The organism is Acinetobacter kanungonis (assembly GCF_009939195.1).
Lineage (GTDB): Bacteria > Pseudomonadota > Gammaproteobacteria > Pseudomonadales > Moraxellaceae > Acinetobacter > Acinetobacter kanungonis.
The window spans coordinates 230,687-288,357 of the sequence record NZ_JAACKC010000002.1; the positions used below are offsets into that span (position 1 = coordinate 230,687).

A 57,671-nucleotide genomic window follows, 5' to 3' on the forward strand; every position below is an offset into this window, starting at 1 on the left:
CGCTAGAAGCTGAAAGCCTGAGTTTGGGAATCGGGCCGAGTCAGGTCATGCACAAGGATGCAATTGCACAAATGAATCAAGCGCTGTGGCAAGACACACAGGCATTATCTGTGATTGGTGGGGAGAACTGATATGTTGAATTTAAAAAATAAAATGTTGAATCAACAGGGACGGATTTCCCAAAAATTGTTAATACTCTTGGCGATTGGCATCACTGCGGTGCTCTCGATGGGTGTCTGGTGGTTGAGTCAAAAGCCATCGACGAATGAAGGTGAGCATGGGCATGCTGAAGCAGAAGAACATGCGGGTGAAGACGATCATGGCGAAGCGGAGGAGCATGAAGCAGCAATCGCATTAACTGCGAAGCAATTGGCTGAACAAGGCATTCAACTGGCAGTGGCAGAGCTGGGTGCTGTGGTCAAGTCGACTGCCTATCCTGCCAAGCTGGTGGTGAATACCGATCGTCAGGCACATGTGGCGCCTGCATTTGCAGGTCATGTCGAGGCGGTGTATGTGGAATTGGGGCAGCAAGTCAAAAAAGGTCAAGCCCTTGCCCGTCTGTTGGTGCCCGATTTGGTTGATCAGCAAGCCAATTTACAAGTCGAACAAGCCAACTTGGAATTGGCACGACAAGACTATGAGCGCGAGAAAAAACTGTGGAGTGAAGGGATTTCTGCCAAACAGGATTATCAGCGCGCCTATAACGCCTATCAACAAGCGCAGATTCAGGTTCGCGCTACGCGTGCGCGTATCGCTGCTTTGGGGGCGCAAACGACCAGTCAGGGGCGTTATGTGTTGACTGCGCCAATAGCAGGAGTAATCAGCCAGAAAGATTTGGTGTTGGGGGAAAATGTGCAACTGGCAGATCAATTGGTTGTGATTGATCAACTGGACCAATTGTGGCTGGAATTTATTGCCCCGAGTAGTGAGTTTGCCGACATCGTGCCGAATCAAAGCATTGAATTTAAATCTTTACAATCAGGAAATCTGTTTAAGGCACAAATTCAAAGCCTGAATAGCCAAGCCGATGCGCAAACAGGTCGCTTGCAAGTGCGTGCCAAAGTCTTGTCCAATGCTGCTGAACTGCGTCCAAATTTAATGGTCAATGTACAGTTGCAACAGCAACAAGCGCAGCAAGGCTTGCGCATTCTCGCCAGTGCCGTGCAAAAAATTGAAGGGAGAGATGCGGTGTTTGTGGCAGCGCAGCATGAGCAAAAGATCGAGTTTACTCCGCAGAGCGTGATTTTAGGTACAAGTTCGAGTGATGGTCAATGGATTGAAGTGTTGTCAGGTTTGGAGCAAGGTCAGAAATATGCTGCACAAGGCAGTTTCTTGCTGAAATCTGAGCTGGAAAAAGGAGAGGCGAGCCATGCACACTAATCAGCCTCGACCATCCGATGAGAAGGTGGCACAGCTCGCCCCAGATGGTTTACCGCAGCCAGAAGGCTGGTTTGACCGGATCATCCAATTTTCCATCCGCAATGCGATTTGGGTCATGTTATTTGTACTGACTTGGATTGGGGTGGGAATTTATAGCTATCAGCAATTACCGATTGATGCGGTGCCTGACATTACCAATACACAGGTGCAAATTAATACCCAAGCCACAGGCTTTACCGCTTTGGAGGTCGAGCAACGGATTACCTATCCGATTGAAACGGCCATGGCAGGCTTGCCTGAATTGCAGCAAACCCGTTCCATTTCCCGTTATGGTTTGTCACAGGTCACCATTATTTTTCAGGATGGGACCGATATTTATTGGGCACGGCAGCTAATCAACCAGCGCTTGCAAGCAGCACAGGCGGAGCTTCCCGATGCGATTATTCCGACTATGTCACCGATTTCTACGGGACTAGGCGAGATTTATCAATGGGTGATTAAGGCAGAGCCGAATGCCCGCAAGCCAGATGGCACAGCCTATAGCGCCATGGATTTACGTGAAATTCAGGACTGGATTGTGCGCCCGCAATTGCAACGTGTCGCGGGTGTAGCGGAGGTCAACTCGATTGGCGGCTATAACAAAACCTATGTGGTGACGCCTGATTTGCAACGCCTACAGCAATTACAAATTCCATTGTCAGATTTGCAGACAGCGTTGACTGAAAACAATGAAAACCGTGGCGCGGGGTTTATCGAGCAGAATGGGCAGCAACTGACAGTGCGTGTACCGGGCACTTTAAACAGCATTGAAGCGATTCAGAATGTCAGCATTGCCAATAAAAATGGTTTTCCGATTCGAGTTGCTGATGTGGCTACGGTCTCGATCGGACACGATTTACGCACAGGTGCGGCAACCTACAACGGAGAAGAAACCGTACTGGGTATCGCCATGATGATGATGGGTGAAAATAGCCGTAGTGTGGCGCAAGCTGTGAATGCCAAGCTGCAACAGGTACAGCAATCTTTACCCAAAGGGGTGATGATTGAAACCGTGTATGATCGCACCAGTCTGGTCGATCGCGCGATACGCACCGTACAGAAGAATCTGGTTGAAGGTGCGATATTGGTTATCGTGATTCTATTTTTGTTTCTCGGGAATTTTCGTGCAGCCCTGATCACAGCCTGCGTGATTCCACTCTCGATGCTATTCACGTTGTCGGGGATGGCCAAGCAAAACATTAGCGCCAATTTAATGAGTTTAGGGGCACTGGATTTCGGCATCATTGTGGATGGTGCTGTGGTGATTGTCGAAAACTGTATTCGCCGACTGGCAGAAGCGCAGCATCGACAGGGGCGTTTACTCACCCGCGCTGAACGCTTTCAGGAAGTGTTTTTGGCGGCGAAGCAGGCACGCCGTCCACTCATCTTTGGGCAACTGATTATTTTGGTGGTATATTTCCCGATTTTTGCCTTGTCAGGAATCGAAGCCAAACTATTTCACCCGATGGCAATGACCGTGGTATTGGCATTAATTGGCGCCATCATTTTGTCCATCAGTTTTGTGCCTGCTGCTGTGGCGTTATGGGTCACAGGGGAAGTCAAAGAAACAGAAAGTCGCTGGATGCTGTGGCTCAAGCAGCAATACACTCGGTTGTTGAATTGGGCCTATGACTTCAAGGCATTGGTGCTGACGCTGGCACTGTGTATTTTATTTTTTACTGGCGTGCTTGCCACCCAAGTCGGGAGTGAGTTTGCTCCGCAGTTGAGTGAGGGTGATTTTGCGGTGCAGCAGATGCGTTCGCCAAGTACGGGCTTGGAACAATCGCTACGCATGCAGGAAAATACCGAAAAGTTGCTGTTAAAAGCGTTTCCTGAGATTAAGGCAATTTTTGCCCGTACAGGCACTGCAGAAGTGGCAACCGATGTGATGCCACCGAATATCTCCGATGCTACGGTACTGTTAAAACCCCGCGAGCAATGGCCTGAGCCGAAACAAAGTCTGGATGAACTACGTCAACGCATGATTGCTTTTCTCGCCACCTTGCCGGGGAACAACAGTGAATTTTCGCAACCGATAGAGCTGCGCTTTAATGAACTGATTTCAGGGGTACGTAGCGATGTGGGGGTGAAAATTTTCGGTGATGATATACAGCTGCTGAATCAACAAGCCACACAAATTGCGCAAAAGATTCAAAGCATTTCGGGCGCCACAGCCGTCAATGTGGAGCAAACCAGTGGTCTGCCATTGCTCAATGTCGAGGTCAATCCTGCGCTGGCGGCACAATATGGTTTGTCGGTCAAAGCGATTCAGGATTTGGTGGCGACCAGTGTCGGTGGTCAAAATGTTGGACAAATTTTACAGGGCGATCGCCGTTTTGATTTCGTGATTCGCTTGGATGATCAACAGCGTACCCCTGAACATTTGGCACTCTTACTTCTTCAAACCGCCAATGGTGGCTTAATTCAACTACAAGATGTGGCTAAAGTGGAAACCATTTTAGGCATTAATCAAGTCAGCCGTGAGGATGGCAAGCGCCGTGTGGTGGTGACCGCGAATGTAGAAGGGCGCGACTTGGGCTCCTTTGTACAGGAGCTGCAAAGCACCTTGGCTGAACAAACCTTACCTGAAGGTTATTGGCTGGATTATGGTGGACAGTTTGAAAACCTGATCTCAGCAAAAAACCGGATGTTGTGGGTGGTGCCACTGGCATTGATCGCGATTTTTATTTTGTTGATGGCGGTGTTTCATAATGTCAAAGAAAGCTTGCTGGTGTTTACAGGAGTGCCGTTTGCCCTGTGCGGTGGTCTGATTGCCTTATGGTTACGCGATATCCCACTTTCGATGTCGGCAGGCGTGGGTTTCATTGCCTTATCTGGCGTGGCTGTGCTGAATGGTCTGGTGATGTTGACCTTTATTAAAGAATTGCGGCAGCATTTAGATGTTTATCATGCAACTTGGCAGGGTGCGATTTTGCGCTTAAGACCTGTGTTGATGACCGCTTGTGTGGCGTCACTGGGTTTTATTCCAATGGCGATTGCAACAGGCACTGGTGCGGAAGTACAGCGACCTCTCGCCACGGTGGTGATTGGTGGGATTGTATCATCTACGCTGCTTACCTTGGTGTTATTGCCTGTGCTGTATCGCTGGTTGAATGAGCGTAGTAGCCATTAACAGGATGTTGACCGTACCTTTTCGCTTTGGCTAGAAGGTACGGCTGTGGTCTTAAGAGCTGGCTGGCGCCACATTTAAACTGATGATGGTGTAGTACTGGTTTTTAGGCGTTGCTTTGGGATCGACTTTTTCCGTCACTTCAAGCAAATATTGACCCGCATGCGGGAAAGTGAGGCTGGCTGTACCATTAGATTCAACATGAATACTTTGGGCTTGTTGTTCCGTTGCCCCTTGGGCACGCAGCACAAGCTCAGCTTGAGCAAAAGGTTTTCCTGAATTTAAGATCTGAACGTGTACAGGCTGCTGTGCAACGATGCGATTCGGATGGGTTTGAAAAAGAACTTGGATGGGTGCTGCGGTTGTGGCAACGTCTGAAGTGGACGTTTTGCTGAGATAAGACTGAATGCTCCATTCTCGAATGGTATCTATTGTCTTGGGGAGTTTGCCTTTAAAGTCGCTAGCAATTACGTAGTCGCGTTCTTTGAGCGGTGGTGCTTGCTCGGCGGTGACATTGGCCAAGATTTTCCATTGCTGCTGATGTTTTACATATTGCACAGGATAAGTGGTTTTATTATAGATGGTGTAGGTCCCAGATTCGGGTAATTTAAGATTAAAAGCCGTCATGGCCTGTTGTTGTTGAAGATCCTGTACCGTATATGCGGTTTGGTTGGGTGGGATAATGCTAAACTGAGCATCTTTCAGTGCATATTCAGCTTGTAAAGCCTGCTCAGCATAGCCTGCAATTACTGGGATTTGGGTATTGTCAGTGTTGTAAGCCAAAGGGGCAACATAAGGTTCATGGGCAAAAACAGAAGCACTGAATAGGAATGCGGGGTACAAAATTAGTTTTTTCATCAAAATCATTTCCAAGTAAAAGTTTTAATTTTGTAAATGATAATTATTTTCATATAATTTTAAAAGTCATCCGTCTTATTTTGTTGCTGAAATAAGACGAAAGTGATGCAGATAACAAGCTAAAGAGGGCAAATCATGAGTGGATCACATGGGCATGATCATTCACATGCACAAGTCACTGAACAAAATGCCAAAAAATTAAGTGTCGCTTTGGCGTTGACCAGTCTATTTCTGATTATTGAAGTCATTGCAGGCTTTATGACCCAGAGTTTGGCATTGCTTTCCGATGCTGCACATATGTTTACCGATGCGGCTGCGCTGGCGATTGCGTTGGTTGCCATAAAAATTGGGAAATTGCCTGCTGACGATAAACGCACTTTTGGTTATCAGCGTTTTGAAATTTTGGCGGCACTTTTCAATGCGCTGATGCTGTTCTTGGTTGCGATTTATATTTTATATGAAGCTTATCAGCGCTTTAGTCACCCACCTGAAATTCAGAGTGTGGGCATGCTGGTCGTGGCTGTAATTGGCTTAATCATCAATTTGATTTCCATGCGTATTTTATTTTCCAGCGCGCAGGAGAGCCTCAATGTAAAAGGTGCCTACTTGGAGGTATTGAGTGATGCCTTGGGTTCGGTGGGAGTGATCATCGGGGCGATTGTGATTTATTTTACCCAGTGGTTTTGGGTGGATACGCTGATTGCAGTGCTGATTGGGTTTTGGGTGTTACCACGCACATGGATTTTACTCAAGCAAAGTATCAATATTTTATTGGAAGGGGTGCCTGAAGAAATTGATATTGAGCAATTACGCCAAGATTTACTGCAATTGCCTGAAGTGGAAAGTATTCACCAGCTCAAGGTCTGGGCCATTAGCTCCAAGAATATTCACTTGACCGTGCATCTGTATGCGCCACAAGCCGATCAGAAGCAGTTGTATCAGGCAGCGTCTGCAATGCTGCATCAGCAACATGGCATTGCTGAAATGACCTTACAGATTGAAGATGATGAATGTCTGGCACATGCACATAGCCAGCCGCATCCACATCAGTCACATGAACATGAGCACACGGAACACCAAGCACATGATCATTCACATCAGCATTAAGCTGATGTGAAGTGCTGGGGAAGAAGATTTAGATTTCCCACTCATGCTCGCATTCGCGGCATTTCCATTTTTTCTGTGATTGCATAAAGGCTTGCATCGAAATTTTAAAATCAGGCAAATCACGGTAAAACAAGAAACCTGCAACAGCACAGATCACAAATACCACCACAGTTGCAATTTGCAGCGTTGAACCCGCACCATCACCAAATAACCACATGGCGATGCTAATCAATACCAACAAGAGTAAGACAAAAATCGAAGGGACCAGAAAGACCAAGCTTTTTGGTACAACTGGGCGTGTCGCAGGCGTATTGCCTTGAGCAACAGGCATAATCTTTGGACTTTGGCATTTTGGGCAACGGTATTGCATTTCAGCTCCATTATTTTGATCTGGATGTATTTTAGCGGAATGTTGCGCAGAGCCAAAATAATTCAGGCCATTTATCTTTTGTTGCGGCAATAAAAAAGCCACTGTTGAACAGTGGCTTTTTTGAATCTGGCGTCCCTACGGGGATTCGAACCCCGGTTACCGCCGTGAAAGGGCGATGTCCTAGGCCTCTAGACGATAGGGACTTATGAGGCAACACAGGTAAAACGATTTTTTGGTGGAGTCAAGCGGGATCGAACCGCTGACCTCTACAATGCCATTGTAGCGCTCTACCAACTGAGCTATGACCCCAGTCTGTGTGAGCGCAATATTAGGGATATTCTGCTCACACGTCAACAGCTAATTTAATTAAGCTTGTTCAATTGCATCATTTTTCGGCAATTTCAGGCTTTCATTCAGTTTTTCCCATACTTTTGCTTCTTTTTTACTCGGTGCGCCGACAATTTCCAGTGCATGACGTAAACGAGCGAAGGTCAAGTCTGGTCCTAAAGTCACCATCGATTGCATCACTGGTGTCGAAGAGGTTGAACCTGCAATGGCAATAAAGAAAGCTGGCATGAAATCACGCAGTTTAATGTTCATCTGGTTGGCTAAATCCATCAGGATTTGGCTGACAGTGTCATTGTTCCATGTGAACTGGCTTTCTAAACGCCAGATCGCAAACTGTAAACTTTGACGCACTTGTTCTTCAGTCAATTTCTTGCTTTCAAACTGCTCTTTTGTAATCTGCGGCATATGGTTGAAATAGAAACCCGCCCAATTCACAGCTTCAGAGAGCAAGTGAATACGTGGCTGAATCGCAGCTGCAATATCTTCTAGGGTATTGCGGTCACTTTTCCAGCTCAATAGACGATCGAGCAACTGACCAGGCGTGAGGGATTTAATCCATTGACCATTCAGCCAATTGAGTTTTTCCACATCAAAAATTGGACCACCCAAAGACACGCGCTGTACATCAAAGTGTTCAACCATGTCATTTAAGGTAAATACTTCGCGTTCGTCCGGCATAGACCAGCCCATACGACCCAAGTAGTTCAAGAGCGCTTCAGGCAAAACACCGATGTCACGGTAGTAGTTGATTGAAGTCGGGTTTTTACGTTTAGACAGTTTTGATTTGTCTGGGTTACGCAACAACGGCATGTGGCACAAAGTTGGCATTTCCCAACCAAAGTATTGGTAAAGTAACTGATGTTTTGGCGCAGATGGCAACCATTCTTCACCACGCAGCACATGGGTAATTTCCATTAAGTGGTCGTCGACCACGTTGGCCAAGTGATAAGTTGGCAAACCATCAGTTTTTAATAACACTTGCATGTCGACTTGCGCCCAAGGAATTTCAACCTCACCGCGTAATAAGTCATTAATTTTGCACACGCCTTCTTCAGGCACTTTCATACGAATTACATGGGGTTCGCCTGCTGCCAGACGACGTTGTACTTCTTCTTGCGTCAGTTTTAAGCCGCGACCATCATATTTTTGTGTTTCGCCACGTGTTTGCTGTTCTTCACGCATTTGATCCAACTCTTCAGCCGTTGCGAAGCAGTAGAATGCATGACCTTTTTCAACCAAGTCCAAAGCATATTGTTTATAGATATGCATACGCTCAGATTGGCGGTAAGGTGCGTGAGGCCCCCCAACATCTGGACCTTCAGACCAGTTCAAACCCAACCAGCGTAAAGAATCTAAAATCATTTTTTCAGATTCAGGGGTAGAGCGAAGTTGGTCGGTATCTTCAATACGTAGGATAAATTCGCCACCGTGTTTTTTCGCAAAACACATGTTAAATAACGCGATGTAGGCAGTTCCTACATGAGGAAACCCTGTTGGTGAGGGAGCAATACGGGTACGAATAGTCATAACAATATTTTCAAAAGGTGAACTGGGGCTATTATAACGAAAAAGCCCAATCACTTAATGCTAAATTCAACATTTGTGATTGGGCTTGTCACCAATTTCAAAGGGGGAAATTGGTGTTTTGGATCAAGAATTATTTTGCGGGAAAATCGACTGTAAAAAACGAGAGAAGCGTTCGTTCTGTGTCGCAAAGAAACTTTGTGTTGGCGCGACTTTAATTGCAGTCAGAACTTTCAGGTTATTGTCTGCCTGTAAATAATTGTCACCCTGTTTTTGTTGATTGAGTGCTTTCTCAATCAAAGAGACTTTTTCAGGGGCAACGCTTTTGTTCATGGTGGCTTTAATGGCGGCCGTATGACCTGTTTGTGCCATGAGACCCAAGCCAAGGCTGAGGCAAATCGCTTGCAAATAGTGTAAGTTCATCTCGAATTCCCCTTTAACTCAATATGTTGAGAACTTTTTTATCAAATAATGTTCGACATACTATAGCTACAATTTAAACATCTTTAGAAACAGAAAAGTAGACTTACGTCACACTTTTTACAAAAAGATAAGAAAATCTAAGCGATTCTACGCATCATTGTTACATTAATATTGATGTCTTGCTGTTGTAGCAAATAAATATGAAGACATCATGAAGATTGTAATATTGTGACAAATTTTAGACTATTTCATGACATCTTTTCAGCATATTTCTTTGTGTATATTGCAACATTTTATATATCTGAAAATCAGAAATACTACGCTTAAATGATTATAAGTTGATGATTGTTAAAATAATTTATTAAAAATATAGTGCTAAAAACAGTGATTAGAGTTAGCACATGAATAAAAACATCTTGGCATTTGGAATCGCCATCTTGGCAGGGGTTTCTGGACAGGCATTTGCAGCGAAAAGCTTTTTGAATGTGTCTTATGATCCAACTCGCGAGTTCTATCAGGAATATAACAAAGAATTTGGACAATATTGGAAACAGCGCACAGGGCAGGAGATTGAATTTAAGCAGTCGCATGGCGGTTCAGGTAAACAGGCGCGTGCTGTGGCAACAGGGCTGGAAGCAGATGTGGTGACTTTGGCTCTCGCCAACGATATCGATGAAATTGTGAAAGCAGGTTATATCGATAAAAACTGGCAAAAAGAATTTCCGAACAATTCTGCACCTTATACCTCAACCGTGGTGTTTTTAGTGCGTAAAGGCAATCCGAAACAGATTAAAGACTGGAATGATTTGGTCAAGCCTGGGGTGGAAATTATTACCCCAAACCCGAAAACAGGGGGTGCACCGCGTTGGATTTATCTGGCGGCTTGGGGCTATGCATTGAAACAGCCGGGTGGAAATGATGCCAAAGCCCGTGAGTTGGTCAAAAATCTTTATCACAATGTCAAAGTATTGGACTCGGGTGCACGCGGGTCGTTAACCACATTTGCCGAGCGTGGTATTGGGGACGTGTTGCTGTCTTGGGAAAACGAGGCTTTACTGGCAACCAAGGGCTTGGGCAAAGGCCAGTTTGAAATTGTTTATCCTTCGATTTCAATTTTGGCAGAACCTTCGGTTGCGATTGTTGATAAAACGGTAGATAAAAATGGCAACCGCAATGTAGCCAAGGGCTATCTCAATTATTTATATTCACCTAAAGGGCAAGATTTGGCCGCCCAATATTATTTCCGTCCACGCAATGCGCAAGCAGCAGCCAAATATTCGGCACAATTTCCGAAGCTGAAACTGTTCACCATTGGTGATGTTTTTGGTGGTTGGGCAAAAGCACAGCAAACGCATTTTGTGAATGGGGCGATCTTTGATCAAATCTATAATCAAGCCCATTAATCTGACTGAAAACAGTACAAAAAAGTCTCCAAAGGAGGCTTTTTTTGTGGAAGCTATACAATAGAAACGGTTTTCTCTATGGAAAGTAATATTTCCCTACAAAAAGACGTTTGGAGCTTTGATAAAACAAGGTAATAATGTGCAGTTAAATTTTTGGTACTTTGATTGCTCTGTTATGTCTCATATTTCTGTATTACTTCATGAAACTGTGGATGCCTTGTTGGCAGGTCGGAATACAGGAATTTATGTCGATGGCACCTTTGGTCGTGGCGGACATACGCGCTTGTTGCTTTCAAAACTCGATGCAAATTCTACCGTCTATGCCTTCGATAAAGACCCGCAAGCTTTGGCTGTTGCAGCCGAGTTGGCGGCAGAAGATCCGCGCTTTCATATTATTCACGCCAGTTTCGCAGACCTACAACAAGAATTGGCTGCACTAGGTTTAGAACATGTCGACGGGGTCATGGCGGATTTAGGCGTGTCTTCACCGCAACTGGATCAGGCTGAGCGTGGCTTTAGTTTTATGCAAGATGGTCCATTGGACATGCGGATGGACAACTCGCAAGGTCCAACGGCCGCAGAATGGTTAATGCAGATTGAAGAAGAAGCTTTGGCGAATGTGATTTTCCAATATGGTGAAGAGCGTTATAGCCGTCGTATCGCCAAAGCCATTAAGGCTGCAGGTCAGATCGACACCACGCGTCAGTTGGCAGAGATTGTGAAAGTCGCGCATCCCAAGTGGGAAAAAAATAAACATGCTGCAACACGTACATTTCAGGCAATACGTATTGCGATTAACAAAGAATTAGAAGATATTGAAGCTTTCCTGCCTCAAGCCGTTGAGGTGCTTAAACCTGAAGGTCGTTTGGCGGTGATTAGCTTCCATTCTCTGGAAGATCGCCTGATTAAACAATTTATTCAGAAAGAATCAACATTGCCTGAAGACTCAGGATGGGGTTTACCACAACAACAGCAAGATACCCGTCGTTTGAAGAAAATTTCGCGTGTACGTGCCAGCGAAGAAGAAGTAAAAGCCAATCCACGTTCCCGTAGTGCTTGGCTTCGTGTTGCGGAACGCTTAGTTTAAAAAGGCAAACCATGAAAACTGAAGCAGTCGAAAAGAAAGCAGAAAAATTGCGGACGAAAAAATATATTACGTATGCCTGCATGTTAATTTTGGTGTTTATCAGCGCAATTATGGTGGTATTTCAGGTGTTTGAATACCGTCATGATTATCGTGAACTCAGTTCATTTATGCGCGAACGCGATGACTTGAATGCAGAGTGGGGACGTTTATTGATTGAGCAGCAAACCTTTGGTGCGACGGCACAGATTGGTACGCGTGCCGTCACCCAGCTTCGAATGTATTCACCGCCAACCGCGCAAACGGTTGTGATTTCTTTACCTATGACTTCAGATGATAAAAAATAAGGCTAGCTGTATATGGTAGACAAGCAGACCAAGCAACCACGTAAAAAGCAGCAGTCAATTACGGGAAAAAATGCCATCAGCGTCGAGATGTGGCGGTTTTATCTGATGTGGGCCGTGGTACTCATGTGCTTTATCGCTCTTGTTGGGCGTGCATTCTATGTGCAAGTCATTAATCGTGACTTTTTACAAAATAAAGCCAATGCCAATATTTTGCGCACCGAAAGATTAAAAGCCATGCGTGGCGTCATTTATGATCGTCATGGTGTGCCGTTGGCAATCAGTACCCCTGTGATGAAGGTGGTGATTGACCCGCGTGACTATTTTGATAATAAAAAACTGTTTGATGAAATTACCGCTGAATTGGCAAAAGATCCGCACAACCGCAAATTAAAGCGTCAGTTGCCTGATAAAAATCTTAACTTAGATGAGTTGGCTGATGCGGTAGGTATGGATCGCACCGAACTTAAGAAAAAAATGAATGAGCGCCCGCGTTCGCGCTATTTGGTGTTGCAAAAAGAGATTCCGCCGCAGCAGGCTGAGTTGATCGAGAAACGTGAATTCCAAGGGGTGTACACCGAGAAAAACTACAAACGTTATTACCCGCAACCGCAGCCGAATGCGCAAATTATTGGCTTGACCAATAGTGAAGGGGTGGGGATTGAAGGTTTGGAAATGCAGCTCAACAAGCGCCTTGCAGGTGTAGATGGTGAGCAGCAAGTGGTGCGTGATAAGAAGGGTAACCGAGTCAAAGACCCTGAAGTGGTTAAAGAAGTCGAGTCTGGGGAAAATATTACCCTGAGTATCGACTCGCGTCTGCAATATATTCTCTATCGCGAATTGACTGCGGCAGGGGTTGCAAATAATGCACGTTCTGCATCTGCCATTGCCGTGGATGTAAAAACGGGCGAAATCTTGGCGATGACCAGTTGGCCATCTTATAACCCGAATGACAAGAATGGCTTAGCCAATAAAGATGCCATGCGTAACCGTGGTGCGACGGACATGTTTGAACCAGGTTCAACCATGAAACCATTAACGGTCGCGATGGCTTTGGAAACGGGTAAATATCAACCCAATACCGTGGTGAATACTTCACCAGGTTCGATGCGCGTCGGTAATCACACCATTCGTGATACGCATAACTATGGACAGTTGACGCTGGCAGGGATTATCCAAAAATCGTCGAACGTGGGTGTCGCAAAAATTGCCTTGTCCTTGCCGTATTCAACCTTACCGACTTTCTTGAAGCGCGTGGGTTTTGGCGAGCGTTCAGCCGTGAAATTCCCTGGTGAAAGTTCCGGTATGGTTTTACCGCCAAGCAAATGGAATGTTTCGGAAGTGGCGACCATGGCTTATGGTTATGGTATTAATGCGACAGTGCTACAAATGGTGGATGCTTATGCGATGCTGGCCAATCACGGGGTCAAAGTTCCTTTAAGTTTATATAAACTGGAAGAACCGCCGAAAGGTCAGCAAATGATTGATCCGAAAATTGCCGATCAAGTGCTGTTGATGATGGAAGCGGTAACCTTACCGGGTGGTACAGCGCGTCAAGCCAACATTCCAGGTTACCGTGTCGCAGGTAAAACAGGGACGGCACATAAATTACGTGCTGACCGTAAAGGCTATTCAGAAAAGGATTATCGTGCGCTGTTTTCAGGGGTAGCCCCTGTGAGTGATCCACGTCTGGCGATCTTTGTGGTGGTGGAAAATCCACAAGGTCAATATTATGGTGGTTTGGTTGCAGCCCCTGTATTTGCACGCGTAATGCAAGAGTCTCTCCGTTTAATGAATGTGCCTTTAGATAAACCTTTAGACACGCCGAAAATCCAGTAATAGGTGCTGAATGTCAATTACATTTCAAGAACTGTATCCTTCTGATCAGATCGCTGGATGGATGAAACAACCTTTTCAAGGTTTTTGTTTAGACAGTCGCCATGTTGAGGCTGGACAAATTTTTATTGCTTTAAATAGTTTAAGTCAGCCAGAAAAAACGGTGCAATTTGCGCAGGCTGCCTTGGATCAAGGGGTATTGGCAATTATCAGCGAAACCGAGTTGGGGCTTGCTCCGAGTTTGGTGGTACCTGAAGTCCGTCATTTGATGGGTGCGTGGCAAAAACATTATTTGCAAGCAGTATCTCCAACGGCAGCGCTGCAGCTTTTGGCGGTGACCGGTACTAACGGTAAGACCACTATTTCCAGATTGGTGGCAGAGTTGCTACTACTACAAGGTCAGCCATGTGCTGTGATGGGCACCACGGGTAATGGCATTCTTCCGAATCTAGAAAGTTCCTCGCATACCACCCTAGATGCCTTGCAACTACAAAATGCCTTGCACAATTACGCAAAACAAGGGGCAAAATTTGCCTCGATTGAAGCAAGTTCGCATGGTTTAGAACAAGGGCGTTTAACAGGTTGCTCCATTGAGATTGCAGCGTATAGCAATTTAAGTCGAGATCATCTGGATTATCACGGCACACTGGAAGCTTATGCCGAAGCCAAAGCGCTGCTGTTTAAATTTGAGTCTTTGAAATTTGCGGTGATTAATCTGGATGATGAATACGCAGCATTGATGTTGGCGGCAGCACAAGCCAACCCAGCCAAGCCACAGATTTTGACGTATTCCATGACCCAAGCCGCGGATTATCAAGTTCAGGATATTCAATACAGTTTGTCGGGTGCCAATTTCAGTTTGGTGACCGCGCAAGGGCAATTCATAGTGCAAAGTCCACTGCTTGGACATTTCAATATTGAAAATCTGGTCGCTAGTTTGATTGTGGCGCAACACGCAGGTTTTGACTTGGCACAGTTGATTGCAACAATTCCGCAGCTCAAAGGCGCACCTGGACGCATGCAGGTGATTCGTGATGATGCGCGCTTGTTTGTGGTGGATTATGCACATACCCCAGATGCGTTGGTGCAAGTCTTAACCACTTTGAAACGTCATGTTGAGCAAAATTTATGGGCAGTGTTTGGTTGTGGTGGGGATCGGGATCGCGGTAAACGACCATTGATGACCCAAGCCGCTTTAAATGGTGCCGATGTAGTGCTGCTCACTTCGGACAATCCACGGACTGAACATCCAGAGCAGATCTTTGCTGACATGAAAGCGGGCATCGATTTCTCAGGACATGTGGTGCATGAAATTCATGACCGCCGTGAAGCGATTAAATTTGCAGTTAAAACTGCGCAGGCAGGTGATATTGTGGTAATTGCGGGTAAAGGGCATGAAAACTATCAAGAAATTGAAGGTGTCCGTCACTGGTTTGATGATGTGGTTGAGGTGCAAGCTGCCCTTGATGCTCAACATCTCGCAACCGATTCAGCATATCCCGCGCAATAGGAAATCAAGATGCATACTTCAACTACCAGTACCGTTCCTTTAGAGCCGTGGACTGCGGCAGAATTACTGGCAGCCACACAGGGTTATTGGCTGCATGATCGACCGCCAAGCGCTGACATTAAACGTATTTTGACCGATTCACGTCATGCAGAGCTGGGTGATGCATTTTTAGCGCTTAAAGGTGAGCGTTTTGATGCACATGATTTCGTTGCAAAAGTTGCAGAGCAGGGCTGTGAGGTGGCGATTGTCAGTCAGCCTGTTGATGCGGATATTTGTCAGTTGGTCGTGCCTGATACGCGTTTGGCGTTGGGGCATTTGGGGGCTTATCGACGTGCACAGCATCAAGATTTAAAAGTGATTGCATTGACGGGGAGTAGCGGTAAAACCACCACCAAAGAAATGCTTGGTAGTATTTTGTCACGTCTAGCACCGACTCTTATTACGCGTGGTAACCTGAACAATGATTTGGGTGTTCCGATGATGTTGTTAGAGTTACGCACAGAGCATCGTTATGCGGTCATGGAGTTGGGCGCCAGTCATCAGGGTGAAATTGATTACACTTCACAATTGGTTCAACCCCATGTAGCAGGTATTCTGAATATCGGGACAGCGCACTTGGGTGAGTTTGGCGGTCGTGACGGGATTTGCCGTGCCAAATCTGAAATTTATGCACATATTGCCCCGACGGGGACTGCGATTGTCCCTGCAGCAGATGATTTTACCGATCAAATTCGCCAAGTGGTACACACAGAGCAAGTCTTGAGTTTTGGTCAGGGCGGTGATGTCTATGCTTCAGATGTGCAGTTACAACCGCAATCGGCAAGTTTTAGCTTGCATACCCCGCAAGGCGAGCGTGTTGTGAATTTACCTTTTGCTGGTGAACATAATGTGCAGAATGCCACAGCTGCTGTTGCTTTTACACTGGCGATCGGTATTGATCTTGATGATATTGTCCTTGGTCTAGAGCAGGCAAAAGGTGCCAAAGGTCGTCTGAATTTTATTCATAAAGCACCTTATTTATTTATTGATGATACTTATAATGCCAATCCAACGTCCATGCGTGCTGCGGGTGAAGTGCTTGCACAGCAAGACGGTGTCCGTGTGATGGTGATTGGTGATATTGGTGAGCTGGGTCAAAGTGCGGCACAGCAACACTATATGTTGGGTCGTGATTTGGTCTCGATCAAAGGCATTAACTTTGTGGTGGCGGTCGGTGAATTCTCACCTGCAACGCAAGAAGGTGCGCGCAGTACCCAATATGGTAAAAAATTACAGGCTTTCTTGAATCAAGAACAAGCCTTACCGTTTTTAATTAGTTTAGTCGAAACACATCAACCCCAGTCGATGAGTTTCCTGTTTAAAGGTTCTCGTTATACCCATATGGAAACGTTGATGACTGACTTGATGGAGAAACTCTAAAATGCTGTTATGGTTATTTGAACAGCTTGCGGGCTATCACAGCTCATTCCAAGTAGTACGCTATTTAACATTACGTTCATTGCTCAGCGTTTTGACCGCACTTTCTATTGGATTGGTGCTGGGTCCAGTCATGATCCGTAAGTTACAGGCTTTAAAATATGGTCAGGCGGTGAGTACCTTTGCCCCAGAAAACCATGCCAAGAAGATGGGTACGCCAACCATGGGTGGTGTACTGATTCTGCTTTCAATCGGGATTTCGACCTTGCTCTGGGCAGATCTATCCAACCCTTATGTCTGGATTGTCTTGGGCGTGATGGTGATTTTTGGTGCTGTCGGCTGGGCGGATGACTGGATTAAAATCCGTTATAAAGACAATGCTGGATTACCTGCACGCAAGAAGTTTTTCTGGACTTCGGTTGCGTCGATAGGTGCGGGGATAGCCTTGTATGTGATTGCAAAACAACAAGATAACCCAGTGCACACGGCAAACATGCTGGATTTACTGATTCCATTCTTCAAGAACCTCAGTATTCCATTGTCAGCGATACCATTAGGGATTGGCTTTATTATCTTTACCTATCTGGTGATCAACGGGGCATCCAATGCCGTGAACCTGACGGATGGTCTGGATGGTCTGGCGATCATGCCGATTGTACTGGTGGCTGCGGGCCTAGGTGTATTTGCTTACTTGGCGGGTGATGTACGTTTTGCTAACTACTTGCATATCCCTTATGTCAAATACTCTTCTGAACTGGTGGTGATTTGTGCAGCCATGATTGGCGCAGGTTTGGCTTTCCTCTGGTATAACGCACATCCTGCTCAGGTGTTTATGGGTGATGTTGGTGCTTTATCACTGGGTGCAATGCTGGGTACGATTGCCGTGATGGTTCGTCAAGAAATCGTATTTGCAATTATGGGTGGTGTATTTGTGGTAGAGGCGATTTCGGTCTTCCTGCAAATTGGTTCACTGCGCATGCGCAATAAGCGGGTGTTCTTGATGGCACCACTCCACCATCATTATGAGAAAAAAGGCTGGCGTGAAACGCAAGTGGTGATTCGTTTCTGGATTATCACAATTATGCTGGTGGTTTTGGGTCTAATGACTTTAAAATTGCGCTAAGCAAAATCCGTAAAAATCAGGTCGGCATATGCAGACCTTTTTATTTTATGGGCAGTTTTTGGAGAATATGATGAATCTACTCATGTGCCCTGTATGTCGTGAGAAATTAAGTTTGGTCGAAAAGACGTGGCAATGTGAGAATCGTCATAGTTACGATGTGGCTAAACAAGGTTATGTGAATTTACATGTTGTACAGCATAAGCACAGTAAAACCCCTGGGGATACAGTCGAATCGGTACAAGCACGACGTGCATTCCTAAGTGCGGGATTTTATGCACCTTTGCAGCAGGCTGTGGTAGAGAAATTACGTCAGCTTCGTATTGAAAACCTGTTGGATATTGGCTGTGGTGAAGGCTATTACACCGCTGCCATGCAGTCTGAAGTATTGCAATGTGTGGGTGTGGATATTGCGAAAAATGCAGTACAAGTTGCAGCTAAACTGAATCCAGACGTCACGTGGGTGGTGGGTACAGGCGCAACCTTACCTGTATTAGATCAATCGATTGATTTGTGTAGCAGCCTATTTAGTCCTATTCCGCAGCAAGAAATCTTGCGTGTTTTAAAAGACAAAGGTTACTTGTTGGTGGTGACGCCTGCGCCAGAACATTTGTTTGCTTTGCGAGAAGCGCTGTTTGAAGAAGTCAAACCGCATGAGCCGAATAAATTTGTGCAGCAGCTGGCTTCTGATTTTGACTTGCTTGAATCGCAGGTGGTGAGTGCTGAATTGCAGTTGCCGCAACAACAGTTAAAGAACCTGATTGCAATGACGCCCTACGCTTACAAAGCTAAGGTTGAACGACGGAGTGCATTGGAAGCATTAGCTGAGTTTCGCGTAACCGCACAGTTCCAATTGTATTTATTTCAAAAGAAATAAGCATATAAAAAGCCCTCAAAATAGAGGGCTTTTTTACGCCGTTATGCATCGCTTATTGGAACTGATCAATCAGATGTTCAATGGCATCAGCCTTTTTTGTCGCAGGTGCGTTTTGCATGGCTGGAGGCGTTTGATCACTTGGAACCAAGGCTTCTTCATCAGGTAAGTCATCAAAATCACGTTCAGGTGCCCGTGCGGGTGCAGCAGGTTTTGGACGTGATAAAGGCTGAGCCAAAGGTGGTGAAGAGCGGTAGTCCTTTTTGGTCTCACCTTCAATAAATTGGGTGTCGTTATGCAAAGTTGGTGCTTTGGCATTTTGATCCAAATGTACCCAAGCAGATGGTGTGCCTTTTAGAGCATTGTCCATAAAGTTGGTCCAGATCGGTAGTGCAGCAACGCCACCATATTCACGACGACCTAAAGTGGTGGGTTGGTCAAAGCCGACCCATGCAATACTGACCAATTTGCCATTAAAACCAGCAAACCACGCATCTTTAGCATCATTGGTGGTTCCTGTTTTACCCCCCAAGTCATCACGACCAATTTTGAGTGCAGCACGGCCAGTACCGTGCTGAATCACATCTTTGAGGATGTTGGCCATATCAAAAGCTGAACTGGATTTTAAAATACGCTGTGCTTGGCGATATTCTGGATTGGTCGCACTGGGCTCCGTAATTTTGGCTTCCGCAGCTTGGTTGGTGACCTGAATGACTTCATCGTCAGGTGTTACAGGTGCTGCTGAATCAGAAGCATCTTCTTTTGCATTAATGCATTCGATACAAGCATATTCTGGATTGGATTGATAAATGACTTTGCCATACGCATCTTCAATACGATCAATAAAGTGTGGTTGAATGCGATAACCACCATTGGCAAATGTGGCATAACCTGTTGCCATTTGAATTGGTAGGACTTGTGGTGTCCCTAAGGCGATGGTGTAGTTATTGGGGATTTGATCCTCTTGCAGACCAAAATCCATAAATAACTGGCGAGTACGTTCAATCCCTACAGCTTGAAGTAAACGGACGGAAACAGTATTACGTGATAAATAGAGGGCGCGACGTAATGGAATCATACCCAAATAGCGGCCATCTGAATTTCGAGGTGACCACTTGCCAATGGTAATTGGGCTGTCGTTGACCATGGTAAAAGGCGTCATGCCACGCTCTAAAGCCAAAGCATAAACAAAGGGTTTAATGGTCGAACCAGGTTGACGCCAGCCCTGTAAGGCACGGTTGAATTTAGACTGATAAAAATTATAACCACCGACAACCGCTTCAATCGCCCCGTTGTTTGGATTCAACGCAATCAGTTGACCTTGTACCTTGGGAATTTGAACCAAAGCCCATGAGCTTTTGTCTGCATTGGGTCTTAAGCGCACAATATCTTTGACTTTGACAATTTGAGACGCACGACTGGGTGCAGCACCAACACTGTTGGCATTGCGATAGGGGCGTGCCCAAGACATGCCAGACCAAGGCACTGTCACGCTAGAACCATCCTGCATAAAGGCTTCAAAAGAAGTGTCGTTGACTTTGGTTACTTTGGCAGGATAGGTGTTGGCATAGGCAGTGAACTGTTTTAGATCTTTATCGTGGGCTTCTGCACCACGCCAGCCATGGCGTCGGTCGTAGGCTTCCAAACCATCTTGTACCGATTGTTCTGCGAAGAATTGGCGTTGGCTATTGATGGTCGTATAGACTTTATAGCCCGAATCAATCGCTTGCTCACCAAATTTACTGACCAATTCTGAGCGAACCATTTCCCCGACATAAGGAAACAAGTTGCTCACACCACGGTCAGGCATGTTGAGGTTGATGGGTTCAGCAATTGCAGTTTGATATTGTTCTTGGTTGATATAGCCCAGTTGTAACATACGACCTAAAATCCAGTTGCGACGCTCTAGTGCACGCTCTGGATTAGCGACGGGATTGTATTTTGAAGGTGCTTTTGGAAGACCTGCAATCATGGCCATTTGTGCAATGCTTAAATCTTCAAGGTTTTTGTTGTAGTAAATCTTGGCAGCAGCAGCAATCCCATAGGCATTTTTACCCAAAAAAATCTTGTTCACATAGAGCGTGAGAATTTCTTCTTTACTCAAGTTTTGCTCAATCTTGCGCGCAAGGAAAACCTCGGTCAATTTACGCTTTAAAGTGCGTTCAGGACTGAGGTAATAGTTTTTTGCTACCTGCATGGTAATGGTCGAACCACCTGTTTGTACATTTGATCCTGTAATGCTTTCACTGACCGCGCGTCCTAGTCCCTTAAAACTAATACCACTGTGTTCAAAAAAGGCCGAATCTTCTGCAGCCAAAAAAGCATGAATGAATGTACGTGGGATTTGATCATACTCAACAGGTACAGAAAGTTTGCCACCATATTCTGCAATCAGTTGTTGATCTGCACTATAAACTTGTAATGGTTTTAATAAGGGTGCTTTTTTTAAGATGCTCATTTCAGGCAAAGAGGGGGCAATATAGAGATACATGCCATAAAACCCCATAGGAATTGCGACCAAGACTATAATTATGATCAAAAAAAATGGATGAACACGGCCTGAACAAGATAGCTTTTTCATAACAAGTAAGTTTTAATAGGAGCTAATGGCAAACTAATTGGTGGTCAGTATAGCCGTTTACAGATACGGATTGTTAATGAGTTATTGTATCCGTATAAAATTATAGACCGCAGCCAGTTGGTTAGTTACTTCTATTGGGGATAAAAAAATAATAGGAATAGTATTGTGCTCAGGTTATATCGTAAGCCAAGTAAGGGGTTAATAGGAGTAGATATTAGTTCCACTTCTGTTAAGTTGTTAGAGCTGTCTGTAAAAAACGGTCGCTATTGGGTGGAAAGTTATGCTTTGGTCCCATTACCAGAAGGCAGTGTTGTTGAAAAGAACATTTTAAATCCTGAAGCGATTGGGGATGCTTTGGAACGTGCTTTAAATCTAGCAAATGTTCAATCAAATGCGGCTGCAATTGCCATTCCAACATCTATGGTGATTAGTAAAACTATCGAAATGGATGCGGATATGACGGATGATGAGCGTGAAGTTCAAATCCGTATGGATGCCGAACAATATATTCCGTTCCCTTTAGATGAAGTCAGTCTTGATTTTGAAGTGTTGTCTGACCGTTTGGCGAATCCAAATCGCGTCAATGTGCTCTTGGTCGCAACACGTCTGGAAAATGTTGAAGCACGCTCAGAGGTGCTGGAACTGGCAGGACTCACACCTAAAATTGCAGATGTCGAAAGTTTCGCAATGGAGAATGTCTATAAAGTCTTTGCGGATACCATGCCTATGGGGGTGAATACCGTCGGGATTTTGGATATTGGGCATACCATGACCACCTTGTCTGTGATGCAAAATGACAAGATTATTTATACCCGTGAACAGGTCTTTGGTGGAAAACAGCTGACTCAGGAAATTCAAAACCGTTATGGCCTTTCCTTTGAGGAAGCAGGTCGTGCCAAGAAAAGCCGTACCTTACCCGATGATTATGATGTTGAAGTCTTAGAGCCATTTTTAGAAGCTGTAGTGCAACAAGCAGCGCGTTCACTACAATTCTTCTTTTCATCTTCGCAATTTAACGAAATCGATCATATCTTGTTGGCGGGTGGTAATGCCAACATCCCAGGTCTGGCGAAGCTGCTACAACAAAAATTAGGTTATCGCGTTACGATTGCGAATCCATTTTTGCAAATGGGCTTTTCACCAAAAATTGATATTAAAAAGATTGAAAATGATGCTTCCTCTCTCTTGGTGGCGTGTGGTCTGGCATTGAGGAGTTTTGATTAATGGCAAAAATTAACTTGCTCCCTTGGCGTGATGAGCTAAGAGAGAAACGGAAAAAAGAATTCATTGTTATTTGTATTGGGGCTGCTTTAATTGGGGTGTTACTGGTTGTTATGGCATGGTTCTATTACAACTATAAGCTTGAAGATCAAGAACAAGCAAACCAACTGATTATCAGTACCAATCAAAATCTGGATGTACAGTTAAAGTCTTTAGAAGGCTTACAAGAGCAGCGTAATGCCATTGTAGAACGTATGAAGTTGATTCAAGGGCTGCAAAGTCAACGTCCTATCGCAGTACGTTTGATTGATGAAATGGCGCGAGTGGTTCCTGCGAATTTGTATATCACCAAATTCTCGCGAATTGGCGATAAATTCACCATTGAAGGTAAGGCCGAAAGTCCAAATGCTGTGGCTGAATTCTTGCGTAATCTAGAAGCTTCACCTTGGTATCGTAATGCCTTTATGAACTCCTTCTTGGCTGTCGAAGAAAACAAAAACAAGGCACCGAGTTCAGTTGTTCCTCGTGTTGAGGATGGTTATGGAAGCTTTGTAGTTACTGCAGATCTGGATGAAATCGCAATGCCTACTACGGATGCTGCGAATGATGCAAATGCCGTAGCTAGTTCAACAGCGGGGGCAGCAAAATGAGTCATGATGAATTTGATGAGCTAAATCAGGAAGCTGTCATTAAGCCGAAGAAAAAAATGACAGTGGAGAAGTTTTTCCAACAATTTAATACTTTAGATCCAAATAATTATGGCAGTTGGCCGTTATCAGTAAAAATTACTTGCTGGATTTTTATTGTTTTCTTAATTTGTGCGGTGGGTTACTTTTTAGTGATTAAACCGAAATTAGATGCAATCTCCAGTGCATATGCGCAAGAGCAAAATCTACTGAATGAATTCAGAGAAAAAGATTCAAAGTTACGTAACCTTCAGCAGTATCAAGCACAGTTACAGGAAATGGAGGCAAACTTTAACCAGCAGCTTGAACAGCTGCCTAAAGAAACCGAAATTCCAGGTTTGGTTGAAGATATTAACGTGACCGGTGTGAATTCTGGATTGAAGTTTAAGAATATCCGTTTAGAGCCAGAAGTTAAACAAGAGTTCTTTATTGAGCAGCCGATCAGTATTGAAGCGACGGGTGATTACCATGCTTTCGGCTCATTTGTGAGTGGAATTGCGGCATTACCACGTATTGTGACCTTGCATGACTTTGATATTACATCTTCAATTAGTAATGACAAAAAGTCGGAAATTCCGCAAGTAACATATGTGGCTAAGGCGAGAACATATCGCTATGTGGGTAATCAAGATAGTCAAAATGCGGCAGTTGGTACGAGTACAGCGACTGCTCCGACAGCAGTTACTCCAGAAGGAGCGAAGTAATGAAATTTGAGAAAATAGCATTTGCTTTGATGTGTGGGTTGGTGCTAGTGGGGTGTGATTCGCGTATTGATGCTGTGAATATGGAAATGGTCAATATTCGTAATCAGCAACCAATGCCGATTGAACCTGCCCCAGTATTTCCGCCTGTACCGACTTTTAACTATGCCGCGCATCAATTAAAAAGTCCATTTATGCCGAGTTCACTGGCGGCAGAATTAAAAATTATGGCAGGTAAACGTGTTTATCCGAACTTCTCACGTCAGCCTCAACCACTCGAAAGTTATGCTTTAGAATCCTTGAATATGAAAGGCAGTATGCGAAATCAGTCTGGGCAAATTTTGGGGTTAATTCAGACACCTGATGGTGAGATTGAGCGTGTGCTAATTGGTAACTATATGGGCATGAATCAAGGGCGCATTGTAAAAATTACGCCTACACAGATTGACTTAATAGAAATTATTCCAGATGGAAGAGAAGGTTATGTTGAGCGCCCACGTAGTCTGGTTTTAATTGGGCCTGCACCTTAATTTAAAGGAATAAAAATGAAAAACAGTATTCAAGATTTTATATTTGGGGATGGTAATACAATGAATCATATTTTCCGTCAATTTTCTATGGGTGCAGTAGCGATGGCGGTGATGCAAGCTGCCAGCGCGCAAGTGAGCATGACAAATGTTGTGCCGATGCAAATACCGGGACAAGGTACAGAAATTCGTGTGATGTTTAATGGGATTCCACCACAACCACAAGCCTACCAGCTGGAACAACCATCTCGTCTGATTTTAGACTTTGACAAAGCGCAACAGACCTTAAAACAAAGCAATATTAAAGTCGCGACAAAAGAAGCAAGTTCGGTCGATGTGTCTTCAGATGCCCAGCGCTCACGCTTAACGGTGAATCTGGCTGATGCAGGTGCGTTTACCACACGTGTTGAAGGCAACACCTTTATTCTGAAAATTAATTCAACCAATAATAATTTTGCCACACCAGTAGCGACCAGTGTCAAGGCATCAACTCAAGGTGTTTCAAATATTGGTTTTCAGCGTGGCTCGGAAGGTGAAGGTCAAGTTGTTATTGATTTGTTAGGCAGCAACACGCCTGCAGATGTCCAACAACAAGGCAGTAAAATTGTGGTACGCATGTTGGGAACTAAAATTCCAGCCCATTTAACTCGCCGTTTAAATGTGAATGACTTTGCGACACCAGTGGCGACTGTGGATGCTTATAATGATGGTAATAATGGAGTCATTACCATTCAGTCTTCTGGTAGTTATGAATATATGGCTTATCAGGCGGAAAATAAGCTGACAATTAGCTTGAAACGCCCTGTTGATAAGAACCCAATGAAACCGCATGCGTCAAATAGTTATACAGGCAAGAAAATTTCACTCGATTTCCAGGATATTGAAGTACGTCGTGTATTGCAGTTATTGGCTGACTTTACTGGCATTAATATGGTTGCTGCGGATACAGTGCAAGGCAATATTACACTGCGTTTAAAAGATGTTCCTTGGGATCAAGCACTCGACATTATTCTTAAAACCAAAAACCTAGATAAGCGTCGTAATGGTAATGTGATCTGGATAGCACCTGTTTCAGAGCTCATCAAAGCCGAAGAAGAAGAAGCGAAAGCAATCGCACAAAGCGTAAAGCTTGCTCCTCTGCAAACCGAATATATTCAATTGAACTATGCCAAAGCTAGTGACATTGAAAAAATGATTACGCAGGGTAAAAATGCTTCGAATTCAGGCGGCAATACTGGTGCTTCAACAGATCCACTGGGAGATAGTGTCGGTAGTTTATTGAGTCCACGTGGGACGGTTTCAATTGATCCTCGTACCAATATGCTGATTATTAATGATACCTCACAGAAAATTGATCAAATTCGTAAGATGATTGATCTATTAGATGTGCAAGTACAACAAGTGATGGTTGAAGCACGTATTGTGCGTGCATCGACTTCATTTACCAAAGAGATGGGGGTGAAGTGGGGGATTCTATCGCAAGGGATTAATAGTAATAATGATCTCTTAGTAGGTGGTAGTGACCAGACGCTATGGGATCTAAAAACACCTGATGATGATGGTAAATATACCATCCAACGTCCAGATAACTTGAATGTGGATTTGGGTGTCACTAATCCTGCGGGTCAAATTGCATTTAGCTTAATCAGTTTATCTGATTTTATGTTGGATTTAGAGCTTTCAGCTTTACAGGCGGATGGTTATGGTGAAGTGATTTCAACACCAAAAGTACTGACAGGCGATAAGCAAAAGGCTAAAGTCGCGACAGGTCAAGAAGTGCCGTATCAAACTACGACCAATTCGGCTTCAGGTTCAACTGCAAGTACTTCATTTAAAGAGGCTTTGTTAAGCCTTGAAGTAACACCAAGTATTACCCCAGATGGTAAAGTTCAAATGCAGCTTGATATTGCGAAGGACTCGATTGCAGGTGAGGCACCAAATGGTGAGTTGATCTTGAATAAAAACACCATTACGACCAATGTCTTGGTAAATAATGGTGAAACGGTGATTTTGGGTGGAGTATTTGAGCAAACGACTACGAATTCACAAACCAAGGTACCTTTCTTGGGGGATATTCCTTATTTAGGCTGGTTATTTAGAAAAGATACCAAGTCAGATGACAAGCAAGAGCTCTTGATTTTTGTGACACCGCGAATTGTTAATGACAGTGTTTCAAGAAATCATTAATATATTTTCAATTTAAACAAAATTAATAGGTGACTCCTTGCCAAGCAAAGAGTTTAATTCCCTACCAAATATCTATTTGGTAGGGCCGATGGGGGCGGGAAAAACAACAGTTGGACGGCATTTGGCGGAATTGTTAGGCCGAGAATTTCTAGATAGTGATCATGAAATTGAGCGAAAAACAGGGGCGACCATCCCGTGGATTTTTGAAAAAGAAGGTGAAACGGGGTTTCGTACCCGTGAAACTGTTGTGATTGATGAGTTGACCACACGCCCTCATTTGGTACTTGCTACAGGTGGTGGAGCAGTCACTCAAGCTCCGAATCGTGATTTTTTAAAGCAACGTGGTATTGTTGTTTATCTCTATACTCCCGTCGAAATTCAGTTACAGCGGACTTATCGCGATAAGAATCGCCCGTTGTTGCAAGTGGAAAATCCTGAGCAAAAACTCCGAGATTTACTTGCGATTCGAGACCCTTTGTATCGTGATGTTGCTCATTATGTGATTGAGACCAATCAAGGTGCTGCACGAGATCTGGCACATAAAATCTTAACCATGATTACCTCACAACCGATTGATTGAATAGAAAAGCAGTTGAATTCATGCAAACTTTACATGTAGAACTCGGTGAACGCCGTTACCCTATTTTCATTGGCAGTAATTTAGATCCTCAAACTTTACTTGCGCCTTATATTTTTGGGCAACAAGTGATGATTGTGACCAATACCACGATTCAACATTTGTATTTAGATCACTATGTGCAAGCAATTGAGGCTTTGGGTAAGAAAGTCGCTACTTGTATTTTGCCTGATGGTGAAAAATATAAAGATATTCAACATTTGAATCTGATCTTTGATGCTTTGCTTGAAGCGGGTTTTAACCGAGATTGTACGGTATTGGCTTTAGGTGGTGGAGTCATTGGTGATATGGCAGGGTTTGCATCTGCTTGTTTCCAACGTGGTGTGTATTTTATCCAAGTACCGACGACACTATTATCTCAAGTGGATTCCAGTGTGGGTGGTAAAACTGGCATTAATCATCCACTCGGAAAAAACATGATTGGGGCTTTTCAGCAACCGCAAGTGGTGCTGGCAGATATGTCGCAACTGAAAAGCTTGCCTGATCGTGAATTATCCGCTGGTTTAGCAGAAGTAATTAAGTATGCTTTGCTTGGAGATGAGGACTTTCTGGTCTGGCTTGAAGCAAACATGGAAGGGTTGGTTGCGCGTGATCCTGCATTATTGGCTGAAGCAGTTTATCGTTCTTGTGCGCATAAAGCGCACATTGTTGCAAATGATGAAAAAGAACAAGGTGAACGAGCGCTGTTGAATTTAGGCCATACCTTTGGTCATGCGATTGAATCCTATTTAGGTTATGGGGTGTGGTTGCATGGTGAGGCTGTAGCAACAGGCATGGTGATGGCAGCAGATTTGTCTCACCGTATGGGATGGATTTCTGAAGCCGATCTTGAGCGTACAAAAACAATCATACAGCATGCAGGTTTGCCGATAGTATGTCCTGCGATTCCATTAGATGACTTCTTGGGTTATATGGCGCATGACAAAAAAGTGCTGAATGGTCAATTGCGACTGGTTTTGTTAAAACAGCTTGGTCAAGCCGTGATCACCAAAGAATTCGATGTAGAATTGATGCAGCAGGCAATTGTTGCGAATCAAATATAATAGAAGGTTACATATGACAACGCTCCGCACACATTGGCAAAATACACAGCGCTATATCTGGCTTGTGGGCGGAGTGGTGTGTCTTTTTATTGCATTGATATTTTGGGCGGGTTCGGATAGTAGCGAAGAACTGGTAGAGGTCAATAAAGCAGTTGAATCAGATGCAGAGTTACAGATTCAGCCTGCACGCGTCACAGCAACAACCAATTTAGGCACATTACAAGAAGAGGTGCGCCCGATTGCACTGACTACTAGAGTGGTGGCAACGGGAAATCATGCGAGTGAATTTCGTGGCAGTAAGTTTATTGCAGAGCAAAAAAATAAAACGGCGATTGAGCTTTTTCATGTAACTGAAGAAGACATTATTAAAAGTTATTTAAATAAGCAGGCGAATCGACAAAATTATTTTTATCTCCGTTTAAGCGGAGAACAACAGCAAGAACAATATGTTTTGTTTTATGGTGTGTACTCAGATGAAAATGAGGCGAAGCAGGCACTTGCACAGCTTGACCTGAAATTGCCTGCATCTGTACAGCCTCAAGTACGAGCTTTGGAAGACTACGCAGCTCAAGTGAATGATATGGGTATGGAGGAAATGCAGGGTTCGACTCAATTATACGCTGTGAAACTCAGTCCTGCGGCTCTACCTAAAATTGATGCAACTATGCTCAATGCAAATAAGCCGAAGCCCGCGAGTGCTAATTCAAGTCAAGCCGATGTGGGTAATGCGACCACGAGTACTACGGTTACGCGCAGAGATGCGCAAGGCAATGTGATTGATGTGCAAAAATCTCAATCTCATACCGAGAATAATTCAAAATCAACCAGTCCAACGTCAAACAGCAGCACTCCAGTGCGCCAAGAAATTGCAGATCCGTTTAATTAATCGTTCTAAAATGGCGCATACTGTGCTATACCAATGGTTAAATGCGCAAAAATGGTGCAATTAAAATAATGCTTAAAAGATGCCAACCTAGGTCGAACACTTGATATTTCTACCTTTAAAAGAATTTAATCAGCGATCATAAAATTGGCATATTTTTTGCTTAAATGGTGCATGATTTGAGTTGATGTCACTATTTTGGCGCGAAAAGATTCAAAGAGTGTGCGAAAACATCAAGATTGCCTGCTTTAAAAGAGTGCGCAAAAGTCGCAATAGTTTCTTGCACTTCGGTCATGTACAAAAGACAAATTCAGTCTATCTTTGACATGAGAGTGCAAGATCATTGCATTAAATTGATCTTAGTGTGAGAAAGTTAGACTAAGTCGCAAAGAAGTTCGATAGTCAGCGCCCGTTTCAGGGCCAAGTAGAAAGAAGGGTACGCTATGCACATGCCATCGCCTAATACTGTAGCTCCCGCTCAAGGTTTATACCAACCGGATGAGTTTAAAGATAACTGTGGTTTCGGCCTTATTGCACATATGCAAGGGGACGAAAGTCATGATCTGGTCAAGACCGCTATTCATAGCTTGAGCTGTATGACCCACCGTGGTGGTATTGCCGCCGATGGTAAGACAGGGGATGGATGTGGTTTATTGTTGGCAATGCCAAAACAGTTTTTCCGCGAAGAAGCGAAGAAACTGAGCGATATTACCCTGAGTGAAATTTTTGCGGTAGGCACCATTTTTCTGAATTTGGACCCAGCAATCGCGGCACACTCAAAACAAATTCTGAGCAAAGAAATTGAAGAAGAAGGTCTGCGTGTTTTGGCTTGGCGTGTAGTGCCAACGAATAATGCAGCGCTGGGTGAAATTGCGATGCAATCTTTGCCAGCCTTTGAACAGATTATTGTGAACTGCCCTATGGGAGTTACTGAGGTTGAATTTAACCGTAAGTTATTCTTGGCACGTCGTCGTGCAGAGCAGCAACTTAGCAATGATCCGTCATTCTATGTCACAACACTGTGCTCAACTGTCATCAGCTATAAAGGTTTGATGATGCCTGCTGCGATTGCAGACTTCTATACAGACCTTGCAGATGAACGTTTGGCATCACATATTGTGGTGTTCCATCAACGCTTCTCAACCAATACTTTGCCGCGTTGGCCATTGGCTCAACCATTCCGTTACCTTGCACACAATGGTGAGATCAACACAATTACTGCAAACCGTAACTGGGCAATGGCACGTACGCCAAAATTTGCAAACCCATTATTACCAGGCTTAACTGAGCTTAAGCCAATCGTAAACCGTACTGGCTCTGACTCTTCAAGCTTGGATAACATGCTTGAGATTCTTGTTGGTGGCGGTATGGATCTGTTCCGTGCACTGCGTATGCTTGTACCACCAGCGTGGCAAAACGTTGAAACTTTAGATGCAGACTTACGTGCATTCTATGAGTTTAACTCGAAGCACATGGAAGCGTGGGATGGTCCTGCAGGTCTGGTGATTCAGGATGGTCGTCATGCAATCTGTATGTTAGACCGTAATGGTTTACGTCCAGCGCGTTGGGTGATCACCAAAAATGGTTACATCACTTTAGCGTCTGAAATTGGTGTGTGGGATTATCAACCTGAAGATGTGATTTCTAAAGGTCGTGTTGGTCCTGGTCAGATTTTGGTGGTAGATACTTTCACAGGTAAATTGCTAGACACCAAAGATGTCAGCAACCATTTGAAGAAAATGCGTCCATATCGTGAATGGTTGCGTGAAAATTCAATTCGCCTGCAAGGCAGCCCAGAACTAGAAGAGTATTTGTGCGAGCAAGGCTTAAAAGGTGATGACCTGAAAGCAGCGCAAAAAATGTTTATGGTGACCTTTGAAGAGCGTGACCAATTATTACGCCCAATCGCGGAAAGTGGTCAGGAAGCGGTAGGTTCGATGGGTGATGACACGCCGATGGCCGTGTTGTCGCGTCAAGTTCGTCATGTATCGGATTACTTCCGTCAACAGTTTGCGCAGGTAACGAATCCACCAATCGATCCATTACGTGAATCAATTGTCATGTCATTGGAAACATGCTTTGGTCGTGAGCAAAACGTATTTGAACAAGGTCCAGAACATGCAGATCGTTTAATTGTCTCAAGTCCTGTACTGTCAAACTCGAAAATGCATCAAATCCGTACTCTAGGTCGTAAGGGTTATGAAATTGCAGATATCGATTTGAACTACGCTGAGAGTGAAGGTTTAGCGGCAGCAATCACGCGTATCTGTGAAGAATCTGCACAAGCGATTCGTGATGGCAAAACTTTATTATTGCTTTCGGACAAAAAAATCCGTGAAGGCTATTTACCTGCCAATGCTGTGATGGCAACAGGTGCAGTCCATCACCACTTGATTAATGTTGGTTTACGTACCGATGCCAACATTATTGTGGAAACTGGTTTTGCCCGTGATCCACATCAATTTGCGGTAATTTTAGGTTTTGGTGCAACCGCAATTTATCCATACTTGGCTTATGACGTGATCAATGACTTGATTGCAAAAGGCGAGTTATTGGGTGATCCAATTCACGCACAAGCCAACTTCCGTAAAGGTATTGATAAAGGTTTGTTGAAAGTTCTGTCTAAGATGGGGATTTCAACCGTTGCCTCTTACCGCGGTGGTCAGCTGTTTGAAGCTGTGGGTTTATCTGAAGAAGTGGTGGGCAAGTGCTTTACGGGCGTACCTAGCCGTATTAAAGGTGCAACCTTTGTTGACCTCGAAAATGATCAGAAAAAATTGGCAGATACTGCGTGGAAATCACGTAAGCCAATCGATCAAGGTGGCTTGCTGAAATTCGTATTCGATAAGGAATACCACGCATTTAACCCAGACGTGATCAATGCTTTACATAAAGCAGTGCGTTCAGGTGATTATGCAGACTTTAAAGAATATGCTGAGTTGGTCAACCATCGTCCAATTGCAACCATCCGTGACTTATTTAAGTTAAAAACAGACAACTCAATTGCATTGGATCAAGTGGAATCAGTTGCGGCAATCTTGCCACGCTTTGACTCTGCAGGCATGTCTTTAGGTGCCTTATCGCCAGAAGCACATGAAGCGATTGCGATTGCCATGAACACTATTGGTGGTCGTTCAAACTCAGGTGAGGGCGGTGAAGATCCTGCGCGTTACGGTACGATTCGTAACTCGAAAATCAAACAGATTGCATCAGGTCGTTTTGGTGTAACACCAGCCTATTTAACTTCTGCAGAAGTATTACAGATTAAAGTCGCGCAAGGTGCAAAACCAGGTGAAGGTGGTCAGTTACCAGGTGGTAAAGTGAATGGCTTAATTGCACGTTTACGTTACTCAGTACCTGGGGTAACACTGATTTCTCCACCGCCACACCACGATATTTATTCGATTGAAGACTTGTCACAATTGATCTTTGACTTGAAACAAGTCAATCCAAAAGCGATGGTGTCGGTGAAACTGGTTTCTGAACCAGGTGTGGGTACAATCGCAGCGGGTGTTGCTAAAGCCTATGCCGACTTCATTACCATTTCAGGTTATGACGGTGGTACAGCAGCATCTCCACTTTCATCAATTCACCATGCGGGTTCGCCATGGGAATTGGGTCTTTCTGAAGCACATCAAGCGCTTCGTGTGAATGACTTGCGTGGTAAGGTTCGCGTACAAACCGATGGTGGTTTAAAAACAGGTTTAGACGTAGTTAAAGCCGCAATTTTAGGTGCAGAAAGCTTTGGTTTTGGTTCAACTCCAATGATTGCTTTGGGTTGTAAATACCTTCGTATTTGTCACTTGAACAACTGTGCAACCGGTGTTGCAACGCAGCAAGATCATTTACGTCAGGAACACTACATCGGTGAACCTGAAATGTTGATCAACTTCTTCCACTTCATTGCGGAAGAAACACGTGAATGGTTAGCGACATTGGGTGTAGCTAGCCTGAAAGATTTGATTGGTCGTACCGACTTGCTTGAAGTATTACCAGGTGAAACTGAAAAGCATGCTCACCTAGATTTAAGCGCATTGCTTGAATCGCATCCTGCAGCAGAAGGTAAGGCACAATATTGCCAAGTTGAAGGTAATGCACCATTCGACAAAGGCGTGTTGGCTGAGCAGATGGTTGCTGAAATGTTGCCAGCGATTGAAGCAGGTACGGGGGGCGAATATAGCTTCACAGTCGGTAACTGTGACCGTTCAATCGGTGCACGTATTTCAGGTGAAATTGCACGTCGTTACGGCAATTTGGATATGGAAGCTCATCCTGTAGTGATGAATCTTACCGGCACAGCGGGTCAATCTTTAGGGGTTTGGAATGCAGGTGGTTTGCACATCAAACTTGAAGGTGATGCGAACGACTATGTGGGTAAAGGCATGGCAGGCGGTCGCGTATCGATCTTCCCACCAAAAGGTTCACCGTTCCAAACCCAAGAAACGGCGATTATTGGTAACACCTGTTTATACGGTGCGACAGGCGGTAAGTTATTTGCTGCGGGTACTGCGGGTGAGCGTTTCGCGGTGCGTAACTCAGGTGCCTTTGCTGTGATTGAAGGTGCAGGCGACCATTGCTGTGAATACATGACTGGTGGTGTGGTGACTGTACTCGGTAAAGTGGGTCACAACTTTGGTGCAGGTATGACAGGTGGTTTTGCTTACGTACTCGACTTGGATAATGACTTTGTCGACTACTACAACCACGAGTTAATTGAGTTGAACCGTATCTCAACAGAATCGATGGAAGAGCATAAAGAGTTCTTATTGCGTATTCTCGATGAGCATATTGCTGAGACGGGTAGTGCGTGGGCGTATAAGATCCGCAACGAGTTCGATTTTTACAGCCGTAAATTCTGGCTTGTAAAACCAAAAGCTGCTAACTTGCTTACGCTTTTGAAAACGACCAAAGCTGATCCACAATAATTCCACTACTGCAGATATATAGGCAGGTGCAGCAGAGAAAAATGACTGCACCTACCCACGGAGAGAGACATGGCAGAGCGCCTAAATAATGACTTTCAATTCCTGGATGTCGCACGCCAAGATCCAGAGAAAAAAGATATTACTGTCCGCAAAGCAGAGTTTGTGGAAATTTATAAACCGTTTACTGCGGAAGTGGCTGCGAACCAGACCCACCGTTGTTTAGGTTGTGGTAACCCGTATTGTGAATGGAAATGTCCAGTACACAACTACATTCCAAACTGGTTAAAACTGATTGCAGAAGGTCGTATTTTCCAAGCGGCTGAACTTTGTCACCAAACCAATACCTTGCCTGAAGTGTGTGGTCGTGTTTGTCCACAAGACCGTCTATGTGAAGGGGCATGTACCCTGAATGATGGTTTTGGTGCAGTAACGATTGGTAATGCTGAAAAGTATATTAACGATACGGCTTTTGCACTTGGCTGGCGTCCAGACATGTCACATGTGAAATGGACGGACAAGAAAGTTGCGATTATTGGTGCGGGTCCTGCAGGTCTAGGTTGTGCTGATATTTTGGTCCGTAATGGGGTAAAACCAGTGGTCTTTGATAAGCGTCCTGAAATTGGTGGCTTACTCACCTTTGGTATTCCTGAATTCAAAATGGAAAAAGACGTGATGAAGCGTCGCCGTGAAATTTTCACGGGGATGGGCGTTGAATTCCGTTTAAATACTGAAATTGGGACGGATATCACCATTGAACAATTACTTGCTGATTATGATGCCGTGTTCATGGGGATGGGAACTTACACTTATATGAAGGGTGGTTTCCCAGGTGAAGATTTAGACGGTGTTTATGATGCCCTTGACTTCTTGATTGCCAATGTCAACCGTTGCCAAGGCTGGGAGAACGATCCAAGCGAATACATTAGTGTTGATGGTAAAAAAGTGGTTGTGTTGGGTGGTGGTGATACCGCGATGGACTGTAACCGCACTTCATTACGTCAAGGCGCACATGATGTGACCTGTGCATACCGTCGTGACGAAAGTAACATGCCGGGTTCTGCACGTGAAGTAAAAAACGCTTATGAAGAGGGTGTGAAGTTCCTGTTCAACCGTCAACCAATCGAAATTGTCGGCGAAAATGGTAAAGTTACGGGTGTGAAATTCGTAACGACACAAATGGGCGCGCCAGATAGTCGTGGTCGTCGTAGCCCTGAGCCTGTTCCAGGTTCTGAAGAAATTTTACCAGCAGATGCGGTCTTACTTGCATTTGGTTTCCGCCCAAGTCCAGCGGACTGGTTTGCTGGTGCCAATATTGGTTTAGATGGTTCGGGTCGTGTTGTTGCTGCTGAAAAGCAACAATATAAATTCCAGACGTCTAACCCGAAAATTTTCGCAGGTGGCGACATGGTACGTGGTTCTGACTTGGTTGTGACTGCAATCTGGGAAGGACGCCAAGCTGCAGAAGGGATTCTAGACTATCTCGATGTTTAATTTGACTTGATATCGTTCAAATTAAGCACATTTTAAAACCCACTTCGGTGGGTTTTTTTATGACGATTTGACCAATAATCGGGCTGAGCCATTTGGCAAATGGACTAAGCATTTTTGCCATTTAGTGATGGCGATGACATTTGGATACTGAGACTTTGTATTTTGACTAAAGTTGAGATGTCACCATGCTGAACCCGACGACAGAAAAATCATACTTAAATCGTCCTCAAGCACACGGTATCACTGTGCGCCAGTTGCAGTTTAATCCGAAAGCGATTCATCGCCATTATTTTGCCAATTCTCCTGTAATGTCACATTTGCTGACCGCTTTATCTTCAACATTTCCGATTGGTGAGCATTTTTTTGTGCATAGTGTGCGTAATGTACGGGATCGGGTGACTGATCAAGTTTTACAGGCGCAGATTGCAGCATTTATTGGGCAGGAAGCCATGCATTCCAAAGCACACACGGAATTTAATCAGGCTTGGCGACGTGATGATTATCAGCTGGATCGTTTTCAGGCATGGCTGGCACGTAAAGACCATCATGTCAAAAGTTTACATCCCAAAATTCAGTTGGCCATTACCTGCGCCTTTGAGCATTTCACTGCTTTATTAGGAGGTTATATTTTGCGTCATCCTGAAGTGTTGAGTACTTTAGATGAAGATGCTCAAAAATTGTGGGTCTGGCATGCCATAGAGGAAATTGAACATCGCGCTGTGGCTTTTGATGTGCATCAGCATATATATGGGGATGATGCTGTACGCCGCATGATAATGCGGAGTGTGACCACAGGATTTGCCAGTTTAACTTTTTATTCTGCGACACGTCTGTTTTGGCAAGACCGAAAAAGGAGTGTCCTGAAAGTAAAAGGGAATATCTTTGGCATCTATCTATTGTTAAAAATGTTGGTGCAGTTGGCACCTGAATATTGGAGTTATTATCAACGGGACTTTCATCCAGCTGCCACGCTTACATAAGATTGAACTGGTTTGGGTCGGGAATTCCCCGACTTTTTTGTGCTTAAAATAAAACAAATCAAACACAAGCAAAATAGATTCGGTCTACAATGTAGTCATTCAGTGAAAATGACATGCTAAGAATAAAATGAGGATCGAATCATGCAGTGGATGAAAAAAAGTGCGCTGATCATGTTGTTGAGTAGCAGTTTGATGCTCACGGGTTGTGGTTATAACACCATGCAAGTCAAAGACGAAGCTGTCACCGCAGCTTGGTCGGAAGTGCAAAACCAGTATCAACGTCGTGCCGATTTGGTGCCTAATTTGGTCAATGTAGTGAAGGGTTACGCCAAACACGAAGAGCAAGTCCTGACTGAAGTGACTCAGGCCAGAGCCAATGTCGCGGGTTTAAAAGTTGATAAGGAAGTCTTGGAAGATCCAGCATTGTTCCAGAAATATCAAGAAGCTCAAGGGCAGCTTACAGGTGCGTTGTCACGTTTGATAGCGGTTTCCGAAAACTATCCTGATTTAAAAGCCAATGAACAATTTCGTGATCTACAGGTTCAGCTTGAAGGCACTGAGAATCGGATTGCTGTAGCGCGAAATCGCTATATCACCACAGTACAAGATTACAATGCCTATGTGCGACAGTTCCCGCAGGTGATGACGGCAAAAGTGATTGGCATGCATACTAAACCAAACTTTAGTGCGGAACAAAGTGCGCAGACTGCCCCGAAAGTCTCCTTTTAATTCATCCTAAAGCAGAATAGTCAAATGACTTGTTTGAAAGACGGAATGCAGCGAGCAGTTTTATGGCTGCTGAGTGGTTTCCTGTCTTTGATTTTATGTTCATTCAGTTGGGCAGAGACTAATCAAACAGAAAGTCATACTGAAGATGCCGTTGTGATTGGTAAGATTCTGCAACAAGCTAAAGAAGGGGCTGTGTCTACAGAGATTCAACAACAGGCATCCTCTTCGGTACAAGTTGCGAATGATTTGGCTGATGGGCAAATGCGTAGCTTACCCAGTTTGAATGCACCTGTGATTGATCAAACCAATATTCTTTCAGTACAAGATAAGCAGTCACTCAGCGATCAGATTCTCAAGTTGCATCAGCAAGGCAAAGCTCAAATTGGTGTAATTATTGTACCGACTACAGGACAGGAAGCGATTTTTGATTATGCGATGCGGGTTGCAGAGCAATGGCAGTTGGGCACGGCAAAACGGGATAATGGTTTGCTCATGGTCATCGCGATTAATGATCGTAAAATTCAGATCTTGACGGGCTACGGATTGGAAGGGGTTTTGCCAGATATTGTGGTGGGACAGATCATTCGTAATCAGATCACGCCATATTTTAAACAAGCTGAATATGCACAAGGGATTCAAGCTGGGCTGAGTGAAATCGAGCGAATCTTAAATTTAGACCCTGAAATTGCCCAGCAAGCCGCACAACAATTAAAAGAACAACAAGCACAAGCATTACATGAACAGCAAGCACGTTCTCAACTTTGGACCTATGCCTTAATGATTGTTGTGGTTGGTACTTTTGCTTCCATGATGATTGGCAATCGTCTCAGTGCAGCGACTGCGGGAGTAGCAGGTGTGGTGGCGGGTTTGGTTAGTGGAGTTGGTTTGCTCACCAGCTTATTGGTTGGCTTTGGAATTTTCTTGCTGCTTGTTACATCATTTGCGCAATTGATTTTACAGATCATTGCTTCTGGTGGCGGCGGTTCGGGGCGCGGTTCTGGCGGTGGTTTTGGTGGCGGAGGTGGCTACCGAGGCGGTGGTGGCGGTTTTGGTGGGGGAGGTGCTTCAGGCTCATGGTAACAGTAACAGATTCAACGCAAATAGTCACAACACCGAATGTGCAAGAACATGCCCAACCGAGTTTTAAACGATGGCTTAAGCATAGTTTTTATTTTCAACATACTCGACGTTATTTCAAACCTGCTGATCTACAGAGAATAGCAGCTGCTGTAAAGCAGGCAGAATGTGGTCATGTCGGTGAAATTCAGGTGGTGATTGAAGGGCATTTACCCTGTTTGCAAGCGTATAAACAGAATACACGGAAACGTGCCGAGCAGTTATTTGCTGAACTGGGTGTTTGGGATACGGAATATAATAGTGGTGTGTTGTTGTACTTAAATTTATGCGAACGGCAGGTAGAACTCATATTTGACCGAGGATTGCAGCAAGTCGCTCAGCAAGAAGTTTGGAATTTAATTTGCCAAGATATGGTGCAGCAATTTGGTCAAAAAAATTATTGTGAAGCCGTCATTCAAGCGATCCAAAAAGTAGGGAATATCCTTCAACAATATGATGAAGTTAACGAGAGAGTAAATGTAAATGAGCGTCCTGATGCACCTATCATAATAAATTAAGAGTGCGAACTAAGGCACGGACTCAAAAATTACTTAGTTTTAAACTGACAAAAATTGACACTTATGTATCACTTGTGTCTTTTGTTGAAAGATTTTTGAATAAAATAAATTGAAAAAAAGATGGCTAAGGTGCTGTTTTTTTGTTGAATTTAACTATAATAAATCTTGGCACATTCCGTGCTAATTATAAACAAAGCATACAAAAGCGCTTCTTGCTTTACAAAGCTTAAAAAAAACGAAACAAAAACATTTGTGGAGAATGTTATGAACGCTCAAAAGGGTTTCACTCTTATTGAATTAATGATCGTGGTAGCTATTATCGGTATTTTGGCGGCAATTGCACTGCCTGCATATCAAGATTATACAGCTCGTGCAAAAGTTTCAGAAGTGGTTTTGGCGGCTTCTACATGTCGTACAGCGGTTTCAGAAGCTTCTCAAACAGGTTTCGCAGCAGCTCCAACAGCAGCAGATAGTTTTGGCTGTGGTGAAGGTGGTACTAGTACTTCCCCGATATCTCAATATGTTGAAAGTGTTAGTACTTCGACAGCTGGTGTTATTACAGTTAAGGCGCAGAACATCAGCCAATTAGGAAGTGGTGTGAATGTTACATTTACTCCGTACTCAAATGCCGCAGGTACAACTGCAAGTGTAGCCGCTGATTTCGCTAGTGCAACGATTAAACCAATTAAAGCATGGAAATGTGCTGGTGCAAGTGGTGCTACAGGTATTCAAGCTAAATACTTACCAGCATCTTGCCGTTAATAATTATGGGAAAGCAAAGAGGATTTTAACTCTTTGCTTTTTTATGAAATATATTTACTTAGCTTCGGCATTTTTTTGTTTACTGGCATGGCTGCTACCCAATCATTACCAGCCGTGGTTGTCCTTTTATCAAGATACTAGCATGTTTGTGGCGACATTAATTCTGTCATCAACATTCTTAGTGTATGAAAAAATAAAAATACCTTATATTTCATTTTTTTTATTAATAATAGCATGTATTCCATTTATTCAATATTTATTAAATATTATTTACTATTTAGGAGATGCTATAATAATTTCTGTATATTTATTGGGTTTTTTTTCAGTGTTTGTAGGTGGGTATAATATTGGGGAATTAAAAGATGATAATAAAGAAAAAATAATACAGACATTTATAATTCTAATATTAATTGCTAGTATAATTTCTGTATGGATACAGTTGCATCAGTGGCTGATGTTTTCTGGTAGTATATGGATTGTAGATCTTCCTCCTAATGGACGTCCTTTTGCTAATATGGGACAGCCTAATCAATTAGCTACCCTTATTATTATGGGTGAAATTTCTTTGTTATATCTTTATGAGAAGAGTAAAATAAATTCAGTTGTAGCAATATTTTCAGCATTTTTCCTTTTGTTTGGTGTTGCTTTAACTCAATCTCGTACATCATGGGTGTTTTTGCTTTGTTTTTGTTTATGGTGGATTATAAAAAGTAAATCAATCACTTTACGTTTGCATCCTGCATACTTAGTGTTTTGGATATTTATTTTTTTAAGCTTCTGGATTTACTTACCCTATATATCTAATTTTTTGGGAGTCTCAAATTTACAAACTGTTTCTGATCGAGTTACTACAGGATTAGATCGTCTAGGTCAGTGGAAGCAAATTATCTTAATTATTAAGGAAAGTCCATTTTGGGGATATGGCTGGGGGCAATTAAATGTTGCTCAGTTGACTAATGAAACCAAACTACTTAAATACCCAATTTTTGGATTTAGTCATAATTTACTTTTAGATCTTATAGTTTGGAATGGAATTTTTATAGGCTGTATTTTAATTTCTGTAATTTCGATATTTATTATTAAATTAATTTTTGAGAAAAAAGATAAGGAATCTATTGTTATAATTTCTATGGTCGGGGCTCTTCTTGTTCATAGTTTTTTTGAGTATCCATTTGCTTATGCTTATTTTTTATTTCCGCTTGGTTTTCTTCTTGGTGTTCTCTCTTCAGGAGTTTTTAATTATTTTTATTTAAGTAGAAATTGTTATTTTGTATATCTATCACTTTGTTTAATTTTGTTTGCAATCTTAATAAGTGATTATAAAGAAGTTGAGTCGAAGCATGAATTAATGAGATATGAAAATGCTAAACTTAGAAATGTTGATTTAATAAATGTTGGATCTGATTTTATTTTATTTGACCAATTAAATGACTATATTTGGTTTGTCCGTCAGCCGATTGGATCAACAAAAAATAATATGGAGCTCGAAAGAATGCGAAAAGTGGCCTATCGATTTCCAGATAGGCCTCTAATTTATAAATATTTAAAAATTTTATATGTAAATGGGCGACATTATGAGGCTGCTCATGTATTAAAGTTATATAATGCATTTTATAAGCAGAACTTATCACTAAATGATATAAAAAATAAACTTTAAATTGTAGATAACGGCAATTTTTGTTAAAAATTGACATTTTATTTATATTTTTTAAATTAATTTATTGATTAATATTATTTTTTTATTGGCATATTTTTTGCTTTCCTAAATAGATATAATAAGTTTGGATGTAGATTTAAGATGAAAGGATTTACATTGATTGAGCTTTTAATCGTCGTTGTGATAATTGGTATCCTGAGTGCGATAGCATTTCCATTATATAATGATTATATAATACGCAGTAAAGTGTCTGAAGTAGTAATGGCGACCTCGGTTTGTAGGGGAGCAGTTACGGAAGCTTCGCAATCTGGATTTAAAACTGCGCCCATTACGGGGAATGAATTTAGTTGCGGAGATAATGATGTTTCTAATAAGGTTGCAATTATTACTACTAATCAAAATGGTGTAATTTCGGTACAGGCACGAAATGTTCCTGAGTTGGGTTTACGAGTGAATTTGGAGTTAGTGCCTTATAGTGATGGGACCATGTTGCGACCTTCTATTTCTACAGATTTTGTTTCAGCTACTGCTAAAGAAATAAGGGCATGGAAATGCCAACCTAAACAAGATTCCACAGGTATTGATGAAAAATATTTGCCTTCAAAGTGCAAGAATTGATTTTTAAGAAAAATGAAAGTGTTTATGTCGAAGCGTCTAAGTTTTTTTTTGCGTCACCTGGGAATTTCTGCATTGGTGGGGCTTTTCACAATGTTTATCATTTTTTATATTTGGTATCCTGCGCCATTGGCAAAAGCTGTAGGGGTTACTTATATTTTTTTAATGCTAATCATCGTGGATATATTAGTTGGTCCCATTCTAGGTTTGATTGTGTATAAAAAGGGGAAAAAATCCCTTAAATTTGATTTGATGGTGATTGTTTTAATTCAGTTTTCAGCACTTAGTTATGGGATATATAGTATTGCACAAGGTCGCCCAGTATGGTTAGTTTATGCAGTTGATCGTTTTGAGGTGGTTCGTAATAATGAGATTTTTGATAAAAATATTCAACAAGCGCAAATTCAATTTCAAAATCCATCATGGTTTAAACCCGAATATGTTGCTGTTCAATTTGCTAAAGATTCAAAGCAGCGTAGTGAAGATATGTTTGCAGAAATTTTTTCAGGAATTGCGCTTTCGCAGCATCCAGAATTGTATGTTCCAATAAACCAAGCAAGATCGCAGATACAGCAACGTTCATTGTCTTTGAATTTACTTGATAAATTCAATGCTAAAGGGCGGGTTAAAGAAGTATTGGAAAAATACCCACAAGCAAATGCATATCTCCCGCTTAAAGCAAATGCTGTGGATATGACGGTTTTAATTAATAAGGATACGACTCAGATTATTAAAATTGTCGATCTTCGTCCGTGGAAATAAATTGAAGCGGAAGAAAAAAACGACATTTTGAATTACACTATGCGCAGTTTTGCAACTGTAGCCTCCCATGAAATTTATTCTCTCACTACTTGCCAGTGTGCTGATTGCACTGGCTTGGCTTTTGCCTATTCACTATCGTCCGTGGGTGACCTATACAGGCGAGCTGTTTGCATTTTTATCATTATTTGCGCTCACTGCTATTTTTCTGCAACAAAAGCTTAAGTTGCCTGTGGTGACATTGCCATTTGTGGCTATGGCATTTATACCATTATTGCAATGGATATTTGGGCTAGAGTTTTTCTTTAGTGTTGCTTTGATTTCGAGCCTTTTTGTCTTTGCTTTTTGGTTAAGCATAATGTTGGGGTATAACTTATCATTCACCCAAAAGGATCGAGAGCAAGCCTTTGCATGTTTTAGCTATGTACTGTTGATAGCAGGCTTTATTACAGGCTTAATGGCTATCGCACAGTGGCTCACGATTGAAAATCATATTCCCGGTATTGCAAATTTGCGTAGTAACAGACCTTATGCAAATTTTGCTCAGCCGAATAACATGGCAACCTTCCTCATTCTTTCCTTAATGGCGAGTTTGTATTTATTTGAGAAAAGTAAGCTTAAGGCTTGGATTCTGAGTCTTTGCTCATTAACGATATTAATCGCCTTAGTCTTAAGTCAGTCTAGAACCTCATGGGTGGTCTGTATTCTATTTTTAGCGTATTTCTTCTATCAGCAATATAGAGGATATTTGCATCTAAAATGGTATGCAATGCTGACTTGGGTGGGGTTGTTTATTGCTTTGATTTTAGCAATGCCAGCTTTGGACCACTGGATTGCACAGGCTTCGCACTTGGCAATTGCAGATTCTCCAACGGCAATTGAGCGAGCAAGTACAGGACATTTGCGTCTCGGTATTTGGCAGCAGATGCTCTATGCCATTTCGGATCGTCCATGGTTTGGGTATGGCTGGAACCAGACCAGTGTGGCGCAGGTTTCCGTGAGTGAATATTATCGTATTCCAGAGTGGGTGCGAAGTTCACATAATTTTGTACTGGATTTCTTGGTATGGAATGGTTTGTTGATTGGCGTGCCATTTTTGAGTTATTTAATTTATCTTGGATATCGCCTGATTAGCCGCGTGAACTCTACTGAGTCAGTCATTGGTATTTTGATGATTGTGGCAGTATTGGTGCATGCCTTATTGGAATATCCACAGAACTATGCTTACTTTTTATTGCCTTTAGGTTTTATTGTCGGTCTGGTCTTATCGCAGGATACTCAGCTAAAAGCTTGGACTTTAGCACCTAAATATACGCAGATGATGTTTATTGTTGGTGGCTTACTTCTAGTCCTAATTCATCGTGATTATATGGTGGCTGTGCCGAAACTGGATCAATCCATGCGCTATGAACATTCACCTGAAAAAATCACCAATCATGATCGAATTTATGTTTTGGATGAACTCAGTCGAAGAATTGCATGGATTCGGTTGAATCCAAATACAGTATTGAGCAAAGCGGAGTTACAGCAAATTTATGAGATGGTGCAATGCTATCCAACTAAATATGATCTGTTGAAATATGCACGTGTGCTTGCTTTTAATGGGGATGAGCAAGGAGCACGTCATCAATTATGGTTACTCAAAGAGTTGAAGCATGTTGATGTCAGCTATGAGTCGCTGTTAGCGCCAACGAAGTAAAAGACATAAGCATAAAAAAGCCAGCAACATGCTGGCTTTTTTATTAGATTTGGCTTTGAATATAATTTTCGATACCCACGCTTTCGACTAAATCGAGTTGGGTGGTGAGCCAATCCCAGTACTCTTCTTCTTTCTCTAGAATTTCTTGCACTAAATCACGCGTCACGTAATCTAAGGTTTGCTCAGCCAAGGTGACAGCGGTTTTAATACTTTCAATGTTCTCTTTGACTTTGCGAATATCGCAATTGAGGACTTCTTCTGTGTGTTGACCGATATACAGTTTCCCGAGGTGTTGTAAATTCGGTAAACCTTCTAAAAATAAAATCCGCTCAATAATTTTATCGGCATGCTTCATCTGACGAATAGATTCTTTGTATTCGGCAGAACCCAGTTGTTCAATGCCCCAGTCATTAAACATTCTTGAGTGTAAGAAATATTGGTTAATTGCCGTTAAATGATGATAGAGCACCTGATTTAACTGGTTAATCACATCGCGATTGCCTTTCATAGCATGAACTCCATCCATCAATGCAGATTTAAAATTGTCAGTTAGACCGTGACAGTCTGTTATTTTATAAATCTTAAACAAGAACGTAAGGAAAGGCGAGTGCTTTATTGAACAGCAAATGAAAATCGCAATCAAAAACAATTGGATATTAAACTATAAAAACAAAACCCGCCTAGAGTGTCAGAAGCGGGGAGGAAGAGTGATCGATCAGATCATTACATGAATTATTATGATTATTTGAGGTTAAGCAGCAACAGCGATTCTTGCAGCAATTTCAGCTACTTCGTCGCTAATAATGGCGCGGGCTTCAGGTGCACAACGACCACAGCAAGTGCCAAGATCAAGCATGTCGCGAATTTCACGATAGCTTTCTGCACCGCTGGCAACGGCATCTTTAATATCTTGATCTGTAATACCACGACACAAACATACGTACATTGCTGTAAGCCATACTAGATTAAATACGATAAGTAATATTATTGATAATTGTTATCGTTTGTCAATCAAATTCATTTGAAAAGAGAATTATTATCATTGGGAATTTGAATAAAAAAATACCATCTAAGCGGAAATCTGAGTGTTGCTCAGATTTCGCGAAAGGGGTTAGGTCATTTAGATCTAAATATTTAAAGCGGGGGTGTTGAATGGATGGGATCAATTATTGTGGAATAATCACAATACCATCCATTTCAACCAAAGCACCTTTTGGCAGGCTAGCAACGCCTAATGCGGCACGTGCTGGATAAGGTTGCGCAAAGTATTCGCCCATAATCTGATTCACCAATTGAAAATTAGATAAATCAGTTAAAAAGATATTCAGTTTGGCGATATCGGCCAATGAGCCACCAGCGGCTTCACACACGGCCTTTAAGTTGTCAAATACGCGGCGAATCTGCGCTTCAATGCCTTCAACCAATTCCATACTGTACGGATCTAAACCGATTTGCCCTGAAAGATAAAGTGTTTCACCAACGAGAATGGCTTGTGAATAAGTACCAATAGCAGCAGGGGCATTTTCTGTATGAATGACTTGGCGGGACATCGATTTCTCCTTTTATATCTGAATACATCTTAAAGGATTGTATTCAGATACAGAAGCCCTATCGATTTAATTGATTAACTTGCTATAGAAGCTTCGGTCACACTGAGTGGAATGGCGAGGCGAGTGATGCGCGGGAAACCATAATGCATGCGTAAGTCGCGAATAATCTGGGCAATTTGCTTACGATTGTTGACCACAATATTGACGTAGGTTTTATGGTCATAATTGCGTACCATTTCCACCCCTGTTTTGGCTTTACGACACTGATAGATCAAATCGGAAATTTGTTCATCATCCATTTCCATGTCAATGCACAGATAGGCGGTAAAGCTAACGTCATCAAGGTCTTCAGAAGCCCATTGTAGCGGCATGATATTTTCTGGGTGTAAATGCTGTTCATGCAACAGATTGTGGCAACGTGCTCGATGCACAATCAGGCCACGACGTGAAAGATGTCCTTGAATTGGATCGCCCAGTACAGGGTTACAGCAGTGGGCATATTTAACATCAACGCCCTCAGTGCCTTGAATCAGGCGGTCTGAACTATGCTCTTCAATGGATTGCCCTTGTTGAGCAAATAAATGATTGGCAACCAGTTGCGGTAATAAATCACCCACAGCGATTTGCTGGAACAGGCGATCTTTAGAATCTAAATGACGCCATTGCAATAGATCTAACCAATCATCTTCAGTGAGATCCTGAGTAGAGCGATTAAACAGTCTGAGCGCACGGTTCAGGGCTTGTTCGCCCACCAATTGTTGTTCTTCTACATCTTGATCACGCAAAATGTTTTGAATGGCGCGTCGAGCTTTTTGGGTGTTAATAAAGCTGAGCCAGTCAGGATTTGGCGTGGCAAGTACATCGGTAATAATTTCGATCACTTGTCCGCTGAGAAGAGGGGTTGATAAAGGCTTGGTTTCACCATTAATTTTCGCCCCAACCGCATGGTTGCCTAAGAATAGGCTGGCAGAATAGGCAAAATCCACGGCTGTCGCACCTTGTGGTAATTCGTGTAATTGCCCGTGTGGGGTATAGACCCAAATTTTTTCTTGATGTAGATAATCCAGCAAATCATTAAATGTAGTTTTGGCGCAACTACTATCAATCAGCACATTCAGGTTTTGCATGGAGGCTTGAATGGCAGAGCGGCAAGCTTGCGGTGCACTTTCACCCAGTACCACGCCAAACCGTGCCGCTTTACGCATCAGTTCGGTCTGTAGCGTGAGAGACAGTGTGGTTTTTTCACCTTTAAGGCGCAGCATCAAAGATTGGTTGCCGCCAGGTAGGGGGCGACGAATATGATCTTGATAGGACAAGACTTGGAAATGTTCTTTTAAAATTTCAGCAAGATTATCGCAATCGGCGATACTTTGTAGAATGATTTCAAAGGCATGACTATGGGTTAGTTCTTGTAAATCAATATCATTTTTTACGAAGTGGCGGAGTAGTTCAATGTTGTTGTTTTTCTTTTTAATACGACCGCTAATTTGGTTTTGTTGTAAGAGCGACGTGAGGTTTTTTTCCCAGATGGCCTGATATTCACAGCGTTTCGGCTTGGTTTTGGCTAAGGCTTCTTGAACGTTGTTGAACATGTCTAAATCAAGATTTTGATAACACAAATGTTCAAGATTATCTGCCATCTCGTTCATGCCGACGAGGCGTGCCATTGGGACAAACACATCAAAGGTTTCTTGGGCAATGCGCGCACGTTTGTCTGGGCGTAGTGACTCCAGTGTGGTCATATTATGATAGCGATCGGCTAATTTAATAATAATGACACGTGGGTCTTGTAGGGTGGCTTGTAAAATTTTTCGGAAAGAGGCTGCTTTGTTATATTCTTTGTCGCTGGAATGGCTGAGTTTGGTGACGCCATCGACCAGTTCTGCCACGGTGCGTCCAAATTTTTCGCTAATATCTTCTTTGCTAAAATCGGTGTCTTCAATCACATCATGCAGGAGTGCGGCCATTAAGGTTTCAGCATCTAAGCGCATATGCGCCAAAATACAGCTGACGGCAATCGGATGTAAAATGTAGGGTTCACCACTTTTGCGGGTAATTCCATCATGGGCAATATCGGCATAATCGCAGGCCGCAAGCACTCGTTCGACTTCACTTTCATTGAGATAAGCGTCGATAATCACATTGAGTTGTTGTTTGGCTTGGCTGACTTCTGCGCCTGGCATATAACACCTTTACCTATACCATGAAAAAGCTATTCATCATTTCAGTTTTTAATAAAAAGCAAAGTGCGAAACTTGTCAAATTTTTTGTCGAAAATTCGCAAATCGTCAGTTTATAAAAAATAGAATGGTTTGAGTTAATGTTATAACTGTTCTTGAAGAAATATTAAAGTTCCAAGCATAAAAAAGCCTAGTTAAAAACTAGGCCTTTACATAATTTTTCTAACTTATTGGAAAGAAAAACCATCTAAATTAAGATTGTTTGCAGAAAGTGCAAGATCAAGGCTTGAAGTTTGATAGTCTTGCTCACGTTGCTTCAAAATATCTTTTGAAACGTGACCGACTGCAATTTCACGTAATGCAACCACTGTTGGTTTATCATTGTCCCATTCTACAGTTGGTTCAATACCTTGACGTGCGAGTTGACGCGCACGTTTGCTTGCCACTAGTACAAGCTCAAAGCGGTTGTCTACATGGTCTAAACAATCTTCAACGGTTACGCGTGCCATAAGTGTTCTCGTTTAAATGCTAATGCTGAAACAGACTGTGCAGTATAAAATGCTTTCAGTTGAGACTCAAGTTTTAATCACGATTCAACAGGCGTGATCAGCTTCTGGATGAGATCCTGATGGCGATTGGCTTGCTGGGTAAGCACCAGACGATTTGCAGTAATGACTGATTCCAAATCATGCAGCGCTTTATTAAAGTCATCATTAATAATGACATAGTCAAAATTAACAAACTGCTGCATATCTTCAACAGCACAACTCAAGCGATGTTCAATCACTTCCACGCTGTCTGTGCCACGGTTAGATAAACGTTGGCGTAAATCAAACTGGCTTGGCGGTAAAATAAAAATCTGTTTAGATTCTGGGAAGAGTTTACGCACTTGCTGCGCACCTTGCCAGTCAATCTCAAGTAAAACATCATGTCCTTTGGCCAATTGTTCTTTTACAGTCGCTTGTGCTGTACCGTAATAGTTGCCAAAAACTTCTGCATACTCAATAAACCCGCCTTGTTCAACCAAAGCCAGAAAATCTTCTTTTTGCGTGAAATGGTAATGTACACCATCGAGTTCGCCTGGGCGTTGACCACGAGTAGTATGAGACACAGAAACATGTAGGTTGTTTACACGTTCAAGTAGGGCTTTTACGAGAGATGTTTTGCCAGTTCCTGAGGCAGCAGAAACGACAAACAAGAGACCCGACATGATATTTTTCCTGATATGATAAAATATCTTCTCTATTTTAGAGTAGACGAGCTGTAAACTAAATAGCTAGCTGTATTTTAGTTTGCATAAATTTAGCAACGTATGACGTGCATTTAAGTGAGCAATGAGGGTTTTATGGAAATTGTATTGGCTAATCCGCGTGGTTTTTGTGCAGGGGTAGACCGAGCCATTGCGATTGTAAATCGTGCACTTGAGTGTTTTCAGCCGCCAATTTATGTACGTCATGAAGTAGTACATAATAAATTTGTGGTGGATGACTTACGTCAGCGTGGTGCAATTTTTGTCGATGAACTTGATGAAGTTCCTGATGACAATATTGTGATTTTTAGTGCACATGGCGTATCTAAAGCGGTGCAACAAGAAGCTGAACGCCGTGGTTTAAAAGTTTTCGATGCGACTTGTCCATTGGTGACTAAGGTGCATATTGAAGTGACCAAATATGCGCGTGAAGGTGTAGAAGCGATTCTGATTGGTCATGAAGGGCACCCTGAGGTCGAAGGTACCATGGGGCAGTATGACAAGAAAAATGGCGGTGACATTTATTTGGTTGAGGATGAGGAAGATGTTGCGCAATTAGATGTGCGACACCCTGACAAAGTGGCTTTTGTAACACAAACAACCTTGTCAATTGATGACACGGCCAAAGTGATTGATGCGCTACGAAAAAAATATCCAAATATTCAGGGACCACGTAAAGATGATATCTGCTATGCCACACAAAACCGCCAAGATGCGGTACGTGATTTAGCTGAGCAATGTGATGTGGTGCTGGTTGTTGGTTCTCCAAATTCGTCGAATTCGAATCGTTTGCGTGAGCTGGCAGAGCGTATGGGTAAAGCAGCGTATTTAGTCGATAATGCGGAACAGTTACAACAAGCTTGGTTTAATGAAAACACCAAAATAGGGGTGACAGCAGGCGCTTCTGCACCTGAAATTCTGATTAAGCAAGTGATTCAACGTTTGCAAGATTGGGGGGCGAAAGTACCAGAAGAACTTGCTGGTCGAGAAGAAAATATTACCTTTAGTTTGCCGAAAGAGTTACGTATTCCTGTAACCCAAGCTTAAAGTGATAAATACTTAACATTCTATTTTTATTAATAATTTGACAGGTGATTGGTTTTTGACAATCATCTGTTTTTTTATGCCTTTTATCCAGTTTGTGTTCGTTTTGTAAAAAAAAGAAATATGATTTTAAATAGGGTAAAAGATTAATTGCCTTGGGGGAAGTATGCACAAAAGTCGAGGATTTACCTTAATTGAGTTAATGGTGACGATTACTGTGTTGGCGATTATCGCGATGATGGCAGCGCCTTCTTTGGGATTATTGTTGGAAAAGCAGAGATTTCAGGGAAAAGAAAGAGAATTGCTTTCGGTCTTAGCTCAGACTAAAAGTCAGGCTATTTTGAAACGCACAAATACAACGGTAAATCTTAATTCAACAAGCGCAAATACTGATACAGCAATAAATTGGGACAAAGGCGCTAATATTACTTTAACAATTCAAACGTTATCTTCTAGTCAAACATTGGGTTCCTATTCTGGAACTAGTTTAATTTTTGATAAAAATGGTTTGGTTAGTAGTTTAAGTCAAGATGCTTTAATTAGTTTATGTAACTCAAACTTAAAGAAAAAAAAGCAGTTGGTATTAACTCGATTAGGTGCTGTTTATACCAAACCTGAGGGGGCATGTTGATGAAAATATTAAAAAATCAGGCAGGTGTGGGTATGGTTGAGGTTTTAGTAGCTTTACTAGTGCTTGCAATTGGAGTATTGGGCTACGTGGCTTTACAATTGCGTGCATTGGATGCATCTGCTGAAGCATTAAGTAAATCGCAAGCCATACTCGTAATGCGGGGAATAGCTGAGAATATACGTGCTAATCCTAATGCTTTCTCAAATTACCCTGCTTTAATACAAAGTTATAGTAATTATTCATCTAGTACATCAGAGCCAACATCCTGTCTTAACTCGGCTTGTACAGCACAGCAAATGGCAACCTATGATGCTTATAATGCAGCTAAAAGCGCAGATCAGTATGGAATGAAAATTACCATGGAAAATTGTCCAGGTGTAACCAGTTCTATGAGTTTGCAGCGGAAATGTTTATTTGTTTTTTGGGGTAAGACGCAGCCTAATATTACAACGACTACAACAAATGGGGTAACAACGACTACAGTAGATGCTTCAAACTGTATGTCAAGCTCAGGAACCTATGTAAGCGGCTCATCATGTTTAATGATGGAGGTTTATTAAGATGACTGTGACTTCTAAAAATTTGCAAAAGGGTTTTACCTTGATAGAACTAATGGTTGCTTTAGTTCTAGGATTGATTCTAGTTGCGGCAGCAATTCAGCTTTTTACTGGTGGAATTTTATCTAGTCAATTGCAACAAGCAAATGCTGACATTCAGGAGAGTGGAGTGTTTGGTATGGATTATATGTTGCAAGATATCCGCTTGGCGAATGTGGGTAATACAACGAATTTAGAAATAAATGATCAGACGGCTTATGGAGGTATTGTTCTTACAGGTTCTTCAGCGGTGGACACTACAAATGTAAACTTTGTGCCTAAAATAGGTGCTACAACCTATATCGATTCAGCATTATTAAGCCGAGGTAGTGGTGATAGTGTTTCATCTACTGATAATTATTGGAAAGGATTATCTAACGCCAACAGTACAGCAGGTACAGTTCAGGTCAGTGATCAATTGACGATACAATTTATTGCTCCATATCAGATATTTAATTGTGAGGGAGAGATCGTTTATCCTGGGGATTTGGTCGTACAGCGTTACTTTCTAAGAGTTGATGCAAACGGCACAGGTGCTAGTGATTTAGCGCTGGCTTGTGATGCAAACACTCCCGCAGCCACAGCTACTGCAGTATCAGCCCAACCGGCAGTGATTAATGGGTTGGGAACTGCAGGACAAATTATCATTCCTAGAGTTGATCACTTTCACATACTTTTAAAAGCACGTGATGAGGCTGGAAATTTAAGCTCTTATACTATTCCTCAATATAGGGCTGCAGCAGCTGCTGCTAGAGCGACAACGCCAACGGCGAAAAAGGCGCCAAGAATTTTAGCTGTTCAAGTTTCTGTGCTTATTCGCTCAACGAATAATGCAAAAAATACAGCAGTGGATCCTAGCCAAGCTACTTATGTAATGTTGGATACAACAGTGAAAGCTACAGATACATCAACTCGCTTTTTAAGACGAACGTATAGTTCTACGGTTGCTTTGCGTAATGCAATGGGAGACCGTTTATGAAGCTCTTAACACCGACGTACACTTTGCATCGGCAACAAGGTGCGACATTGATCGTTGTTTTGATTATTTTGCTCATTGTCACTGTTGTTGGAATAATGGCTATTCGTGTTGCCGTTGTTTCCTTGGGAGTGGCGACGAATAGTCAGGTAGGTCAATTAAACTTTCAGTCCTCAGATACACCGCTTTATTTATTGGCAAACACAGATCCAGCGATTTTAACCAATTTTGGCAATGTTGTGGGTGCTAGTCTGCGTGCACATGATAGTAGCCCAGGCGCTGAGTATATTTTTTGTTATAAGCCGACCTCTTCGACCGTGAAATTTTCTCAAACGGTTGATGCTGCCTTAATTCGGGCTGGTTCAGGTAATGATGCAGTTAAAGAGGCTGGTCTAGGTAATGGTTTTTGTACACTTGATACAGATTTTGGTAGTAGCCGTGCTGCAGTGGTTACTCAAGTGGCAGTAAGTATTCCGACAGATGCTAGTAATGAGGCTCCAGGTTCTAATTTACCGCGCGGCATTAATTTAACTGAGGGTGCGCAACTTCCGAAAAGTATGACCTCGACACAACGAATTCGGGTAATTTCCACGGCAATGTTACCAGCGTATTCTTCAACAGCAATATCCACAATTCAGGCAAACTGTTTGAGTGCTGCTCATACTAAAATTAACGATAATCTTTCTGATGCATTGAAAGATAAAGAAACACTTGCGGATTGTTTGAGAACGAATAATGTTCCCTTTAGTGTTCAAGTTCAGGAATTTAATTATCTGAATAAATTGACTGAAGTCACAGCACCGGGCAGTTAAGGAGAAAATCAAATGAATAATAAATTTAAACGGAATAAGCTGTGGCTTGCAGTATGTGCGAGCTCATTAACAATGTCATGGTTAATGGTATCTTCGGTTGTGCGTGCAAGCGATTTACAGATTTATGCAGTACCTGAATCTGGTAAAAAAACGCTGATCATGATGCTAGATACCTCGGGGAGTATGGATGGCTATGATAATTGTCAGACTACTAAAACTTCTCCATATCAGGAAACTGTAACTATTGGAGGTGTGAGTCAAACGATCAGTTACACACGTGATTCTACAAGCTCGGGCTGCTCATCAGGTCGTAGGAAATATACTCGTTTGAGTCGATTGCAAGATGGTATGTTTGCTTTCTTAAATAGTGATAATTCTGAATTGCCACGTACGAGTGTTGGCTTGGGAAATTATTCTGCGAATGGTGATGGTAAAACGGGGCAAATATTAGTACCAGCTGCACCCTTAGGTGTTGTTGGTAGTGAGCAGCGAGCTAAATTAAAAAAAGCGATAGCTAATTTAACCGCTTCAAGTTATACACCTACTGCACATGCCTATGCAGAAGCTGCTGCTTATTTAATGGGAACTTCAACTTACGCTGTCGATAATATTCCTGTAACGGCTTACAAGGAAATCTTTCGGATTGAAAGAACGGGAGGCATTTTTAATAGAAAATATTCCGTGTATGAGTGTAATAATAGTTGGAATAATACTAGTCAAAGTGGTTCTAATTATTTTCAAACTTGTGCGCAATGGAAAACTACTGCTTATCTTAGTAATCTTAGTAGCGAACCTAGTAACTCGATGTTGCCAAGTTATGAGGCAAGGGATAGTGATTATAGTGGTAATCTTAGGTACTATTATACATATCAGGATACTACTTATAGCCAAGTAAATAATACGGGGATTGCAAATTCTAAGATCAAGGATGCCACATATTCAGGAATCGTAGTTGACCGTACAGCTTCAGACGCAACTGCTAGATATTCATCTCCGTTGCCTACTGTAGCTAATCGTCAAAGTTGTGACGGCCAAGGTGTTTATATTCTGTCCGATGGTGAAGCAAACAGATCTAGTAATGAGGAGGCACTTTCTGTTATGAGGGCTTCCTTAACTCCAACGTACGCAAGTACTTTAAATTGTAGTGATAGTTTGGTCGATGCAAATGGCAATACTGCTGCTTCCGCTTTGGGGTGCATGGCTAATTATGCCAAAAAACTATTTAATCCAAGTACCAATCCATCTGGAGTATCAATAAAAACAGCATTTGTGGGGTTTGGTTCTGATATGAATAGTATGACGGAATCATATGTAAAGTCTTCTTGTCAGTTGTCATCACGTGCATATAATGATCCAATCACAAAAACTGCTCCAAATGACAGATGCTCTCCAGGAACGACTTTTGGTGTTCCTGCGCCATCTTCTCAAACTGCTTATGATGGTGGTTATGGTAATGGTGGTTTTTTTATTGCTGATACCGATAATGAAGTTACCCAAAGTGTATTGGAGTTTATTCGTAATTTAGGTTCAGCTCCTCTTGCACCTTTAACTACAGGTGCGATTGCTGTACCGTATGATGCTTTGAATCCAAAGACATTAGATACAACAGGTTATTTACGTGCACTAGAACCGAACCCTGCCAGTACTTCTTTGAGCTGGCGTGGTAATTTAAAAAAATATGAAACTATATTATCTGGTACCAATGCGGGAGCTTTTAGGGATAAGTCAGGTAATCTAGTTTATAACAGTACTGGTGATTTTTCTAAAACGACGAAAGATTACTGGAACTCTGGAACAACCATTGGTGCGACATCATATAGTTATGATGACGGTGGTAATATTGAAATAGGTGGTGTGCGTTGGCATATGCCTGTGCCAATATTAGGTCAAGCTGAAGAGCGAAATGCTAGAAACGAAATTGTTAAATATGCTTATGCGTCATCTGGTGTGGTACGTAACTTTTATACAGATGCTGGTGCATATGATGCAACGTCGACTAATTTAGCAGCATTATCTGGCTCGAGTTCTGGTACAACGCTTTTACAAATCCCGACCTCTCCTTCAGGAGGCTATACTACAGCACCGAACAATAGTGCTTCATATATTCTAAACCAGTTTGCTACTGCAACCACAATCAAAGATTACCCAGTATTATTGAAAAGAAAATTATTAAATTATTTGGGTTTTAACTTAGAGCTTACGACAGATACTTTGCCTACAACATTATCAGTCTCTAATGAGCCATATTTTTCATTGGGTGGGATTGTGCATTCTTATCCAGTACAGCTTACATATTCCGGAACATTAGATGCAAATGGTGATCTAACATCAACAAGAGATCGTTCAATATTATTTGGTACTATGGAAGGAGGGTTACATATTGTAGATGCTTCAAATGGAGATGAGCAGTCGGTCTTTGTTCCTGTGGAGATTTTAAATGATACAGTGAAGTCCAAAGCATTATCTCCAACAGCTACTGATGTAACAGCACCCTCTCATGGGGTGGATGGTGCATGGGTCGCTGATCCAGCATATACAATGACAAGTAGTACCAGCGGTACAACTACTACTACTAAAGTTACTGCAAGTCGAATGAATGTCTATGGTGGTATGCGTATGGGTGGCGGTAGCTACTACGGCTTAGATGCCCTCAATCCGAAGAAGCCGAAACTATTGTTTAGAATTAATAGCAATACTAGTGGTTATGGTGATATGGGGCAATCTTGGTCTAAACCAGTACTTGCAAATGTTCGTTATGGCGGTGTGATTAAGCGGGTGATGATCATTGGTGGGGGGTATGATCAATGTTACGAAAATCCTAATTTTAAATTAGGTGCGACAGGTTTAACTTACCCAAATAGCAGTTGTAATGGTAAATCAACAGCTAAAGGAAATGCTGTATACCTTGTAGATGCATCAAATGGCGATCTAATATGGTCGGCTACTTATGATAGTAGTGCACTTGATACTGATGGGAAGAAATATCTTAAACATAGTATTGTAAGTCGTATTAGTACATTAGACCGCGATGCTGATGGATTAACTGATCATTTATATTTTGGTGATTTGGGTGGGCAAGTATTTCGTATTGATTTAAACAATAATGCTACAGCCGCTTCAGGATTAGGAAAAAGAGTAACTCGACTTGCTAATCTAGCAACGGCAATTACTGATACTGGGTATACGAGTAGCAATACCTATTTAAATGAAAATGCGCCACGCTTTTATGAGCCTGCTACAGTGACTATTCATGATGAAGGGGGGAAAACCTTTATAGTTGTTGGTATCGCATCAGGAGACAGAAGTACACCATTGGATGTTGCTCCAACAATTGGTCGTGAGGGAATGTTACCTACAACAGCTTTGTCTACTAAACCAGTTAATAATGTGTATGGGATCATTGATACCGATTTTTCAATGAGAAATCTTATTACAGGGTCACCAACGCTAACAACTGTAAATAAAACCCTTGCCGATTTAATACGTAATCCTCAGGTGTTGCCATCTGGAACTACGAGTGTCTTAAACCGTTTTATCTTGAATGGGCAAATACAGAAATTTGGCTGGTATCGTTCTTTATCCAGCCTTTATGATGGAACTGAAAAGGCGAATAATGTATTTAGACGTGAAGGTGGCTTAAAAGCCTTTGAAGAGCCTGTAGCTTTAACAAATCACTTATTGGTATCAGTATATGATCCTGAAGGAGATGGTGTTTCTCCAAATGATCCTTGTAATCCACGTATTGTAGGTGAAACAGATTGGCAGAGATTTTGCCTACCATTTGGCGCTTGTTTAAATGCTGATGGAACACTAAATAGCTCATCAGAGTCTAAAACAGGGTTTAAACTAACTAGTAATAATAAAAATAGTAATGTTTTGGGTAGTGGTATTCGAGGAATTTCATTTGTTGCGAAAAGTGAGGGTTCTGGTAGTCCATCGTCAGGAAGTTGTGGGCGTTTAACAATGTCTGGAAATACTGCCGGGACAGGTGAATGGCAATGTACCAGCCATTTTATTCCAACTCAATGGTATGAGCGTTATCGTTAATAGGACTTATGCATGAATAGATCTTTAACGCTAAAATTCAATCAGGGATTTACCCTGATTGAATTGATGATAGTGGTATTGGTAATCGCTATTTTTGCTGCAA

Annotated in this window: 48 protein-coding genes, 2 tRNA genes and 1 pseudogene (2 of these 51 running past the window's edge); 38 read left to right on the forward strand and 13 right to left on the reverse strand. The window is 42.6% G+C overall.

The window, feature by feature from the left end:
- The 3 genes in view from GWK51_RS05260 to GWK51_RS05270 are tightly spaced (at most 1 nt apart) and all read left to right on the forward strand, a layout consistent with a single transcriptional unit that may run on beyond the window.
- Nucleotides 1–131, forward strand: the 3' portion of a protein-coding gene (locus GWK51_RS05260; protein ID WP_235941089.1) for a TolC family protein. It extends 1,198 nt beyond the left edge of the window; only the last 131 of its 1,329 coding nucleotides appear in the window; its start codon lies off the left edge, out of view; the stop codon is at nucleotides 129–131.
- 1 nt (nucleotide 132) lies between these two features.
- On the forward strand, nucleotides 133–1,380 hold the full coding sequence (locus tag GWK51_RS05265) for an efflux RND transporter periplasmic adaptor subunit (RefSeq protein WP_161932953.1): 1,248 nt from the start codon (nucleotides 133–135) through the stop codon (nucleotides 1,378–1,380).
- Nucleotides 1,370–4,552 carry an efflux RND transporter permease subunit gene (locus tag GWK51_RS05270; protein ID WP_161932954.1) on the forward strand — a complete coding sequence of 1,061 codons (3,183 nt, stop codon included), beginning with the start codon at nucleotides 1,370–1,372 and terminating at the stop codon, nucleotides 4,550–4,552. The genes GWK51_RS05265 and GWK51_RS05270 overlap by 11 nt, the downstream gene beginning before the upstream one ends.
- Nucleotides 4,553–4,603: 51 nt before the next feature.
- Here the strand turns inward: GWK51_RS05270 and GWK51_RS05275 are convergent, their stop codons facing one another.
- Complete coding sequence (locus GWK51_RS05275) at nucleotides 4,604–5,407, reverse strand: DUF4198 domain-containing protein (protein ID WP_161932955.1); 804 nt, start codon at nucleotides 5,405–5,407, stop codon at nucleotides 4,604–4,606.
- 135 nt (nucleotides 5,408–5,542) lie between these two features.
- Between GWK51_RS05275 and GWK51_RS05280 the strand changes: the two genes are divergently transcribed.
- Nucleotides 5,543–6,514 carry a cation diffusion facilitator family transporter gene (locus tag GWK51_RS05280; RefSeq protein WP_161932956.1) on the forward strand — a complete coding sequence of 324 codons (972 nt, stop codon included), beginning with the start codon at nucleotides 5,543–5,545 and terminating at the stop codon, nucleotides 6,512–6,514.
- A gap of 28 nt (nucleotides 6,515–6,542) precedes the next feature.
- Here the strand turns inward: GWK51_RS05280 and GWK51_RS05285 are convergent, their stop codons facing one another.
- The 5 genes from GWK51_RS05285 to GWK51_RS05305 all read right to left on the reverse strand — a co-directional run bounded on the left by GWK51_RS05285 (nucleotide 6,543) and on the right by GWK51_RS05305 (nucleotide 9,179).
- Nucleotides 6,543–6,884 (reverse strand): hypothetical protein, encoded by a 342-nt coding sequence (locus GWK51_RS05285; protein ID WP_100241964.1) that lies wholly within the window; start codon nucleotides 6,882–6,884, stop codon nucleotides 6,543–6,545.
- A gap of 127 nt (nucleotides 6,885–7,011) precedes the next feature.
- Nucleotides 7,012–7,087: transfer RNA gene (locus tag GWK51_RS05290), tRNA-Glu, on the reverse strand.
- A gap of 30 nt (nucleotides 7,088–7,117) precedes the next feature.
- A tRNA-Ala gene (locus tag GWK51_RS05295) sits at nucleotides 7,118–7,193 on the reverse strand.
- 57 nt (nucleotides 7,194–7,250) lie between these two features.
- Nucleotides 7,251–8,759, reverse strand: coding sequence for a glutamate--tRNA ligase (gene gltX / locus GWK51_RS05300; RefSeq protein ID WP_161932957.1), 1,509 nt, complete (start codon nucleotides 8,757–8,759; stop codon nucleotides 7,251–7,253).
- Between the two features lie 123 nt (nucleotides 8,760–8,882).
- Nucleotides 8,883–9,179, reverse strand: a complete 297-nt coding sequence (locus GWK51_RS05305; RefSeq protein WP_044739705.1) for a hypothetical protein — start codon at nucleotides 9,177–9,179, stop codon at nucleotides 8,883–8,885.
- A 401-nt stretch (nucleotides 9,180–9,580) separates the two neighbouring features.
- On the opposite strand from GWK51_RS05305, the gene GWK51_RS05310 reads away from it, so the two are divergent.
- The 8 genes from GWK51_RS05310 to GWK51_RS05345 all read left to right on the forward strand — a co-directional run bounded on the left by GWK51_RS05310 (nucleotide 9,581) and on the right by GWK51_RS05345 (nucleotide 18,769).
- On the forward strand, nucleotides 9,581–10,582 hold the full coding sequence (locus GWK51_RS05310) for a sulfate ABC transporter substrate-binding protein (RefSeq protein ID WP_161932958.1): 1,002 nt from the start codon (nucleotides 9,581–9,583) through the stop codon (nucleotides 10,580–10,582).
- A 175-nt stretch (nucleotides 10,583–10,757) separates the two neighbouring features.
- Nucleotides 10,758–11,669 (forward strand): 16S rRNA (cytosine(1402)-N(4))-methyltransferase RsmH, encoded by a 912-nt coding sequence (rsmH, locus tag GWK51_RS05315; protein WP_100241934.1) that lies wholly within the window; start codon nucleotides 10,758–10,760, stop codon nucleotides 11,667–11,669.
- Between the two features lie 80 nt (nucleotides 11,670–11,749).
- Complete coding sequence (gene ftsL / locus GWK51_RS05320; RefSeq protein ID WP_374530694.1) at nucleotides 11,750–12,013, forward strand: cell division protein FtsL; 264 nt, start codon at nucleotides 11,750–11,752, stop codon at nucleotides 12,011–12,013.
- A 12-nt stretch (nucleotides 12,014–12,025) separates the two neighbouring features.
- Complete coding sequence (gene ftsI / locus GWK51_RS05325) at nucleotides 12,026–13,849, forward strand: penicillin-binding protein PBP3 (RefSeq protein ID WP_161932959.1); 1,824 nt, start codon at nucleotides 12,026–12,028, stop codon at nucleotides 13,847–13,849.
- A gap of 10 nt (nucleotides 13,850–13,859) precedes the next feature.
- Nucleotides 13,860–15,356, forward strand: coding sequence for a UDP-N-acetylmuramoyl-L-alanyl-D-glutamate--2,6-diaminopimelate ligase (locus tag GWK51_RS05330; protein WP_161932960.1), 1,497 nt, complete (start codon nucleotides 13,860–13,862; stop codon nucleotides 15,354–15,356).
- Nucleotides 15,357–15,365: 9 nt separating this feature from the next.
- A complete protein-coding gene (locus GWK51_RS05335) occupies nucleotides 15,366–16,775 on the forward strand; it encodes a UDP-N-acetylmuramoyl-tripeptide--D-alanyl-D-alanine ligase (protein ID WP_161932961.1) in 1,410 nt (469 codons plus the stop codon).
- A gap of 1 nt (nucleotide 16,776) precedes the next feature.
- Complete coding sequence (mraY, locus tag GWK51_RS05340) at nucleotides 16,777–17,895, forward strand: phospho-N-acetylmuramoyl-pentapeptide-transferase (protein WP_016168712.1); 1,119 nt, start codon at nucleotides 16,777–16,779, stop codon at nucleotides 17,893–17,895.
- Between the two features lie 70 nt (nucleotides 17,896–17,965).
- A complete protein-coding gene (locus GWK51_RS05345; protein ID WP_161933072.1) occupies nucleotides 17,966–18,769 on the forward strand; it encodes a putative RNA methyltransferase in 804 nt (267 codons plus the stop codon).
- 52 nt (nucleotides 18,770–18,821) lie between these two features.
- Here the strand turns inward: GWK51_RS05345 and ponA are convergent, their stop codons facing one another.
- The gene (ponA, locus tag GWK51_RS05350) at nucleotides 18,822–21,347 is read right to left on the reverse strand and encodes a penicillin-binding protein PBP1a (RefSeq protein ID WP_161932962.1); all 2,526 of its coding nucleotides are present in this window, start codon (nucleotides 21,345–21,347) and stop codon (nucleotides 18,822–18,824) included.
- A gap of 165 nt (nucleotides 21,348–21,512) precedes the next feature.
- Here ponA and GWK51_RS05355 point away from each other — a divergent pair, with 165 nt between their 5' ends.
- The 19 genes and pseudogenes from GWK51_RS05355 to GWK51_RS05445 all read left to right on the forward strand — a co-directional run bounded on the left by GWK51_RS05355 (nucleotide 21,513) and on the right by GWK51_RS05445 (nucleotide 44,483).
- Nucleotides 21,513–22,571, forward strand: coding sequence for a pilus assembly protein PilM (locus tag GWK51_RS05355; protein WP_016168709.1), 1,059 nt, complete (start codon nucleotides 21,513–21,515; stop codon nucleotides 22,569–22,571).
- Nucleotides 22,571–23,218 carry a PilN domain-containing protein gene (locus GWK51_RS05360; protein ID WP_142767650.1) on the forward strand — a complete coding sequence of 216 codons (648 nt, stop codon included), beginning with the start codon at nucleotides 22,571–22,573 and terminating at the stop codon, nucleotides 23,216–23,218. The genes GWK51_RS05355 and GWK51_RS05360 overlap by 1 nt, the downstream gene beginning before the upstream one ends.
- Nucleotides 23,215–23,958, forward strand: coding sequence for a type IV pilus inner membrane component PilO (locus GWK51_RS05365; protein WP_161932963.1), 744 nt, complete (start codon nucleotides 23,215–23,217; stop codon nucleotides 23,956–23,958). Before GWK51_RS05360 ends, GWK51_RS05365 begins: the two co-directional genes overlap by 4 nt.
- Nucleotides 23,958–24,485, forward strand: a complete 528-nt coding sequence (locus tag GWK51_RS05370; RefSeq protein WP_161932964.1) for a pilus assembly protein PilP — start codon at nucleotides 23,958–23,960, stop codon at nucleotides 24,483–24,485. The genes GWK51_RS05365 and GWK51_RS05370 overlap by 1 nt, the downstream gene beginning before the upstream one ends.
- A 60-nt stretch (nucleotides 24,486–24,545) precedes the next feature.
- On the forward strand, nucleotides 24,546–26,669 hold the full coding sequence (gene pilQ / locus GWK51_RS05375) for a type IV pilus secretin PilQ family protein (protein ID WP_161933073.1): 2,124 nt from the start codon (nucleotides 24,546–24,548) through the stop codon (nucleotides 26,667–26,669).
- A gap of 37 nt (nucleotides 26,670–26,706) precedes the next feature.
- Entirely contained in the window at nucleotides 26,707–27,249 is a 543-nt protein-coding gene (gene aroK / locus GWK51_RS05380) for a shikimate kinase AroK (RefSeq protein WP_161932965.1), read from the forward strand.
- A 20-nt stretch (nucleotides 27,250–27,269) separates the two neighbouring features.
- Nucleotides 27,270–28,349 (forward strand): 3-dehydroquinate synthase, encoded by a 1,080-nt coding sequence (gene aroB, locus GWK51_RS05385; RefSeq protein ID WP_161932966.1) that lies wholly within the window; start codon nucleotides 27,270–27,272, stop codon nucleotides 28,347–28,349.
- A gap of 13 nt (nucleotides 28,350–28,362) precedes the next feature.
- Nucleotides 28,363–29,235 carry a hypothetical protein gene (locus tag GWK51_RS05390; protein WP_161932967.1) on the forward strand — a complete coding sequence of 291 codons (873 nt, stop codon included), beginning with the start codon at nucleotides 28,363–28,365 and terminating at the stop codon, nucleotides 29,233–29,235.
- Between the two features lie 446 nt (nucleotides 29,236–29,681).
- A complete protein-coding gene (gltB, locus tag GWK51_RS05395) occupies nucleotides 29,682–34,157 on the forward strand; it encodes a glutamate synthase large subunit (protein ID WP_161932968.1) in 4,476 nt (1,491 codons plus the stop codon).
- A 69-nt stretch (nucleotides 34,158–34,226) separates the two neighbouring features.
- The gene (locus GWK51_RS05400) at nucleotides 34,227–35,648 is read left to right on the forward strand and encodes an FAD-dependent oxidoreductase (RefSeq protein WP_161932969.1); all 1,422 of its coding nucleotides are present in this window, start codon (nucleotides 34,227–34,229) and stop codon (nucleotides 35,646–35,648) included.
- 185 nt (nucleotides 35,649–35,833) lie between these two features.
- A pseudogene (locus tag GWK51_RS05405) lies at nucleotides 35,834–36,613 on the forward strand (metal-dependent hydrolase); the annotation flags it as partial.
- Between the two features lie 156 nt (nucleotides 36,614–36,769).
- On the forward strand, nucleotides 36,770–37,357 hold the full coding sequence (locus GWK51_RS05410) for a LemA family protein (protein ID WP_161932971.1): 588 nt from the start codon (nucleotides 36,770–36,772) through the stop codon (nucleotides 37,355–37,357).
- A gap of 45 nt (nucleotides 37,358–37,402) precedes the next feature.
- Nucleotides 37,403–38,437, forward strand: coding sequence for a TPM domain-containing protein (locus GWK51_RS05415; protein ID WP_161932972.1), 1,035 nt, complete (start codon nucleotides 37,403–37,405; stop codon nucleotides 38,435–38,437).
- On the forward strand, nucleotides 38,431–38,991 hold the full coding sequence (locus GWK51_RS05420; RefSeq protein WP_161932973.1) for a TPM domain-containing protein: 561 nt from the start codon (nucleotides 38,431–38,433) through the stop codon (nucleotides 38,989–38,991). Before GWK51_RS05415 ends, GWK51_RS05420 begins: the two co-directional genes overlap by 7 nt.
- Before the next feature lie 264 nt (nucleotides 38,992–39,255).
- The gene (locus tag GWK51_RS05425; protein WP_161932974.1) at nucleotides 39,256–39,753 is read left to right on the forward strand and encodes a pilin; all 498 of its coding nucleotides are present in this window, start codon (nucleotides 39,256–39,258) and stop codon (nucleotides 39,751–39,753) included.
- Nucleotides 39,698–41,410 (forward strand): PglL family O-oligosaccharyltransferase, encoded by a 1,713-nt coding sequence (locus GWK51_RS05430; RefSeq protein ID WP_161932975.1) that lies wholly within the window; start codon nucleotides 39,698–39,700, stop codon nucleotides 41,408–41,410. The genes GWK51_RS05425 and GWK51_RS05430 overlap by 56 nt, the downstream gene beginning before the upstream one ends.
- A gap of 141 nt (nucleotides 41,411–41,551) precedes the next feature.
- Entirely contained in the window at nucleotides 41,552–42,028 is a 477-nt protein-coding gene (locus GWK51_RS05435; protein ID WP_161932976.1) for a pilin, read from the forward strand.
- A gap of 24 nt (nucleotides 42,029–42,052) precedes the next feature.
- Nucleotides 42,053–42,787, forward strand: coding sequence for a TfpX/TfpZ family type IV pilin accessory protein (gene tfpZ, locus GWK51_RS05440; RefSeq protein ID WP_161932977.1), 735 nt, complete (start codon nucleotides 42,053–42,055; stop codon nucleotides 42,785–42,787).
- Nucleotides 42,788–42,854: 67 nt separating this feature from the next.
- Nucleotides 42,855–44,483, forward strand: a complete 1,629-nt coding sequence (locus GWK51_RS05445; RefSeq protein WP_161932978.1) for a PglL family O-oligosaccharyltransferase — start codon at nucleotides 42,855–42,857, stop codon at nucleotides 44,481–44,483.
- Between the two features lie 43 nt (nucleotides 44,484–44,526).
- On the opposite strand, the gene bfr is transcribed toward GWK51_RS05445, so the two are convergent.
- From bfr to gmk, 6 genes are all read right to left on the reverse strand, one after another.
- Nucleotides 44,527–44,991, reverse strand: coding sequence for a heteropolymeric bacterioferritin subunit Bfr (gene bfr / locus GWK51_RS05450; protein ID WP_161932979.1), 465 nt, complete (start codon nucleotides 44,989–44,991; stop codon nucleotides 44,527–44,529).
- Between the two features lie 243 nt (nucleotides 44,992–45,234).
- Nucleotides 45,235–45,429 carry a bacterioferritin-associated ferredoxin gene (locus GWK51_RS05455; RefSeq protein ID WP_100241912.1) on the reverse strand — a complete coding sequence of 65 codons (195 nt, stop codon included), beginning with the start codon at nucleotides 45,427–45,429 and terminating at the stop codon, nucleotides 45,235–45,237.
- A 220-nt stretch (nucleotides 45,430–45,649) separates the two neighbouring features.
- Complete coding sequence (locus tag GWK51_RS05460; RefSeq protein ID WP_044739681.1) at nucleotides 45,650–46,033, reverse strand: RidA family protein; 384 nt, start codon at nucleotides 46,031–46,033, stop codon at nucleotides 45,650–45,652.
- A gap of 74 nt (nucleotides 46,034–46,107) precedes the next feature.
- A complete protein-coding gene (locus GWK51_RS05465) occupies nucleotides 46,108–48,216 on the reverse strand; it encodes a RelA/SpoT family protein (RefSeq protein ID WP_161932980.1) in 2,109 nt (702 codons plus the stop codon).
- A 224-nt stretch (nucleotides 48,217–48,440) separates the two neighbouring features.
- Complete coding sequence (rpoZ, locus tag GWK51_RS05470) at nucleotides 48,441–48,722, reverse strand: DNA-directed RNA polymerase subunit omega (protein WP_086209029.1); 282 nt, start codon at nucleotides 48,720–48,722, stop codon at nucleotides 48,441–48,443.
- Nucleotides 48,723–48,799: 77 nt separating this feature from the next.
- Nucleotides 48,800–49,423, reverse strand: a complete 624-nt coding sequence (gene gmk / locus GWK51_RS05475) for a guanylate kinase (RefSeq protein ID WP_100241910.1) — start codon at nucleotides 49,421–49,423, stop codon at nucleotides 48,800–48,802.
- A 135-nt stretch (nucleotides 49,424–49,558) separates the two neighbouring features.
- Between gmk and ispH the strand changes: the two genes are divergently transcribed.
- The 7 genes from ispH to GWK51_RS05510 all read left to right on the forward strand — a co-directional run.
- Complete coding sequence (ispH, locus tag GWK51_RS05480) at nucleotides 49,559–50,509, forward strand: 4-hydroxy-3-methylbut-2-enyl diphosphate reductase (RefSeq protein ID WP_161932981.1); 951 nt, start codon at nucleotides 49,559–49,561, stop codon at nucleotides 50,507–50,509.
- A gap of 163 nt (nucleotides 50,510–50,672) precedes the next feature.
- Nucleotides 50,673–51,137 carry a GspH/FimT family pseudopilin gene (locus GWK51_RS05485; protein WP_161932982.1) on the forward strand — a complete coding sequence of 155 codons (465 nt, stop codon included), beginning with the start codon at nucleotides 50,673–50,675 and terminating at the stop codon, nucleotides 51,135–51,137.
- Nucleotides 51,131–51,697 carry a type IV pilus modification protein PilV gene (gene pilV, locus GWK51_RS05490; RefSeq protein WP_161932983.1) on the forward strand — a complete coding sequence of 189 codons (567 nt, stop codon included), beginning with the start codon at nucleotides 51,131–51,133 and terminating at the stop codon, nucleotides 51,695–51,697. The genes GWK51_RS05485 and pilV overlap by 7 nt, the downstream gene beginning before the upstream one ends.
- Nucleotide 51,698: 1 nt before the next feature.
- On the forward strand, nucleotides 51,699–52,712 hold the full coding sequence (locus GWK51_RS05495; protein WP_161932984.1) for a PilW family protein: 1,014 nt from the start codon (nucleotides 51,699–51,701) through the stop codon (nucleotides 52,710–52,712).
- A complete protein-coding gene (locus GWK51_RS05500) occupies nucleotides 52,709–53,521 on the forward strand; it encodes a PilX N-terminal domain-containing pilus assembly protein (protein ID WP_161932985.1) in 813 nt (270 codons plus the stop codon). Before GWK51_RS05495 ends, GWK51_RS05500 begins: the two co-directional genes overlap by 4 nt.
- Before the next feature lie 12 nt (nucleotides 53,522–53,533).
- A complete protein-coding gene (locus tag GWK51_RS05505; RefSeq protein WP_161932986.1) occupies nucleotides 53,534–57,568 on the forward strand; it encodes a pilus assembly protein in 4,035 nt (1,344 codons plus the stop codon).
- Between the two features lie 12 nt (nucleotides 57,569–57,580).
- Nucleotides 57,581–57,671, forward strand: the 5' end (the start) of a protein-coding gene (locus GWK51_RS05510) for a type IV pilin protein (protein ID WP_161932987.1). 386 nt of this gene lie beyond the right edge of the window; 91 of the gene's 477 nt are visible here — the first part of the coding sequence; the start codon lies at nucleotides 57,581–57,583; its stop codon lies off the right edge, out of view.

Bases quoted from the DNA above. Each gene is read 5' to 3' on its own strand.
- GWK51_RS05330 (WP_161932960.1), top strand. From the start codon at position 13,860: ATGTCAATTACATTTCAAGAACTGTATCCTTCTGATCAGATCGCTGGA.
- GWK51_RS05285 (WP_100241964.1), bottom strand. From the start codon at position 6,884: ATGCAATACCGTTGCCCAAAATGCCAAAGTCCAAAGATTATGCCTGTT.
- ispH (WP_161932981.1), top strand. From the start codon at position 49,559: ATGGAAATTGTATTGGCTAATCCGCGTGGTTTTTGTGCAGGGGTAGAC.
- GWK51_RS05365 (WP_161932963.1), top strand. From the start codon at position 23,215: ATGAGTCATGATGAATTTGATGAGCTAAATCAGGAAGCTGTCATTAAG.
- pilQ (WP_161933073.1), top strand. From the start codon at position 24,546: ATGAATCATATTTTCCGTCAATTTTCTATGGGTGCAGTAGCGATGGCG.
- GWK51_RS05275 (WP_161932955.1), bottom strand. From the start codon at position 5,407: ATGAAAAAACTAATTTTGTACCCCGCATTCCTATTCAGTGCTTCTGTT.
- GWK51_RS05265 (WP_161932953.1), top strand. From the start codon at position 133: ATGTTGAATTTAAAAAATAAAATGTTGAATCAACAGGGACGGATTTCC.
- ftsI (WP_161932959.1), top strand. From the start codon at position 12,026: ATGGTAGACAAGCAGACCAAGCAACCACGTAAAAAGCAGCAGTCAATT.
- GWK51_RS05345 (WP_161933072.1), top strand. From the start codon at position 17,966: ATGAATCTACTCATGTGCCCTGTATGTCGTGAGAAATTAAGTTTGGTC.
- GWK51_RS05370 (WP_161932964.1), top strand. From the start codon at position 23,958: ATGAAATTTGAGAAAATAGCATTTGCTTTGATGTGTGGGTTGGTGCTA.
- GWK51_RS05425 (WP_161932974.1), top strand. From the start codon at position 39,256: ATGAACGCTCAAAAGGGTTTCACTCTTATTGAATTAATGATCGTGGTA.
- GWK51_RS05455 (WP_100241912.1), bottom strand. From the start codon at position 45,429: ATGTACGTATGTTTGTGTCGTGGTATTACAGATCAAGATATTAAAGAT.
- GWK51_RS05505 (WP_161932986.1), top strand. From the start codon at position 53,534: ATGAATAATAAATTTAAACGGAATAAGCTGTGGCTTGCAGTATGTGCG.
- GWK51_RS05415 (WP_161932972.1), top strand. From the start codon at position 37,403: ATGCAGCGAGCAGTTTTATGGCTGCTGAGTGGTTTCCTGTCTTTGATT.
- GWK51_RS05485 (WP_161932982.1), top strand. From the start codon at position 50,673: ATGCACAAAAGTCGAGGATTTACCTTAATTGAGTTAATGGTGACGATT.
- rpoZ (WP_086209029.1), bottom strand. From the start codon at position 48,722: ATGGCACGCGTAACCGTTGAAGATTGTTTAGACCATGTAGACAACCGC.
- GWK51_RS05400 (WP_161932969.1), top strand. From the start codon at position 34,227: ATGGCAGAGCGCCTAAATAATGACTTTCAATTCCTGGATGTCGCACGC.
- GWK51_RS05500 (WP_161932985.1), top strand. From the start codon at position 52,709: ATGAAGCTCTTAACACCGACGTACACTTTGCATCGGCAACAAGGTGCG.
- GWK51_RS05460 (WP_044739681.1), bottom strand. From the start codon at position 46,033: ATGTCCCGCCAAGTCATTCATACAGAAAATGCCCCTGCTGCTATTGGT.
- GWK51_RS05270 (WP_161932954.1), top strand. From the start codon at position 1,370: ATGCACACTAATCAGCCTCGACCATCCGATGAGAAGGTGGCACAGCTC.
- aroB (WP_161932966.1), top strand. From the start codon at position 27,270: ATGCAAACTTTACATGTAGAACTCGGTGAACGCCGTTACCCTATTTTC.
- GWK51_RS05410 (WP_161932971.1), top strand. From the start codon at position 36,770: ATGCAGTGGATGAAAAAAAGTGCGCTGATCATGTTGTTGAGTAGCAGT.
- gltB (WP_161932968.1), top strand. From the start codon at position 29,682: ATGCCATCGCCTAATACTGTAGCTCCCGCTCAAGGTTTATACCAACCG.
- GWK51_RS05420 (WP_161932973.1), top strand. From the start codon at position 38,431: ATGGTAACAGTAACAGATTCAACGCAAATAGTCACAACACCGAATGTG.
- ftsL (WP_374530694.1), top strand. From the start codon at position 11,750: ATGTTAATTTTGGTGTTTATCAGCGCAATTATGGTGGTATTTCAGGTG.
- gltX (WP_161932957.1), bottom strand. From the start codon at position 8,759: ATGACTATTCGTACCCGTATTGCTCCCTCACCAACAGGGTTTCCTCAT.
- ponA (WP_161932962.1), bottom strand. From the start codon at position 21,347: ATGAAAAAGCTATCTTGTTCAGGCCGTGTTCATCCATTTTTTTTGATC.
- GWK51_RS05465 (WP_161932980.1), bottom strand. From the start codon at position 48,216: ATGCCAGGCGCAGAAGTCAGCCAAGCCAAACAACAACTCAATGTGATT.
- GWK51_RS05390 (WP_161932967.1), top strand. From the start codon at position 28,363: ATGACAACGCTCCGCACACATTGGCAAAATACACAGCGCTATATCTGG.
- GWK51_RS05445 (WP_161932978.1), top strand. From the start codon at position 42,855: ATGAAATTTATTCTCTCACTACTTGCCAGTGTGCTGATTGCACTGGCT.
- rsmH (WP_100241934.1), top strand. From the start codon at position 10,758: ATGTCTCATATTTCTGTATTACTTCATGAAACTGTGGATGCCTTGTTG.
- GWK51_RS05310 (WP_161932958.1), top strand. From the start codon at position 9,581: ATGAATAAAAACATCTTGGCATTTGGAATCGCCATCTTGGCAGGGGTT.
- pilV (WP_161932983.1), top strand. From the start codon at position 51,131: ATGTTGATGAAAATATTAAAAAATCAGGCAGGTGTGGGTATGGTTGAG.
- mraY (WP_016168712.1), top strand. From the start codon at position 16,777: ATGCTGTTATGGTTATTTGAACAGCTTGCGGGCTATCACAGCTCATTC.
- bfr (WP_161932979.1), bottom strand. From the start codon at position 44,991: ATGAAAGGCAATCGCGATGTGATTAACCAGTTAAATCAGGTGCTCTAT.
- gmk (WP_100241910.1), bottom strand. From the start codon at position 49,423: ATGTCGGGTCTCTTGTTTGTCGTTTCTGCTGCCTCAGGAACTGGCAAA.
- GWK51_RS05360 (WP_142767650.1), top strand. From the start codon at position 22,571: ATGGCAAAAATTAACTTGCTCCCTTGGCGTGATGAGCTAAGAGAGAAA.
- tfpZ (WP_161932977.1), top strand. From the start codon at position 42,053: ATGTCGAAGCGTCTAAGTTTTTTTTTGCGTCACCTGGGAATTTCTGCA.
- GWK51_RS05335 (WP_161932961.1), top strand. From the start codon at position 15,366: ATGCATACTTCAACTACCAGTACCGTTCCTTTAGAGCCGTGGACTGCG.
- GWK51_RS05495 (WP_161932984.1), top strand. From the start codon at position 51,699: ATGACTGTGACTTCTAAAAATTTGCAAAAGGGTTTTACCTTGATAGAA.
- GWK51_RS05435 (WP_161932976.1), top strand. From the start codon at position 41,552: ATGAAAGGATTTACATTGATTGAGCTTTTAATCGTCGTTGTGATAATT.
- GWK51_RS05305 (WP_044739705.1), bottom strand. From the start codon at position 9,179: ATGAACTTACACTATTTGCAAGCGATTTGCCTCAGCCTTGGCTTGGGT.
- GWK51_RS05280 (WP_161932956.1), top strand. From the start codon at position 5,543: ATGAGTGGATCACATGGGCATGATCATTCACATGCACAAGTCACTGAA.